Annotated in this window: 37 protein-coding genes and 1 pseudogene (1 of these 38 running past the window's edge); 20 read left to right on the top strand and 18 right to left on the bottom strand. The window is 69.8% G+C overall.

From position 1 onward, the window contains the following. Positions 1–126: 126 nt before the first annotated feature. A complete protein-coding gene (ngcE, locus tag ACIBJE_RS27070; protein WP_396753070.1) occupies positions 127–1,542 on the bottom strand; it encodes an N-acetylglucosamine/diacetylchitobiose ABC transporter substrate-binding protein in 1,416 nt (471 codons plus the stop codon). A 604-nt stretch (positions 1,543–2,146) separates the two neighbouring features. Between ngcE and ACIBJE_RS27065 the strand changes: the two genes are divergently transcribed. Then, positions 2,147–2,611 (top strand): hypothetical protein, encoded by a 465-nt coding sequence (locus ACIBJE_RS27065; protein WP_396753068.1) that lies wholly within the window; start codon positions 2,147–2,149, stop codon positions 2,609–2,611. On the opposite strand, the gene ACIBJE_RS27060 is transcribed toward ACIBJE_RS27065, so the two are convergent. Then, positions 2,593–4,710 carry an FAD/NAD(P)-binding protein gene (locus ACIBJE_RS27060; protein WP_396753066.1) on the bottom strand — a complete coding sequence of 706 codons (2,118 nt, stop codon included), beginning with the start codon at positions 4,708–4,710 and terminating at the stop codon, positions 2,593–2,595. The genes ACIBJE_RS27065 and ACIBJE_RS27060 overlap by 19 nt on opposite strands. A 266-nt stretch (positions 4,711–4,976) precedes the next feature. On the opposite strand from ACIBJE_RS27060, the gene ACIBJE_RS27055 reads away from it, so the two are divergent. The 6 genes from ACIBJE_RS27055 (at position 4,977) to ACIBJE_RS27030 (ending at position 10,250) form a co-directional block, all read left to right on the top strand. Next, positions 4,977–5,939 carry a methionine ABC transporter ATP-binding protein gene (locus tag ACIBJE_RS27055; protein WP_396753064.1) on the top strand — a complete coding sequence of 321 codons (963 nt, stop codon included), beginning with the start codon at positions 4,977–4,979 and terminating at the stop codon, positions 5,937–5,939. Further along, positions 5,939–6,601, top strand: coding sequence for a methionine ABC transporter permease (locus ACIBJE_RS27050; RefSeq protein WP_396753061.1), 663 nt, complete (start codon positions 5,939–5,941; stop codon positions 6,599–6,601). Before ACIBJE_RS27055 ends, ACIBJE_RS27050 begins: the two co-directional genes overlap by 1 nt. A 42-nt stretch (positions 6,602–6,643) precedes the next feature. Beyond that, positions 6,644–7,459, top strand: a complete 816-nt coding sequence (locus tag ACIBJE_RS27045; RefSeq protein ID WP_396753059.1) for a MetQ/NlpA family ABC transporter substrate-binding protein — start codon at positions 6,644–6,646, stop codon at positions 7,457–7,459. Positions 7,460–7,522: 63 nt separating this feature from the next. Continuing rightward, positions 7,523–7,864 carry a tautomerase family protein gene (locus tag ACIBJE_RS27040; RefSeq protein ID WP_396753057.1) on the top strand — a complete coding sequence of 114 codons (342 nt, stop codon included), beginning with the start codon at positions 7,523–7,525 and terminating at the stop codon, positions 7,862–7,864. Positions 7,865–7,998: 134 nt separating this feature from the next. Next, positions 7,999–8,997, top strand: coding sequence for an aldo/keto reductase (locus ACIBJE_RS27035; protein WP_396753055.1), 999 nt, complete (start codon positions 7,999–8,001; stop codon positions 8,995–8,997). After that, positions 8,994–10,250 (top strand): amidohydrolase, encoded by a 1,257-nt coding sequence (locus ACIBJE_RS27030; RefSeq protein WP_396753053.1) that lies wholly within the window; start codon positions 8,994–8,996, stop codon positions 10,248–10,250. Before ACIBJE_RS27035 ends, ACIBJE_RS27030 begins: the two co-directional genes overlap by 4 nt. Before the next feature lie 69 nt (positions 10,251–10,319). Here the strand turns inward: ACIBJE_RS27030 and ACIBJE_RS27025 are convergent, their stop codons facing one another. Then, a complete protein-coding gene (locus ACIBJE_RS27025; protein WP_396753051.1) occupies positions 10,320–11,255 on the bottom strand; it encodes a LysR family transcriptional regulator in 936 nt (311 codons plus the stop codon). Between the two features lie 154 nt (positions 11,256–11,409). Here ACIBJE_RS27025 and ACIBJE_RS27020 point away from each other — a divergent pair, with 154 nt between their 5' ends. The 7 genes from ACIBJE_RS27020 (at position 11,410) to ACIBJE_RS26990 (ending at position 19,537) form a co-directional block, all read left to right on the top strand. Next, entirely contained in the window at positions 11,410–12,540 is a 1,131-nt protein-coding gene (locus ACIBJE_RS27020; RefSeq protein WP_396753049.1) for a mandelate racemase/muconate lactonizing enzyme family protein, read from the top strand. Next, complete coding sequence (locus ACIBJE_RS27015; protein WP_396753047.1) at positions 12,537–14,030, top strand: aldehyde dehydrogenase family protein; 1,494 nt, start codon at positions 12,537–12,539, stop codon at positions 14,028–14,030. Before ACIBJE_RS27020 ends, ACIBJE_RS27015 begins: the two co-directional genes overlap by 4 nt. A gap of 16 nt (positions 14,031–14,046) precedes the next feature. Beyond that, positions 14,047–14,952 carry a 2-deoxy-5-keto-D-gluconate 6-phosphate aldolase domain-containing protein gene (locus ACIBJE_RS27010; RefSeq protein WP_396753045.1) on the top strand — a complete coding sequence of 302 codons (906 nt, stop codon included), beginning with the start codon at positions 14,047–14,049 and terminating at the stop codon, positions 14,950–14,952. Next, the gene (locus tag ACIBJE_RS27005) at positions 14,949–16,400 is read left to right on the top strand and encodes an L-fuculokinase (RefSeq protein WP_396753043.1); all 1,452 of its coding nucleotides are present in this window, start codon (positions 14,949–14,951) and stop codon (positions 16,398–16,400) included. The genes ACIBJE_RS27010 and ACIBJE_RS27005 overlap by 4 nt, the downstream gene beginning before the upstream one ends. 24 nt (positions 16,401–16,424) lie before the next feature. Next, the gene (locus ACIBJE_RS27000) at positions 16,425–17,636 is read left to right on the top strand and encodes an ABC transporter substrate-binding protein (RefSeq protein ID WP_396753041.1); all 1,212 of its coding nucleotides are present in this window, start codon (positions 16,425–16,427) and stop codon (positions 17,634–17,636) included. Positions 17,637–17,744: 108 nt separating this feature from the next. After that, complete coding sequence (locus tag ACIBJE_RS26995) at positions 17,745–18,695, top strand: carbohydrate ABC transporter permease (RefSeq protein WP_396753039.1); 951 nt, start codon at positions 17,745–17,747, stop codon at positions 18,693–18,695. A gap of 26 nt (positions 18,696–18,721) precedes the next feature. After that, the gene (locus ACIBJE_RS26990; protein WP_145835870.1) at positions 18,722–19,537 is read left to right on the top strand and encodes a carbohydrate ABC transporter permease; all 816 of its coding nucleotides are present in this window, start codon (positions 18,722–18,724) and stop codon (positions 19,535–19,537) included. 257 nt (positions 19,538–19,794) lie between these two features. Here ACIBJE_RS26990 and ACIBJE_RS26985 read toward each other — a convergent pair whose 3' ends face one another. Then, positions 19,795–20,808 carry a hypothetical protein gene (locus tag ACIBJE_RS26985; protein ID WP_396753036.1) on the bottom strand — a complete coding sequence of 338 codons (1,014 nt, stop codon included), beginning with the start codon at positions 20,806–20,808 and terminating at the stop codon, positions 19,795–19,797. A gap of 389 nt (positions 20,809–21,197) precedes the next feature. Here ACIBJE_RS26985 and ACIBJE_RS26980 point away from each other — a divergent pair, with 389 nt between their 5' ends. Together ACIBJE_RS26980 and ACIBJE_RS26975 are read left to right on the top strand one after the other, a co-directional pair. Then, positions 21,198–23,549, top strand: a complete 2,352-nt coding sequence (locus tag ACIBJE_RS26980; RefSeq protein WP_396753034.1) for a chitinase C-terminal domain-containing protein — start codon at positions 21,198–21,200, stop codon at positions 23,547–23,549. Positions 23,550–23,827: 278 nt separating this feature from the next. After that, the gene (locus ACIBJE_RS26975; RefSeq protein WP_396753032.1) at positions 23,828–24,502 is read left to right on the top strand and encodes a DUF6891 domain-containing protein; all 675 of its coding nucleotides are present in this window, start codon (positions 23,828–23,830) and stop codon (positions 24,500–24,502) included. A gap of 110 nt (positions 24,503–24,612) precedes the next feature. Here ACIBJE_RS26975 and ACIBJE_RS26970 read toward each other — a convergent pair whose 3' ends face one another. The 7 genes from ACIBJE_RS26970 to ACIBJE_RS26940 form a co-directional block, all read right to left on the bottom strand. Next, a complete protein-coding gene (locus ACIBJE_RS26970; RefSeq protein WP_396753030.1) occupies positions 24,613–25,593 on the bottom strand; it encodes a helix-turn-helix domain-containing protein in 981 nt (326 codons plus the stop codon). Positions 25,594–25,675: 82 nt separating this feature from the next. Further along, on the bottom strand, positions 25,676–27,430 hold the full coding sequence (locus tag ACIBJE_RS26965; protein WP_396753028.1) for a substrate-binding domain-containing protein: 1,755 nt from the start codon (positions 27,428–27,430) through the stop codon (positions 25,676–25,678). A 251-nt stretch (positions 27,431–27,681) separates the two neighbouring features. Then, positions 27,682–29,979 carry an FtsX-like permease family protein gene (locus ACIBJE_RS26960; RefSeq protein ID WP_396753026.1) on the bottom strand — a complete coding sequence of 766 codons (2,298 nt, stop codon included), beginning with the start codon at positions 29,977–29,979 and terminating at the stop codon, positions 27,682–27,684. Next, entirely contained in the window at positions 29,976–30,671 is a 696-nt protein-coding gene (locus ACIBJE_RS26955; RefSeq protein WP_396753024.1) for an ABC transporter ATP-binding protein, read from the bottom strand. The genes ACIBJE_RS26960 and ACIBJE_RS26955 overlap by 4 nt, the downstream gene beginning before the upstream one ends. After that, complete coding sequence (locus ACIBJE_RS26950; protein WP_396753022.1) at positions 30,668–31,198, bottom strand: PadR family transcriptional regulator; 531 nt, start codon at positions 31,196–31,198, stop codon at positions 30,668–30,670. The genes ACIBJE_RS26955 and ACIBJE_RS26950 overlap by 4 nt, the downstream gene beginning before the upstream one ends. Positions 31,199–31,339: 141 nt before the next feature. Next, a complete protein-coding gene (locus tag ACIBJE_RS26945) occupies positions 31,340–31,681 on the bottom strand; it encodes an ArsR/SmtB family transcription factor (RefSeq protein WP_396753020.1) in 342 nt (113 codons plus the stop codon). A gap of 200 nt (positions 31,682–31,881) precedes the next feature. After that, entirely contained in the window at positions 31,882–33,240 is a 1,359-nt protein-coding gene (locus ACIBJE_RS26940) for a hypothetical protein (protein ID WP_396753018.1), read from the bottom strand. A gap of 763 nt (positions 33,241–34,003) precedes the next feature. On the opposite strand from ACIBJE_RS26940, the gene ACIBJE_RS26935 reads away from it, so the two are divergent. After that, positions 34,004–34,462, top strand: a complete 459-nt coding sequence (locus ACIBJE_RS26935) for a hypothetical protein (RefSeq protein WP_396753017.1) — start codon at positions 34,004–34,006, stop codon at positions 34,460–34,462. A gap of 711 nt (positions 34,463–35,173) precedes the next feature. Here the strand turns inward: ACIBJE_RS26935 and ACIBJE_RS26930 are convergent. From ACIBJE_RS26930 to ACIBJE_RS26910, 5 genes and pseudogenes are all read right to left on the bottom strand, one after another. Then, positions 35,174–35,695 carry an ankyrin repeat domain-containing protein gene (locus tag ACIBJE_RS26930; protein ID WP_396753015.1) on the bottom strand — a complete coding sequence of 174 codons (522 nt, stop codon included), beginning with the start codon at positions 35,693–35,695 and terminating at the stop codon, positions 35,174–35,176. Between the two features lie 42 nt (positions 35,696–35,737). Then, positions 35,738–36,127 (bottom strand): annotated as a pseudogene (locus tag ACIBJE_RS26925) (potassium transporter Kup); the annotation flags it as partial. 34 nt (positions 36,128–36,161) lie between these two features. After that, positions 36,162–36,845, bottom strand: a complete 684-nt coding sequence (locus tag ACIBJE_RS26920; protein ID WP_396753013.1) for a TetR/AcrR family transcriptional regulator — start codon at positions 36,843–36,845, stop codon at positions 36,162–36,164. Between the two features lie 59 nt (positions 36,846–36,904). After that, positions 36,905–38,503: a long-chain-fatty-acid--CoA ligase gene (locus tag ACIBJE_RS26915; RefSeq protein WP_396753011.1), complete on the bottom strand. Its 1,599-nt coding sequence runs from the start codon at positions 38,501–38,503 to the stop codon at positions 36,905–36,907. 15 nt (positions 38,504–38,518) lie between these two features. Continuing rightward, positions 38,519–39,376, bottom strand: a complete 858-nt coding sequence (locus ACIBJE_RS26910) for an alpha/beta hydrolase (RefSeq protein ID WP_396753009.1) — start codon at positions 39,374–39,376, stop codon at positions 38,519–38,521. 62 nt (positions 39,377–39,438) lie between these two features. Between ACIBJE_RS26910 and ACIBJE_RS26905 the strand changes: the two genes are divergently transcribed. After that, the gene (locus ACIBJE_RS26905; RefSeq protein ID WP_396753007.1) at positions 39,439–40,446 is read left to right on the top strand and encodes an alpha/beta hydrolase family esterase; all 1,008 of its coding nucleotides are present in this window, start codon (positions 39,439–39,441) and stop codon (positions 40,444–40,446) included. A 154-nt stretch (positions 40,447–40,600) separates the two neighbouring features. On the opposite strand, the gene ACIBJE_RS26900 is transcribed toward ACIBJE_RS26905, so the two are convergent. Further along, on the bottom strand, positions 40,601–41,344 hold the full coding sequence (locus tag ACIBJE_RS26900) for a PP2C family protein-serine/threonine phosphatase (RefSeq protein ID WP_396753074.1): 744 nt from the start codon (positions 41,342–41,344) through the stop codon (positions 40,601–40,603). Between the two features lie 80 nt (positions 41,345–41,424). On the opposite strand from ACIBJE_RS26900, the gene ACIBJE_RS26895 reads away from it, so the two are divergent. Continuing rightward, a complete protein-coding gene (locus ACIBJE_RS26895; RefSeq protein WP_396753005.1) occupies positions 41,425–41,604 on the top strand; it encodes a hypothetical protein in 180 nt (59 codons plus the stop codon). 48 nt (positions 41,605–41,652) lie between these two features. Continuing rightward, positions 41,653–42,642: a BtrH N-terminal domain-containing protein gene (locus ACIBJE_RS26890; protein ID WP_396753004.1), complete on the top strand. Its 990-nt coding sequence runs from the start codon at positions 41,653–41,655 to the stop codon at positions 42,640–42,642. A gap of 62 nt (positions 42,643–42,704) precedes the next feature. Here the strand turns inward: ACIBJE_RS26890 and ACIBJE_RS26885 are convergent, their stop codons facing one another. After that, positions 42,705–43,000, bottom strand: the 3' portion of a protein-coding gene (locus tag ACIBJE_RS26885; protein ID WP_396753002.1) for a VOC family protein. 115 nt of this gene lie beyond the right edge of the window; the window shows 296 of its 411 coding nt (coding positions 116–411); its start codon lies off the right edge, out of view — the gene reads right to left on this strand; it ends in the stop codon at positions 42,705–42,707.

The raw sequence follows: 43,000 nt of genomic DNA, 5'->3' as shown, positions 1-43,000 counted from the left end.
TACGACCAGTAACAGAACCCGGGGGGCCACCTGTAGGGTGACTATCCGGGGTAATTGGCGGTGTTCAACACGGCCATCCTCCCCGCCGGGGGGGGGGGGGGGGGGGCCCCCCCCCGGCCGCAGGTGTCACGCCGCCCGCTTGTACTTCTTGATCGAGCTGTCCTGGGCGATCGAGTCGGCGCCCTTCTGGCACTGGTCCAGGAACTCCGCCGGGCCGATGCGCCCACTGAAGAACTCGCCGCACGCGGCGTCGACCAGGTTGCGCTCCAACTTCCGGTAGTAGTTGTTGTAGACCCAGTTGAAGCCGTTGGCTCCGGAGGTCTCCAGCGCCTTGACCACGGTGGTGAGACCGAACGGCAGCTCCACGCCCTCGGTGGCCCCGGCCACCACGGTCAGGCTGGAGACCTTCTTCGTGAAGTCCTGGGCGCCCTTCTTCGACAGCATGGTCCGGAAGTAGTCGAGGCCGCCCGCGACGTTCTTGGCCTTCGCCGGCACCATGAACGGCTCGCCGGCGGTGCCGCGGATCGCCTCGAAGGGCAGCTTGTCGCCGCTGCCGAGGCTCGGGGTCGGCGCCACGGTCATGTCGAACCCGGGCGGGGTGACCGACTTCTGCTCGCTCTCCAGCCAGGAGCCGCAGGAGATGAACGCGGCCTTGCCCTGGCACCACGCGGTCTGCGACTGGACGTGGTCCAGCCCCGGCGAGCCGTCGAGGATGTACTTGTCCTTGACGATCTGGTGCCAGGCGTCGGCGGCGGCCTTCATCGCGTCGGACTTCCAGGCGCCCGGCTCCAGGTTGTCGATCGCGGTGGCCACGGAGGGGCCGCCGAACTTGATCGCCGTGGAGATCACCGGCCAGCTCATGTAGCGGGGGTGCTTGCCCGCGTACGTCCAGGGGGCGATGCCCGCGGCCTTGATCTTCTTGCACAGGGCGATGTGGTCGTCCCAGGTCTTCGCATACTCCCAGCCACGGTCGGCGAAGAGTTTGGTGGAGTGCCAGATGCCGTAGACGGTGTAGGTGTAGTTCATCACCAGGAACCGGCCGTCGTACGAGCCGACCTCCACCGCGCCCGGCAGCAGCGTCTCCTGGACGGTCTTGCCGGGGATGTCGAGGCTCGGGGCCGAGAGCAGCTCGCCGAGATCGGCGAGGGCGTTCTGGGAGACCAGGCCGTTGAAGTCGATCTGGCCTGCGCCGGAGTTGTTGACCACGTCGGGCGGGGTGCCGTCGACGAAGCGCGGCTGGAGCGTCTTGCTGATCTCCTGGGTGGCCGTGTGCTTGATCGTCGCCTTGGGGTACCGCTCGGTGTACATGGCTTCGTGGGCCTTGGCGTAGTCCTCGCCGAACCCACCGTTGAAGATCACGACCTCCAGCGGGGCGTCCTCCTTGACGCCCAGCGGGTTCTGCTCGCTCTTGGTGCCCTTGTACACCTCGGTGCCGCCCTTGTCGCCACCGCCGGAGGTGGCGCAGCCGGCGAGCAGGCCGGCGGCGGGGGTGGCCAGCAGGCCGGCGGCGGCGCTGCGCCGCAGGATGTCACGCCTGTTCATGCTCTCTCCTCGAATCGGTGCGGGCGGCCGCCGGGTGTGGGGGATGACGGCCACCGCGCGAGGGGCGGGGGAGCCTGTCGCTAGTCTTCAGTTAATCGAAAGTCACCGAAGAATTTTTACGGCAGGACGGCGCCGACTTCAAGACCCACGGCCCCGGCGTTGTCCCTTTGTGTCTTTGGTCTGATCATGCCGGGTCGGATGCCGTGGACGGCGGAGGTGTCGGCGCGGTCGTGCGTCGAACCGGGCAGTGCGGACGAGGCCCGGATCTGCCGGCCTGCGGGATCTGCCGGGACCCCGCACGGTCACCCGTGCCGCGGGTGTCGGCCGAAGTGCCAGAGCGGCTGGTCGCGCCTACGGCCTCTCCCTGCACCAGCTCCGCCGCCCCCAGACCGACAGTGCACGCAGACTGAACAACTGTGCACGCAGCCGTAAGGACAACGCCGGCTACGGCGCGCATCCTCTTGGGAGCGGACGGTGGGCGCGCCGTATGTGCCGACCTGCCGGCACCACGCCAAGTCCTGAGAGGAGCGGAGCTCACATGCCACAACCATGGAGAAGTCTTGCCGGGGGACACACAGGCAGAACGCGGCGGGGGCGTCCCCGGATGCTGGCCACTGTCGCTGCACTGGTCGTGCTGGTCTCGGTGTTCTCGATGGCCACTCCGGCGGCACAGGCCTCGGGGGCAACGCGCGAGGGGGCACCGAGTACGGCCGACGTTGTCGCGACGGCCTGGACGCCGGTGATCAGTCCGTTCTTCACCGACCTCGAGAAGCGGTTCCCGCATGTGGACACGGACGAACGGAATCTCCTCGTCAACCTCTGCCCGAGCGGGCGTCTGTGCGTTGCGGCCGGCGAGGGTAACGGTCTGCACACCGTTTATTACCTCTACTACTGCACCGAACGTTCTCTCACCAACTTCATCGGCGACGGTTCTGCCAAGAACGCCCAGACCGGCAACGCCAGAGCCCAACTGCTCAATCAGAATCGGGTCATCGAGGTAACTGTCAACCCGAATTCTGCTCCGGTGCGCATCGACTGGGACCCCATCTATTACATCGATCCCTGCTGAGTCGCGGAGCATTCCGCCGAGGTAGTCGCGTTCCTGGATGTCCAGGTGGGCGAGATGCGGCTCCCCCTCGACGTGGGGACGGCGGTGGCGACATCGGCCGCCACCCGCAGGGCGCTACGGGCCACGCGGTCGGTCTCCCGCAGCATCGTGGGATCGGTGCGCGGCATCGGGCTGATGATCGTGTCGCCCATGACCTCGTCGAGGGGGATGCCGGCGACGTGGAACGCGGTGTCCCGCGTGCCGTCGGGACGGACCAGTAGCCCCGTCCCGGGGTCGACATCGAATCCGCCGGTGCGGTGCGGGCGTCCGTCCCGTCCCCGGACGCTGAACGGACGCATGCGGCCTGCCGCCGCGAGCGAGTGGGTCAGGGGGTCGGCGCTGGCCCTGACGTCGTGCGCGTGCATCCACGCGTCGATGAGCACGGGACTGGTGACGGCGGAACCGGCGACGGCAGGCGATTCGGCGCGGAAGAGGCCGACCTCGTCGTCGGCGACGACGTGCGCCGCAGGGCCGATGAACCTGACGAGACCGGCGTCCACGAGGGCCAGCAGCTGCCGGCTGCGAAAGGCCGGTGGGCCGCTGCCGACCATGCCGCCGAACGCCTGCAGGGTCCGGAAGCCGCTCGCGCGCGACTCGGCGTCGAAGCCGCCGAACGTGCCGATGACGTTCGCCGGCTGTCGCGCCGCGCTGATCGACCACAGTCCGGCCTTGACGGCGCTGTCCCGCCCCTTCGCCGACTCGGCGAGGTCGTCGGTCATGTAGTCGGCGACCCAGGCGGTGAACGTCCCGGGGTCGGGAAACGTTCCGCGGACCGGCGACATCGCCGCCGGCAGGTCGAAGCGGTCTGTGGCGTCCGGGACGTGTGGCGCTATCGCGGCGTCGAGTGCCGACGGCCGGCCTTCGGTGGTGTCGATCGCGGCGAGGACCGTGGCCAGTGGGGCAGCGAACGCTTCGGGGCGTACGCGGTGAAGCGTCTCGTAGTAGTCGACGAACGCGTCCTTGACGATGAGCGGCCACAGCTGGCGGTCGAAGTCGATGGGGCGCGGGACCGTGGACCAGTCGACCGACCGCAGGTGACGCTGCGGCGCCGAGGGCGGCAGTGAGCCGTAGGGCGACTTCGCCCGGTACGGGACGCCCCGGCGGGAGGTGACGTACATCGTCGGTTCGCGTCCCGACGGTTCGTAGCGCACGCCCGCCCGCGTCCGCGAGTCGTCGACGAACCGCCCACCACGGCCGATGGTCAGCAGCGTCATCGCGTCGAAGAAGCCCATCCCGAGCCCGCGTACGATCGCGGTCGCCCCGTCCGGAACATTCCCGAGAGCCTGGTCGATCGGGTTGTCGGGGCGTACCCACGTCATCTCGGGATGCCTGGCCAGCGCCGCCAGGAAACCGCGCTCCTGGTCGGTGTGGGCGCGCGGCATCCACCCGGTCGCGGCCACGACGGCGTCGCACGCGAGCACTGCACCGGTGCTGAGTTCGACGAGCTGGCGCCCGCTGTCCTCGCGTACGCCGACGGCTCGCGCCAGGTGGGTGGCAACCGTCACGCGTTCCGGCATGGTGTGGAGTGCCCGCTCGAAGCACCAGCGGATGTACTCGCCATAGAGTGGTCGACTCGGATGGGAGGCGACCGTGATCGCCTCCAGCTCGTCGCGGTAGTCGTCGACGAAGCCCGGCCGCACGGCGGTGGAGGCGAACGCGGCGCGGTGGGCCGGATCGATGTCCGCCACCTGGATCGCCGACGACGGTGACGCGTGCGCGGCCTCGAGTGCGAGCCGGCACCACTCGAACAACGTGGGCCCGGCTACGACCGGGCCGACCATCGTCACGCTGTCGTCGGTGAAGAGCGTCACGGCCCCTGCGAGGGTGTTCATGCACATCTGACGCGTCTGGTCGGTACGCCAGATGCGGCCCGCCCCGAGTTCGGTGTCGTCGATGACATGTATGTCGAGGTGGTCGACATCGGGGAAGTCCGCGAGATTCGCACCGATCCGTTCGAGCAGCGACACCCCCCGGGGGCCTGCGCCGATGAGCGCGATGACGGGGCGGGCGGGGCAAGGCGTCCATAGTGGACGAAAGTCTATGAACCGGGTCACAGGCATACCCTACTTGGTCGCTGGGTTTAGTATGGTTCCGGCATGGTGAACTTGCTGGTCATCCGGCACCCGCGAGCAGGCGCTTTCCGCGATTGCGTGAGCCGCCGTCGTCCCGGTTGACGTTCGGTCGCCGTTCTCGACGAACAAGAACAGCGACGGGCCGCCGCACGGGGTTCCACCAGGGGCCGGTCGCCACACCGGCGCGCTGTCGTCTGCCCTTTTTCCGAATTGTGTCGAAGTTGAAACGAGCGTGGGAAGGAAAGGCGGCGAGGGTGATCGAGTTCCGTGACCTGAGAAAGTCCTACGGCGATCACGTCGTGCTCGACGAGATAAACCTGCACATCGACCAGCGGGAGATCTTTGGTCTGGTCGGCGTGAGTGGCGCCGGGAAGTCCACGCTACTGCGGTGCATCAACCGGCTCGAGGAGATCGACAGCGGCAGCCTCGTCGTCGACGGCACGGACGTGCGCGCCATCGCCGACCGGGACCTGCCCGGGTTCCGCCGCCGGATCGGCATGGTGTTCCAGCAGTTCTCCCTGATGGAACGCAGGAACGTCTACGACAACGTGTACTTCCCCCTCAAGTGCCAGGGCGTACGCAGATCAGCGGCCGACCGGAAGGTGCGTGATCTCCTCGACCTCGTCGGACTCGGTGAGAAGCTCAAGGCGCTGCCCCGGGAGTTGAGCGGCGGGCAGAAGCAGCGGGTCGCCATCGCGCGGGCCCTGGTGAACGATCCGACGATCCTGCTGTGCGACGAGGCCACCTCCGCGCTCGATCCGAACATCACCGAGGCGGTCCTCGACCTGCTCAAGCGCATCAACGGCGAGCTCGGCCTCACGATCGTCGTGGTGACCCACGAGGTGGCGGTGATGAAGTCCGTGTGCACCCGGATGGGCCTGCTCAGCGACGGGCGCCTGCGCGCGGAGGGGGACGTCGAGCACTTCTTCCTGGAGAAGCCGGAACTGCTGGGGGACTTCATTCGCGACGCGGGGCGTCGCCCGGACGTCGCTCCCGGCACCTCGCTCGTCCGGGTCGTCCAGCGGGAAGCGGCGGGAACCAGTCTGCTGTCGCAGCTCGCCATCCGCACCGGCGTGCCGTTCGAGATCTCGTGGGGCGGGCTCGACCGCTACCGGGACCGCGTCTCGGGATCGTTCCTGCTGCACGTGGCCGACGCCGATCTCCGCGCGGTCTGCGACGGTCTGACCGCCCTCGGGGCCGACTGGACGGAGATCTGATGTACCAGTACGAGTTCTCCGAGCTCTTCGAGCGGATCATCCTGCCCGGGCTGCTGGACACCATCACCATGCTGCTCGGCTCGTTCGTCACGTGCACCCTCGTGGGGTTCACGCTCGCACTGGTCCTCGTCACGACCGACACGCACGGGCTCCGACCCGACCGGACGGTCCACGAGATCGTGAGCACCGTCATCAGCATGCTGCGGTCGGTGCCGTTCATCATCCTCGCCATCTCGATCATCCCGCTCACCCGCCTGGTGGTCGGCACGTCGATCGGCGTGTGGGCGGCGGTCTTCGCCATCACCTTCGCGGGCAGTCCGCTGATCGCGCGGCTCCTCGAAAGCGCCTTCAAGGAGGTCAACCCGAGCCTCGTCGAGGCGGCACGGTCCTTCGGCGCGAGCGACTGGCAGATCACCTTCCGGGTCATCGTCACCGAGTCGGTGCCGGCGATCGTCTCGCAGATGACGCTCGGCGTGATCTCACTGCTCGGCTTCACCGCGGTGGCCGGCACGATCGGCGCGGGCGGCCTGGGCGCCGTCGCCCTGACCTACGGCTACCAGAACTTCAACGACCAGATCATGTACGGCACCGTCGCGATCCTGGTCGTCATGGTGATCGGCATCCAGCTCGGCGGAAACGCCCTCTACCGCAGACTCCGGTAACCCCAACCCCATGATCCGCCCAGCACGAAAGGCAACACCCCCATGCGAAATCCCCTCAGGAGAGCCATCCCGCTTCTCGTCGTCGCCCTGGCCGTGTCCGTCGGGGCCTGCTCGTCCGGCTCCGCCGCCGGAGGCGACGGCAGGACGGTGACGGTAGGCGTACTCGCCCGCGAGGAGCCCGACCTGAACTTCGTGGCCGAGCATCTGGCCGAGCAGGGCTACCCGATGAAGATCCAGGTGTTCGACGACAACATCGCCATGAACCGGGCCACCGAGGACGGCAGCATCGACGCCAACTTCTTCCAGAACGCCAACTACCTGAAGAGCTACCAGGCCAGCAACGGGTCGTCGCTCGTCACGTACGGCCCCTGGCTGCAGACCACGGCCGTGCAGTTCGTCTCGAGCAAGCACGACTCGGCCGACGCTCTCCCGAACGGCGCGCGCATCGGCATCGCCAACGACTCCGCGAATCGCGCCCGTGAACTCCAGCTTCTCGCCGCCAACGGCCTCATCGAGCTCGCGAAGGGCGTCGAGGCGCCCACGATCCTCGACGTCACCGCCAACCCGAAGAACCTCCGCTGGGTGGAGGTCAACCCGCGCAGCAAGGCCGCGGCCTTCCCCGACCTGGACGCGATGACCGCTCCGTCGATCACCGTCCACCTGATGAAGGACCCCTCGATCAAGGCCCTCTACGAGGAGACGCCGGAGGTCTACGGCACGTACGGAGGCACGCTCTGGGTCGTCAAGGAGGGTTACGAGAACACCGCCTGGCTCGACGAGGCGACCAAGTTCATGCAGTCCGCGGACTACAAGACCTGGATCGCGAACACCTACAAGGGCCTCAAGAAGACGCCCTGAGTCCTCACCAACAAACGCACCACGACCCCCAGGAAAGGGGAACCCATGGTCAGCGTCGTCGGCATGACCGACCTCCCGCTCGACAAGGTCGACCTCCCCACGTTCGTCGACGACATCGGGCGTGCGGCGCACACCGCCTTCGAGTTGCCCCCGCACATGCGCAGCGTCTACCTCGCGCCACTGCCACCCGAGAACTGCACGGTGAAGGACGGCTACGAGATCACGTTCTTCCTGTACACGGCGCCCGGCAAGAGCGTGGAGCTCAAGCGCCGGATGGTGAAGGCGCTCCACGACGTCGTCCAGGCCACCGACTGGGGCGACACCGTCAAGGTGGTGGTCATCATCAAGGAGCATGCCGCCGAGAACGTCGGAGTCGGCGGGATCCTCCGCCTCGACATGACCTGACCTCGACCGACGGTGCCGTCGCCGGGTAGCGGCGGCCGTCGACCGGGCGACGCGGGTGAGGTTTCGCAGCGCCACCAGCCCGACTGACGGCCGCCCCCGGGCCGTGAACCGAGTCAGTCCGAAAGGAACATCGCATGAAGTACCGCCCGATCGGCCGGACCTCGCTGAAGGCGTCCGTGGTCACCTTCGGTGCCATGGGCATCGGCGGCGGATTCCGCTACCCGGACGCCGACGACGCGGAGTCGGTCCGCGCCGTACGCGCCGCTCTCGACCGTGGTGTCAACGTCGTCGACACCGCGCCGGTCTACGGATTCGGCCACAGCGAACGAGTGATCGGCGAAGCCGTTCGCGGTCGTCGCGACGACGTCGTCATCGCGACCAAGTGTGGGCTGTGGTGGGGCGACGACGAGGGCAGCTACCGCTTCACGTGGGACGGGCACGCGGTCAAGCGCAACCTGAGCCCCCGGACCATCCGGATCGAGGTGGAGGAGAGCCTGCGCCGCCTCGGCACCGACCGCATCGACATCTACTACACCCACAATCCGGCGATGCCGCCCTTCATGACGCCGATCGAGGACACGATCGCGACCCTCCTCGCACTGCGCGACGAGGGCAAGATCCTCACGATCGGCGCGTCGAACTGCCCTCCCGAGGACGTCGAGACCTACCTGGCGCACGACGCGATCGAGATCGTGCAGCGTAGGTACAGCCTGCTGGCCCGCGAGGTGCGCGACGACATCCTGCCGCTGTGCGCGTCGGCGGGGCTGTCCCTGCACGCCTACTCACCGCTGGCGAACGGGCTGCTCACCGGTGCGTTCACCAGGTCCGCGCCGCCGGCGCGCGAAGGCTCCCGGCGGGACGACCCGCTGTTCGGCGACCGCTTCGGACCGGCCATGGACCTGGCCGAGGGACTGACCGCCGTCGCCTCGTCCCTGGGCACCACCCCCGGCGCGCTGGCGATCGCCTACCTCCTCGCGTCGTCGGACGCGGTCAACGTCATCTGCGGCATCCGGCGCGAGTCGCATCTGGACGACGTCGTCGCGGGCGCCGAACTCGAGATCGACGCGAGCGTCACGGCCACCCTCGACCGGCTGGCGCAGGACTTCGAGGCCACGGCCCCGGTGACGGCGTGAACCGGTCGGCGCGGGCGGCGGGTCCCACCGGTGCCCGCCTGAGCCGGCTCTGGGACGGGAGCCGGCTGGCGGCGTCGCTGTCGGTCTACCACCGCCTGCATGCCCATCCCGAACTGTCCGGACAGGAGCACCGGACCGCCGAGTTCGTCGAGGCGCGACTCGCCGACCTGGGCATCGAGACGTTCCGGTGCGGCGGTACGGGCGTCGTCGGGCTCCTGCGCAACGGGGAGGGGCCGGTCGTGGCCTACCGCGCGGACCTCGACGGGCTGCCGATCCGGGAGGAATCGGGCGTGCCCTACGCGAGCACCGACCAGGGGCGACTGCCGGACGGATCGGTGTCCGGGGTGATGCACGCCTGCGGCCACGACCTCCACATGACGGTCGCGCTCGCCGCCGCCGGCGTGCTGGCCGAGAACCGGGCCGCCTGGGCCGGCACCGTCGTCTGGATCTTCCAGCCGGCCGAGGAGACGGCCGCAGGGGCGGCGGCGATGGTCGAGGACGGGCTGTGGGAGAAGGCCCCGCGTCCCGAGGCGGTGCTGGCGCAGCACGTGACATCCCTGCCGAGCGACCAGGTGCGGATCGGCGTCGGGAACGTCATGAACCTCGGCGACTCGTGGCGCGTGCGACTGCGCGGACGCGGCGCGCACGGGGCCCGCCCGCACGAGTCCATCGACCCGATCGTGCTCGGTGCCCACCTCGTCACCCGCCTGCAGACCGTCGTCTCCCGGCAGGTGGAACCCGGCTCCCCGGCCGTGCTCACCGTCGGCACCTTCCATGCCGGCACCAAGGAGAACATCATTCCCGACGAGGCGACCCTCTCGCTCAACATCCGCACGCCGGACGCCCGGACCCGGGAGACCGTACTCTCCGCTGTGCAGCGCATGATCGCCGCCGAGGCGACCGCGAGCGGCGCGCCCACGCCGAGGATCGAGGAGATCAGCCGATTCCCCCGGTGCTTCAACGCGCCGGCGCAGACCGGCGAGGTGGCGGCGGCCCTCGATGCCGTCTTCGGGTCGGACAACGTCGCGCGCGACCTGCGGGCGACCGGCAGCGAGGACGTGGGTTGGCTCGCCGACGCGATCGGCGTCCCGCTCGTCTTCTGGATGTTCGGCGCCTACCGGCCCGGCCGGGAACCCGGCGACATGCCGTCGAACCACACGCCGCACTTCGCCCCGGACCCCGGGTACGCGATCCCCGCCGGGGTGCGCGCCGCGCTCGCGGCTCTCGGCACCCGCCTCGACGTCCCGTCCTAGTGTCCTGAGTCCTCGATTGGTCTGCAGTACGTGGCGGGGGCGAGCGCATGATCTGCGACACCGGCCGAATCATGCGGGTCGTGGTTCCTTGCGCGCGTCGATGGTGTTGTACGGGACGCCGGCGGTCTCGGTCATGAACTGCAGCAGTGTCTGAGCCGGGAGCGACAGACGGCGTTGCCGTGGCCACCACACCCGGACGTCCCGAACGGCGTCGGGATGATCGACGTCGCGGACATGCAGGTTGTCGGTGCGGGACACGTCCATGGCCAGCTGGGTGGTGACCCCGACACCAAGGCCGGCGCCGACCAACGCGACGAGTGACTGCGGGTTGCTCACCTGGTACACCAGCGGGGGCGGCTGCCGGAGCGAGAACCAGAGAGGGTGGGTCTGGAGGCCGTCCGTGTCGTACCGGCCGGTCATGATGAGCGGATGCTTGAGGAGCTGGGCGGGGGCCAGCGGCTCAGCAGATCTGGCCAGTGGGTGGTGCGCGGGCGTGACCACCTTGAACTTCTCCCGCCACATCGGGTGGCTGCGAAAGACCGTGTCCGACAGTGGCGGCGTCGTTTGGCGGAGGAACAGCTGGACGTCGCCCTGGATCGCCGCGTCGTGGAGGTGGGCGCCGCCCAGCTCGACCAGCCGGACCCGGATCATCGGATACACCGCCCGGAAGGCTTTCAGCAGCTCGGGGACGTAGCCGGCCGTCGCGCTCGGGTAGGTGCCCAGGCGCACCTCCCCCCGCCTGCGCCCGACCGACTCGCTGACGTTGCCTCGGGCCGACTCGATCTCCCCGAGGATCGCATGGGCGTGGACCAGCAGCGCGCGACCCCGGTCGGTGAGGCCGATGGGACGACGGCCGCGGTCGAAGAGCGCCACGCCGAACTCCTTCTCGAGCGCGGCGATCTGGGCGCTCACGGTGGGCTGGGACACGCCCAGCTCCGCGGCGGCCGCGGCGAACCCGCGCCGGTCCGCCACCGCTACGAAGGTCTCCAGCCAGCGAGTTTCCACCCGTGTCCTCCTGTGCGGTTGTTTCATCAGGATTTCCTATAGAGGAAATCAATGTTACTGGCGATTGCTATTCGGCCTGGCCAGGCCCGTCTTACGTTGGCCGCGATCGACGAGCGCGGCAAGGCGCTCGCAGAGCCGACGAGGACCAATCTGCATGCCAGTCATCACCCGGATCGAGGTCGCCACCGCCGTCGTGCCCCTACCACGGGTCACGGGCATCGCGCGACGGACGATCACCAATCGTGAGTACACGCTCGTCCGGATCACCGCCGACGACGGCGTGACCGGAATCGGGTTCTGTTACCCCGGACACAGCGGGGCCAACATCGCCACGCTGGCGGTGCGCGACCTGCTGGCCCCCGTCCTGTTGGGCCGGGACGCCGACCTCATCGAGGGTGCCTGGCAGGCGATGTACCAGGAGGCCCTGCTCCACGGTCGGGTGGGTTCGGTCGTCCGTGGCCTGTCCGCCCTCGACATCGCGCTGTGGGACCGCAGCGCCCGCGCTGCCGCCATGCCTCTGCACAAGTACCTGGGTGGCCACTCCGACGAAGTCCCGGCATACGCCTCCGGCGGCTACTACCTCGACGGAAAGGGTGTCGACGGGCTCGCGGCGGAGCTTCAGGGCTACCAGGACCTCGGTTTCTCCGCCTTCAAGATCAAGGTCGGGCGGGTCGGCGTCGAGGAGGACCGGGCTCGGATCGCCGCGGCACGAGAGGTCGTCGGCCCCGAGGGAGTGCTGATGCTCGACGCCAACAACGCGTGGAGTGACCTGCCGAGTGCCGTCCGCGCGCTGCGTCGCTGGGAGGAGTTCGACCCCTACTTCATCGAGGAGCCGTTCGGGCCCGACGACATCGAGAACCACGCGCGGCTGGCGAAGGCGACGCCGATCACCGTCGCCACCGGCGAGATCGAGGCCGGACGCTGGCGGGCGAAGAGCCTTCTGGACGCCGGGGCCGCGGTGATCCTCCAGTGCGACGCGGCCGTCTGCGGTGGCCTGAGCGAATTGCGGAAGATCGCCGACCTGGCCAGCGCCTACGGGGCGTCGCTCGCCCCGCACTGGTTCCACGACCTGCACGCGCCGATGGTGGGCGCGTTTCCGGCCGCGACCTTCGTCGAGTACTTCGTCGGTAACGACATCCACAACATCGGCGCGCTGCTCGATCGTCAGCTCGACGTCGCCGGCGGTGTCATCCGACTGCACCAGACGCCAGGGCTGGGGTTCGGCTTTTCCGAGGAGGCCCTCGACCGCTACCTGGTCGGCCCGTGGGAGGTCGTGGAGAAATGAGCGACACCAGCACCGGGAAGGCCACCGTGACCACCAGCACCCTGACCCTGCGCAATCTCGTGAACGGGACGTACGTCGACGGCGCGGCCGGCACGGACGTGTCGACGAACCCGGCGGACTCCTCCGACGTCGTCGCGGTCGTGCCCCGGATGTCCGCGGACGAGGCCCGGTCGGCCGTCGACGCCGCCGCCGCAGCGTTGCCGGCCTGGCGGGACACGCCGAGCGTGCTACGGGGCAAGCACCTGTTCGCCGTCGCCGCGCTCATCCGGGAGAGAGCCGACCAGTTCCGGGACACGATCTGCCGCGAGATGGGCAAGACCACCGCCGAAGCGACGATCGAGGTCGAGCGCAGTGCCGAACTGGTGGAGTTCTTCGCCGGCGTCGGTCGTCTCCCGCACGGTGACGTCGTGCCGGACCGCCGCCCCGGTGTCGTGACCACGACCCGACACGAGCCCATTGGTGTCGTCCTCGCCATCACTCCGTGGAACGACCCGCTGATGGTGCCGGTCCGCAAGGCCGCGCCCGCGCTGATCCGGGGCAACACCGTGGTGCTCAAGCCCAGCCCGGACACGCCCGCCGTGGCGTTGCTCCTCGCCCAGGTGATGCAGGACGCCGGACTGCCCGCCGGAACCTTCAACACGGTCACCGGCGACGTGGCGGAGATCGGCGACACCCTGGTCCGCGACCCCCGGATCGCGGGGATCACCTTCACCGGCTCCACCGCGACCGGCCGCCACCTCGGCCAGGCGATCGCGGGCACCGGCACCCGGCTGCAGACGGAGATGGGCGGCAAGAACGCGGCGGTGATCATGGATGACGCCGACGTCACCCGGGCGCTCGAGGTGCTGCTGCCGTCGATCTTCGGCCAGACCGGTCAGCGGTGCACCGCGGTGAGCCGTCTCCTCGTCCACCGGGACCGCTACGACGAGGTCGTGGAGCAGATCGTCGCGCGAGCCGGGACGGTCGCCGTCGGACCGGCCGCCGACGCGGCGACGACCATGGGCCCGGTGGTGAACCAGCGCCAGCTCGACAAGGTGCTCACCATGATCGACATCGCCCGCGAGCAGGGCGCGTTCGTCGCCGCCGGCGGAGAGCGACTCATCGACGGCGCGGCGGCCCGTGGCTGCTTCGTCAGGCCGACGGTCATCACGGGTGTCAGCGCCGACATGCGGATCTGGACCGACGAGGTGTTCGGCCCGGTCGTCGCGGTCATGCCGTTCGACGACCTGGACGAAGCGATCGGCATCGCCAACGACACGACATACGGCCTGGCGTCGGGCATCTTCACGAACAACCTGGCCGCGGCGGAGGCGTTCGTCCGCGGTATGGAGACCGGCCAGGTCGTCGTCAACCTCGCCCCCAGCGGCTGGGACGTGCACCAGGCGTTCGGCGGTTTCAAGGAGTCCGGTTCCGCGTTCAAGGAGCACGGCCTGGACGGACTCGCCTTCTACACCCGCGTCAAGACCGTCGCCGTGGCGGCCACCCCCTGAGAATCGGAGCTACCCGATGAGCACGTTGTACATGCTTGCCTTCGACCACCGCGCCTCGCTGACGAAGATGTTCGGCGAGCACGGGGGCACCTACCAGGGGCGGCCGGTCGACTACTCCGCGCTCAAGCGCGTCATCTGGGAGTCGTTGCCGCTGGCGATCGAGGCACGCGGGCTGCAACGGTCGACCCTCGGCGTCCTCGTCGACGAGGAGTACGGCGCCGACGTCGCCCGGGAGGTCGCCGGAGCGGGCCTCCTGCTGGCCATGCCGGCCGAGCGCAGCCTGCAACGGGTCTTCGAACTCGAGTACGGCGACCAGTTCGACGTACACATCGAGGCGTTCGACCCGGACCACGTGAAGGTGCTCGCCATCGCCGACGAGACGCTGCCGGCCGACCTCCTGGCCGTCTCGATGTCCCGGCTCCGGCAGCTCTCGGAGTGGGTGTCCCCGCGACGCCAACGGCTGATGCTGGAGCTGCTCGTGCTCCCCTCCGCCGCGCAGTTGGCGCAGGTCGGCGACGACCGGGAGCGGTTCGACACCGAGCTGCGCCCGCAGATCATGGTGGACACCATCCGTGCCTACCAGCAGGCCGGCATCGAAGCGGACATCTGGAAGGTCGAGGGCCTCACCACCGTCGACCACTACCAGGCGGTCGCCGCGCAGGCACGGGCGGACGGCCGCGACGACGTCGAGTGCATCGTTCTCGGCCGGGGCGCCGACGACGCGCAGATCCTGCGCTGGCTGCACGCGGCCGGCCAGGCCGACGGCTTCACCGGCTTCGCGATCGGCCGCAGCACGTGGGCGCCGAGCCTGGAGGGTCTGATGGCCGGCCGGCTCGACCCGGAGCAGGCCCGCGCGGAGATCGCCGGCCGGTTCGTGTCGTACGTGGACGCCTTCGAGGGCAGGACCGGGGACCTCCCGTGACCAGAGCGGCCGACGAGGTCTATCTCGGCGTCGACGTCGGCACGACGTACACGAAGATCCAGATCGTGGACGTCGACGGGAACACCGTCGCGCTGAGTTCCCGGGCCACCCCCTGGGAGCGCACGGCGGGCGTCACGATCCTCACCCCGGACCGGCTGCTCGACGAGGTGTTCCAGCACCTCGAGACGATGCTCGACGACCACCCGGCCCGCCGGGTGGTCGGCATCGGCCTCACCGGGTTCGGCGAGACCGGCGTGCCGCTGGGCGCGCGGGGCGAGGTCCTGGCGCCCGGCCTGCCCTGGTACGACCTGCACGGCGCCGACCAGCTCGACCGGCTCGCCGTCTCACTCGGCCTGGAGGCGTTCACCGGCAGCAGCGGCCTACCCGTGAACCTCAAGCCGTCGCTGTTCAAGTTCGCCTGGCTGGCCGAGCGGTACACCCCGCTGTCGCGCTGGGTCCGGTGGGTCAGCATCCAGGAGTGGCTCGCGTTCCGGCTGACCGGGACGATCGCCGGTGAGGAGTCGCTGGCCAGCCGTACCGGACTGCTCGACGTCGTCTCCGGCCGCCAGTCGGAGGAGACCAGCATCTGGGCGGGCGTGCCACCGACCCTGCTGCCCGACCGGGTGGGGGCGGGAACCTCGATCGGCCGGGTGACGAACGGGCCGGCCCGGATCCACGGCGCGCACGTCACCATCGCCGGCCTCGACCACCTCGTGGCCGCGGTCGGGCTCGGCGCCCTCGACGACGCCGACCTCGTCGACTCGTGTGGCACCGGCGAGGCGATCATCCGGCACCTGCCCGAGCGCCCGTGGAACGCGCTCAACCTGGTGGATGCGGTGAACCGCGAACTCTCCGTCGGCCGGGACGTGTTCCCCGGACGGCTGCAGGCCATGGCCAGCGTACGCAGCGGGATCGGCATGGGACGGTTCCTGAAGCTCATGGGGATCCAGCGCGACGAGCTGCCGGCGCTGGACGAGGCGGCGCTCGCCGTGGTCCCCCGGGTCGACGGACCCCGCGTCTCGAACGTCTGGCTCGACCAGGCCCAGCTCACCAACATCGACTACGAACCGGACCGGGCCGAGGTGTGGCGAGCCGTCATCGAGGCGGTGCAGGAACGCGCCGCCTACCTGGTCCACCAGCTCGACGTCGTGGCGGGCATCCCGGCCCGCCGACGCATCATGACCGGCGGCGGGTTGACCAGCCACGCGGTCCGCGAGATCAAGCGCCGTTATCTCGGCGACTACGAACTGCCGGACATTGCCGAAGCCACCAGCCTCGGTGCCGCGCACTTCGCCCGGATGGCCGCCGGTGCCATCCCCCCGATCCGGATCACCGGATCGTCGTCCGACTCGGCAGTCGACACCGCCCCCGACCACCCCCACCGTGCGCCCGTCGACCCTGCCGATCACCTCGCCAGCGTGCCTGGCGGTAGAGAAGATCAGAGGTAAGGCATGCGACACCACCGACTCGGCGTGAGCATATGCGCCGTCACCGCACTCGCTCTCCTCGCTGGCTGCGGCGGCTCCGCCGGCAGCGACAGCGACGGCCCGAAGACCATCACCTTCGCCGCGTCGATGCTCGGTGAGCCGACGCGCGGCCCGCAGTTGACGGCCCTGCTGGAGAAGTTCAACGCCAGTCAGGACGACTACGTCATCGAACCGGTCTCCATCCCGTTCGCGTCCTTCGGCACGACCATCTTCACGCAGCTCGGCCAGGGCAAGGGCCCCGACGTGATCGCGTTCGACCAGATGAACATCTACGAGGCCGCCGACGCGAAACTGCTCCGTCCGCTGGACGACGTCGTGAAGGGCATCGACCTCACCGCGGCCGCCGAGTCGCTCGTGATGGACGACCACCAGTGGGGTGTCCCGCTCGACGTCTCCAACTACGCGCTGATCTACAACCCCGACCTCGTCAAGCAGCCGCCGACGACGTTCGAGGAGTTCAAGAAGGTCGCCCGGGAGCAGACCACGGCGGGCCGGTTCGGGTTCGCGTTCCGGACCACCCAGGCCGAGGAGGCCGGTGTCTGGTACGACCTGAGCAACTTCGTCTACGGCGCGGGCGGCGCGTGGAGCGACGACGCCGGCAACCCCACGATCAACAGCCCGCAGACGGTCGCCGGGGTCAAGGCGTTCGCCGAGGTCTACCAGGCCGGCGTCATCCCGAAGGGCTCGACCGCCGCCGACTACCGCCGGATGTTCGCCACCGGCAAGGTCGCGATGATGATCGACAACGGCGGGATCCCCACCGTTCTCCGGGGCACCAACCCCGACGTCCCGATCGCCGCCGCGCCCGCACCGTTCCCGACGCAGACCATCGGCCAGGTGATGGCCGCCATCGGCATCAACGCCAACACCAAGCACCCCGAGGCGGCCGAAGCGTTCGTCCGCTGGTTCCTCGGGAAGGAGGCGCAGACGACCGTCCAGGGCTTCCTCGGCGGAAGCCTGGTCGCCACCGGTGTGGAACGGACCACGGAGGAGCTCGCCAAGTCGCCGTTCGTCAAGGTGTTCGACGCGCAGAGCGACCACGCGCGCTCGTTCATCCCGACCGGGCTCGAGGTCGAGACGCCGCGGATCCGCTCCGCGGTGGTGCAGGCGGTGCTCAACGCGTTGCAGTCAGGCGGCGACATCCAGCAGACACTCGACGGAGTGCAGGACAAGGCCAAACAGATCGCCGGCGAATAGCAGCCCAGGGGAGTGGGGGACCGCGCCCCCGCGCCGCCCCCACTCCCCGCCCCGTCCCGCCGGTCCACTCCGGGCCTACGCCCGTTCCCCCGACGAAACGAGTCACACATGTCCGTACTCGACGCGACATCGACGCGCAGCCGCCAGCGTGTCGGCAGGCCGAAATCGACACCGCGACGACGACCGGGCGAGCGTCTGCTGCCCTACCTCCTCGCGGCGCCGGCCGTCCTCTACCTCGTGGCGTTCCAGGGCATCCCGTTCCTTCAGCAGGTCGTGCTGAGCTTCTCCGACACGAGCCTGCTCAACCCCACGAGCATCGACCTGGTCGGCCTGGAGAACTACCGCGAGGTCTTCGCCGACCCCGGGTTCCTCGACGCCGTTCGCGTGACGATCGTGTACGTCATCGCCTGTGTCGCCGGAACGATGCTCCTCGGCCTCGGCGCGGCGCTCCTGATGAACCGCAAGTTCCGGGGCCGCGGCGTCGCGCGGTCGCTGCTGATCATCCCGTGGGCGGCGCCGGCCGTCGCCGTCGCGCTCGTCATGGCGTGGATCTTCAATCCGCAGTACGGCGTGGCGAACGACGCCCTCGGCGCCGTCGGCCTCGCACCCGCCGACGGGCAGTGGCTGGACAGCACGTCCCGAGCCCTGGGCACGATCCTCTTCATCACGATCTGGCAGTTGTTCCCGTTCACCGCCGTGATCATCCTCGCCTCGCTGCAGGCCGTCCCCGAGGAACTCCACGAGGCCGCGCTGCTCGACGGCGCCAGCTGGACACAACGCTTCCGGGCCGTCACCTGGCCGGTCATCCAGCCCACGATCTCGATCCTGGCCCTGCTCATGACCATCTGGTCGATCCGCCGCTTCGAGTTGATCTGGCTGATGACCCAGGGCGGGCCGGCGGGCAGCACCAACACCCTGGTCATCGACCTCTATCGACGGGGCTTCGTCGAGCGTGAGCTCGGGCACGCGGCTGCCGTCGGGTTCGTCGGCGTCGTCATCTCGTTGGCGATCACCGTCATCTTCTTCGTTGTCAGCAACCGAGCAGAGAAGTCGGCCTAGCCATGCGCCATGGAATCAAGCACCGAATGGGCCTGACCGGAGCTGTGACGGTCGTGCTCGCCCTCGTCGGTCTCGCCGTGTTCCCGTTCTACTGGATGCTCGTCACCGCCACCCGTACCGACGACGAGTTGTTCGGCGACCGACCGCCCCTGTTGCCCGACCTGTCCGGGTTGAGCACGTTCGCCGACGTGTTCAGCGACACGACGATCGTCGGCTGGCTCACCAACAGCGCCATGATCGCCGCTGGGACGACGCTCCTGACGATGATCCTGGCCGTGCCGATCGCCTACGCGATGTCCCGGTTCAGCTTCCGCGGCAAGGTGCTCGTCGGCATCGGACTCCTGGTGACCCAGATGCTCCCCGAGGCGGTGCTCGTCGTGCCGCTGTTGTCCGTGTTCAAAACGCTCGATCTGCTGGACAGCCGCAGCGGGCTTGTGCTCGGCAACACCGCCTTCGTGCTGCCGGTCGTGACCTGGATCCTCAAGAACGCCATCGACACCGTGCCACGCGACCTCGACAATGCGGCCAAAATCGACGGCTGCTCACCGGTCAGCACCCTGTGGCGAGTGATCGTTCCCATCGTGGCGCCCACCATGGCAGCCGGAGCCGTCATCGCGTTCTTCCACGGGTGGAACGAGTACATCTTCGCGGTGAGCTTCCTCACCGACCCCGGACTCCAGCCGATGTCCGTGGGACTCGCCGGATTCATCGGGGAGATCAGCACACCGGTCCAGACCGTCATGTCCGTCGGAATGATCTACACGCTGCCCGCCGTGGCTCTCTACCTGCTCCTGCAGCGTTACATCGTGTCGGGTATGGCCGCGGGAAGCGTCAAGGGTTGATGGTGCGCCGACCCGCACCGCCGCTGACGGACGAGCCAACCCCAGCCCGCGGTGGCAGAGGGCACCGCGATGCCGTCGACGAGGGAACGCGGACATGGCTCGTCGACGGCTCACGGCTGCCGCGATGCGGGACGGGTCGCCTGGGTTCGGGCCCGGACGAGGGCGGTGGCGGTGCCGAGGTTCGCGGCGGCCCGCACGGACCGGGAAGATCGGCACCGCCCTGACCACCCGCGACACACCCGTCGCGCAGGGGGTTGTCAGACCGCGCGGGCCACGCAGATCCTGGCGTCGAGGCGGTGCCCGGCCTCGTAGAGCATGTAGGAGACGCCGCCGTCGGTGCCGAACGTCGGCGACGCCACCCGACCGTTGTCGGACGCGATCGGCCGGTGGAACACTCCGAGGTGGACCTCACGGTCGAAGTTGTTGCCGACCTCGGTCAGGTACATGTTGCCGCTGTTGCCGTGGTACGCGACGTACGTGGTGCCGTTGCGCTTGAGCAGGTGCGGCGCGGAGATGTCGGTGAGCCCGTCGCCCGACGGTGACACCAGCGGGTTCGGGTCGAACTGCCAGCCGCTCCACCCGTTCGGCGACCAGCCCCAGAAGATCTTCCGGCTGCCCCAGCTGCTGCTCCCCGGGGTGTTGCCCATGAACACCATCACGTAGCGGTTGCCCTTGCCCGCCACCGAGTGCTCGAAGACGCGCGCGTACGAGGTCTCGGTGGTGTTGGGCACCAGTCTGGTCGACAGGATCGGCGTCTCGTCGGTGAAGCGGATGCCGTCGGTCGACCGGGCGACCCGGGTCGTGTAGTTCTCGCCGTGGAAGTACAGGTAGAACTGCCGGGTCGGCGCGTCCCAGACGACGTGCGGCGACGACACGTGGCTCACCGTCGTGGTCGGCAGCTGCCGGTCGACGATGGGGTTGTTGGGGTACTCGGTGTAGGGGCCCTCGAGCCGGTCGGCGTAGGCGAGGCAGATCCCGCCGGGCGCGTCGTGCGGGGCGTAGTAGAGGTAGTAGCGGCCGCGATAGTTACTGATCTTGTCGTAGACGCCGCGTACACACGGAAAGATGAACTCGCCGGTCGGGTTGTAGCGCAACGGTGTGGCGAACGCGTCGCGCACGTACCGGTAGTTGGGGAAACCGGCTGGTCCGGCGAGCGCCGGCGTGGGCGTCGCGGCGAGGCCGGCGCCGGTGGCCGCAGTCGCGACACCAGCGGCCGCCGCGCCACGCAGTAGGGCGCGTCGGGAGAAGGAGCCTTCAGGGGTACGCGTCATCGCGTTCCCTCCATTCGTGAGGCGAGCCGACGGGGGCAGGGGAGCGGGCCGGCCGCGACGGGCGCGTGTCACTCGACCTCGTCGGGTGACCGGACGGGGACGGGTGCTCGTCGCGGACGGTTCGTTGGTCGATGAGTCTGGTCGCGCCGGCTCCGCGGCGTCAAGATGCTAATACGAATTAGCAATGGTCCTCGATGGATCGGCGGCCCGGCGGTGGAGCGGCGGTCAGCCCTTCGGTGGCGGTGACGAGTCCGTGGCCGTCGAGGAGTCGGTAGGACCCGGCGGGCGGCCGGTGCGGTACGCGGCGTCGCCCTTGCCGCTGCATCTACCTCGATATATATTCGTTAACCTTACTGTAAAGTTTGCTTACTGAAGGTGGGAGGTGTCTCATGCGTCGGAGGCGAATACCGCATCTCATCGTCACGAGCGTCGCTGGCCTGCTGATCGTGCCGACGATCGTGGCGGTGGCAGGTCAGGCGAGTTCTGCCGAGGTGGACCACGCGCAGTGCCGACCGGACGGGCTCTACCGGACGCCCGGCGTCACCACGCCCTACTGCGACGTCTACGACACCGACGGCCGCGAGGTCATGGGCGCCGACCACAAGCGGCGGATCATCGGATACTTCACCAGCTGGCGCACCGGCAAGAACGGTGCCCCGGCGTACCTGGCGAACCAGATCCCGTGGAGCAAGATCACTCACATCAACTACGCCTTCGCTCATGTGGACGCGGCGAACAGGATTTCCGTCGGCGCCCCCGCCGCGCCCGACAACCCCGCCACCAACATGACCTGGCCAGGGGTGGCGGGCGCGGAGATGGACCCGGGGTACTCGTACACCGGCCACTTCAACCTGCTCAACAAGTTCAAGAAGCAGCATCCGGACGTGAAGACGCTGGTCAGCGTGGGCGGCTGGGCCGAGACCGGTGGCTATATCGACGCCGGCGGCACCCGGGTCGACGCCGGTGGCTTCTACCGGATGACCACGACGGGCAGCAACACCGTCAACACCGCCGGCATCAACACCTTCGCCGACTCGGTGGTCAGCTTCCTGCGCACGTACGGCTTCGACGGCGTGGACATCGACTACGAGTACCCGACGTCGAACAACAAGGCCGGCCACCCGCAGGACTTCGCCCAGGCCGACGCCAAGCGGGCCGGCCTGAACGCGTCCTACCAGGTGCTCATGCGGACCCTGCGGGAGAAGCTGGACACCGCTGCGGCCGCCGACGGCAAGTACTACATGCTCACCATCGCCGCGCCCGCCTCCGGCTGGCTGCTGCGCGGCATGGAGTCGTACCAGACCCTGCAGTACCTGGACTACGCCAACATCATGAGCTACGACCTGCACGGGGCGTGGAACCACTTCGTCGGCCCGAACGCCGCCCTCTACGACGACGGTCAGGACGCCGAACTCGCCGCCGGTGGTGTGTACGGGGCGTACCAGAACATCGGATACCTCAACACCGACTGGGCGTACCACTACTACCGGGGCGCGATGCAGTCCGGCCGGATCAACATCGGCGTGCCCTACTACACGCGCGGCTGGCGCGGCGTGACCGGCGGCACCAACGGACTGTGGGGCCGCGCGGCGCTGCCGGACCAGACCAAGTGCCCCGCCGGAACGGGGGGGACCATCGGATCGACCGTCCCCTGCGGCAACGGCGCGATCGGCATCGACAACATCTGGCACGACCTGGAGAACGGCAACGAGGTGTCGGCCGGCGCCAACCCGATGTGGCACGCGAAGAACCTCCAGGACGGGCGCGGCGGAAGCTACCTGGAGGCCTACGGGCTGACCCCACGGACCGACCCGACCGACGTGCTCACCGGCACCTACACCCGCCACTACTCGTCCAGCCTGGTCGCCCCCTGGCTGTGGAACGGCCAGAAGCAGGTGTACCTGTCCACCGAGGACGAGCAGTCCATCGCCGCGAAGGCGGACTACGTCGTGGCCAAGGGCATCGGTGGCATCATGATCTGGGAGCTGGCCGGCGACTACGCGTGGAACCCGCAGCGTGGCGAGTACTTCATGGGCAACACGATGACCAACCTGATCTACGACAAGTTCCGCGCCGCCAGCCCCTACGGGCAGCGGAAGGCGGGCATCACCACGCCGACGCAGACGCTCGACGTCGCGGTGACGATGGGCGGCTTCGCGCTCGGCGACAACAACTACCCGATCAACCCCGAACTGCGCCTCGCCAACAACTCCGGTGCCACGATCCCGGCTGGGGCCCAGCTCGAGTTCGACTACCCCACCTCGACGCCGGGCACGCTCGGGCAGCAGTCCGGGTGGGCGCTGTCGGTGGTCTCCACCGGGCATACCGGCAGCAACGTCGGCGGTTTGAAGGGAGACTTCCACCGGGTGCGGCTCACCGTACCGACGGCCATCGCGCCGGGCTCGTTCGCCGAGGTCACCCTCAACTACAGTCTGCCGATCGCCGGCCCGTCGAACTTCACGCTCAGCTTCGGCGGCCAGAGTTACGCACTGGCAGCCGACCACGCCCGTGGCGCAGTCGGACCGTCTCCCACAGCGACCGCGACGGTGTCGCCCTCGGTCACGCCGACCGGCGGCAACAACTGTGCCGACCTCGCCACCTGGAACGCGACCACGAGCTATCCCGGTGGCAGCCTCGTCCAGCACGACGGCCGTCGCTACCGGGCCAAGTGGTGGACGCAGGGCGAGAACCCGGCCAGTAGCGGGCAGTGGGGTCCCTGGGAGTCCCAGGGCGCTTGCTGACCGAAGGGCACCCGACTCTTCAGGGGTGAGCGTTGGCGCAGGAAGGCGGGTGTGCCTGGTTCGGCCGGGCGCACCCGTCTTCCTGCGGTCCATCCGCACGTCCGTACCTGCTTCGAGCCCGCGTCCGGATCCTGGCGGTGCGCCGGATCGCTTGCGTACCACCGTGCCCGTGGCGTCCACGAGGTGCTTCCGCGCACGTCGGTGCGGTGCGGCTGGTGGTGGCCGTGCGCGGGCCATGGTCACTCAGGATGTCGTAGGTTGCTGCAAAGATCGTCGCCGTGACTGGATGGATCTACAACGATCGCCCTGAGGGCGTCAGGTTCCTGGCCGAGCGGATCGCGGAGCCGGGCCGTGGGGAGATCGAGGACGAGATCTGGGGCTGGGTCGTGCGTGGCGAGGACGACGCCGACGAGTTCGTGGATTTCCTTGACGAGGACGACCAGCGCCATGGCGCCACCGACGAGGAGCTCAGGGCGGCGTACGAGAGGGCACTGGCTGCCCGGCGGGAGCAGCAGCGTGGGTGGGGTGAGGTGCGGAGCAACCTCACCCGCGCCTTCCTCGACCTCCACGAGCTCGGCGTGTTGGCCAGGGAGAACTTCACCTGCTGTGGCACCTGCGCGAACGCCGAGATCCACGACGAGCGGGACGACTCCCGGCACTGGCACGGGTACCTCTGGTACCACCAGCAGGACACGGAGTCGCTGGTCGGGAGCGAGGACGGCGAGGTCTACCTCGGCTACGGCGTCTATCCGCCGGCGGACTTCGACGAGGTCGCCTACGCCGCGCTGCCGGAGGCCGAACAGCAGGCCCGCTACCAGGCCGACCTGGAACGGCTCCTGGACGAGGTCGCTTTTCCGGTGCTCCGGAGGTACGGCATGCGGGTGGAGTGGAACCGCAAGCAGTCCAAGCGGATCCGGGTCACCGGCGCGCAGTGGTATGCGCCGTTGACCTGAGCGGGCGGTCCGAAGAACTGACCGTCCGAACCGCCCGCTCAGAGCCGACTTCCTGAGACGAGGCTGCCCGACGTATCCGTACCTGTCGTCGCCGCCGGGTGCACGGGTGTTCAGTCTCCGTGCACGGTCGGGCGCTGCTGGCGAAACTCGGTGGGCGATTGGCCGTAACGGGCGCGGAACGCCTGGCTGAAATACGCGGCGCTGGTGAATCCCCACCGGGCGGCGATCGAGTTGATCGTGCGGGCGGCGAGCCGGGGTTCGGCGAGGTCGCGTCGGCACCGCTCGAGGCGCTGTTCGCGGATCCAGCCGGCGACGGTGTGCTCCTCCTGCTGGAACAGCTTGTGGAGGTAGCGCACGGAGATGTGGTGCGCTGCGGCGATCACGTTCGGGGTCAGGTCCGGGTTGCCGAGATGGTCGCGGATGAACGCGTGGATGCGGCCGGTCAGCGCCCGCTGGCGCGTGTCCGCGGGGACGACCTTCTGGGTGTCCAGCGCGTCGGCCAGTGCCGTGATCAGCACGTCGAGCGTCAGGGTGGCCAGACGCGCGGTCTCGGCCGGGGTCAGTTCGTCCATCTGGTCGGCGAGCTGCAGCAGGAAACGCGACGACAACGCGCCGATGCCGCGGGTGCCGGAGATGCGGACGGCGCTCAGTTCACGCAGTTCCCGGGTAGGAAACGGCAGCAGAGCCCGGGGAAAACGCAGGAGCAGCATCCGGCTCGTCGAATCGTCCGGCCGGAGCTCGGCCACGTACGGACGCGAGGTGTCGTAGAGCACGAGATCCCCGGCGCCGAACTCCGCGCGCCTGCCGTCCTGCGTCAGCGTGCCGCTGCCACTGACCATGCAGCTCACTTTGAACACTTCCGGGTCGGCCTGCCGGATCAGCCGGGGCGTGCGGCGCACCGAGTGCGCCATCGTCGTCATCAGGGTCGCCTGCATCGGGCCGAACTCGCTGATGCCGACCCGCGCCTCGAATCCGGCTTCCGTCTGCCGTTCCCGGGCCAGGTCGTACGGCACCCAGAGCTTCGCGCTGACCTCGCGCCAGAAGGCGAACCGGTCGCCCGGCGAGACGTCGGCAGTGCTGACAACGTCCATCGATCAACCATAGTGACCGACGCGGGTGAACCCATCCGATTAGACCCGTCCAGCGGATGACGCGTCACCGCAGTCAGCGGCGCTAGAAGCTACTGACCAGCTTGACGAAGGCGTCGTCGATCTTCGCCGGGTCGCGGGCGTCGAACGCCTTGCCTGCGGACGCCTTGGCGATCTGGTCCAGCGTGTCGAAGTCGGACTTCTCGTCGAAGGCGATGCAGAAGATCTTGATCGGTCGGTCCGGGTCCAACGCGACATCCTGGAGCAGCCGGGCGAGATTGCTGTCCTTGTTGTACTCGTTCTTGCCGTCGGTCAGGACGACCACCGCGTTGATCCGGGACTGGTCATAGTTCTCGAGCATGTGCCGGTGCGCCGCCCGCACGGTGGCGTACAGCGCGGTGCCACCCTCGACGTGGAGGCTGTCGATCTCCTTGGTGAGCGCCTTCTGGTCGAACGCCGACAGCCGGACCTCCTCGCTGTACGGCGACCTCGGCCGCTGTCTCGTCTCCGACGAGAACGACCAGAGGGCGACCTGGTCCTCGGAGTTCAGGAGACCGAAGCCCTTGGCGGCGGCCCCGGTCGCCACCTGGAACCTGGTCCGGTCACCGATCTTCGCGTTCATGGAACCGGACGTGTCGACGGCCAGCAGGATGTTCGCCTTCTTGCGCAGCGTGCCCCAGCCGGCGAGGATCGACTTGACCACGGTGGGCTCCGGCGGTTCGAAGTAGGTGAGGTCCTGGGCCCCGCGCCCGCCGACGGAGGCGGTCAGCGGCTCGGACGCCTTCTGCTCGTGGTCGCGGAACCCGTGCCGGCTGAGGCTCTGCTGCTGCGGCGGCTCCCGGAGGAACGTCAGGAAGTCGGCAGCGGCGTCACGTTGCTCCGGGCTGGCCGAGGGAAGCACCACGTACGGGTGGTCGAGGTTGAACGTGCCCTCCTTCGGATATATCGCGACCAGCGGGACCCTCGGCTTCTTGCCCCGGGTCGGGCTCAGTTCCCCTTCGTTGTACTGGTAGACCAACTCCTCCTGCGTCACCACCGCGCTCATGTCCGTCGGGGCCGCCGTGCCGGACAGGTCCGCCTCGGCGCGGTCCTTCAGCAGATCCACGATGTCGTCGCTGTAGTGGGACACATTGGCCTCGATGCGGCGGACGAACTGGGCCACCGCCGGATTCGCGAGGTCATGTTCGGTGAGATCGCTGGCCCGGTTGATGGCCGCGTAGTACGACGCGATCGTGGCCGCCAGGCCCGAGGTGGACTGGTGCGGGTTGACCTTGCCGAAGGTGAACCGCCCCCACTCGGGGCGACCGAAGGCGGCCCAGCCCGTGCGCCCCGACGAGCCCAGGATCTCGCCCCAGCCGAGGGGACCCTGCTGTTGGATCAGCTCACCCTTCGGCTGCGGCATGGCGATGACCAGCGGGCTGTTCGCGATCGACGGGTACTGGCCGGGGGTCTGCGCGGGACGTCCGGCGGCCTCGTCGAGCAACGTCAACTGCCCGGTCCACAGGCTGGACGTCGGCAACCACACCTGTGGTCGTGGCAGGCCGGGCTGCTTGACCTCCCACTCGCCGGCCAGCGCGTCCGTCGCCGCACCGGAGGCGAGCCCGTGCACCGTCACGACGACGCACCCGCCACCGACCCGGCGATCGCTCTTGTTGTAGCGTTCCGCCAGCTCGCCGAGGAGCACGTCCTTCTCGATCGACGAGCTGACCTCCAACGGCGTGCACTCGACGTCCGCCGCCGGCCGGGCGATCACGTAGGCCGCCGTGATGACCGCGAACCCGGCCACGATGGCCGCGGTGTACGGCAACCACGGCCGGGCAGTCGATCGACCTGAAACCATCTCGTTCCTCCAGGGTGTCGGCTGACGGCGTCGATACCAGCCATCAGCCATCAGCCCGGCCGCAGGTGCGGATCGACCGGATCGTATCCCGCGGATCTGGGTCCGAACCGGATCAATGGTGTCACGGCCCCGCCAGCGAGAAAGCTACTCGCCTTTCGGCGTGTCGTGGCGTCTCGCCGTCCGACGGGAGGGCGGCGGGCCCGGCGTCCGGGCGGCACCGCCCCGTGCGTCGGCGCCGTCCGGTCCGCGACCTACTCGGCGCGCAGCCCCTCGGCCCTGGTCAGCCGCCAGAGCAGCGGCAGGGTGGCGGCCGTGACGGCCAGCACCATCACCGCGGCCGTGCCGGCGACCCCGGCGATCGCCACCCAGTCGAACGCGATGGGCTCGTCGACCACGGCGAGCAGGATCGCGGCCAGGGCGCTACCGGTGGCGACGGCCAGGGAGAGCCCCAGCAGCACCGGGATCGCCACCTGGTAGAGCACCGATCCGGAGAGGGTCCGACGGCGGGTGCCGAACGCGGCGAGCACCGCCAGCAGCCGCCGCCGCTCCCGGAGCTGTTCCAGGACGTTGACCAGCATGCTCGCGCCGATGAGCAGCAGCAGGGCGACCGCGCCGGCCCGCAGCGCCCGTTCGATCATGGCGAACACGCTGTCGTGGTACGGGTCGTCGAAGTCCAGCAGGTGAGCGAACGGGTCGATCCGGTGCACGGTGTTGCGGAGGTGCTCGATCGCCTCCGGCTCGGCGGGATCCAGTCCCACCAGGAACGTGTACGGCTCGTGCGCGGCGTCGAAGGCTTCCGGGGTGACCAGGATGTCGGTGCTGAGGAGCTGGTCGTACTGCTCGACACCGCGCATGCCGGCCGGCACGGTCCACCGGGACTCCACGCCCTCGTCCTGGAACGTCAACGTCGTTCCGGGGGCGATCGCCGGCCGCTCCCGCCCGGTGGTGACGAAGACGTCGCCGTCGGCGCACGCCGGCAGGTCGGCATAGTGTCGCAACGCGTCGCAGTCGGCGATCCGCACGCTGACCGGATCTGGCGAGTCCGGGTCGGTGCGCAGATGGGTGACGGCGCTGACGGCGTCCACCCCGGGGGTGTCGGCGAGGACCGAGGCGACGCGTCCCGCCGGCCACCCCGCCGGCTGACCGTAGAAGGCGACGGAGGCCTGGAACCGGTCGGTGTCACCGTGCCTGCCGGCGAAGGCCGTCTGCGTCGAGCCGAGCAGGCCCTGGACGGCGATGATGCCGGCCACCGAGACCGCGATGCCGGCGACCGCCCGTACCGCGGTGTCGCTGTCGAGCTGCAGCCGGCGTACCGCGAGTTCCCATGCGACGCCCCCGCCACCGAGCCGACGGACGACCACCTGGACCAGCCAGGGCAGCAGCAGCACGACGCCGACCAGCAGGAGGGCCACCCCGAGGGTGATCCGCGCCTCGAGCAGGGCGCCGCCGTTCTCCGGCAGCCCGCCGAGCAGCGGGAGGAGCAGGAGCAGGCCGGCCGCCGGGGGGAGGAGCCGCCACCAGAGCCGGCGGCGCCGCTCACCGCCGCGCCGGACCACGCCGAGCGGCTCGATCATCACCCGCTTCAGCGCGGAGAGGGTGACCAGGACGGCGGCGGTGGGCACGGCCAGCGCGACCAGCGCGACCAGCGCGGGCACCGGACGCAGGTCGGCGGGGAAGAAGTCGTACCCGGACGGGAGGAGGTCGCCGACCAGGTGGCGGGACGCGAGGAAGATGAGCGCGCCGACGACCATCCCCAGCACGGTGCCGGCCAGGGTCTCCCCGGCGGCGATCCGGCGGGTCGTGGCGCCGTCCGCGCCGACCAGGCGGATCGCGGCCAGTTGGCGGTCGCGGGTCTCGCTGCCGAACCGGACCGCGGTCGTCACGAAGATCATGACCGGCAGCAGCAGGACCACCAGCCCGAGGATGGCCAGCACCAGCAGCACCGGCGGCAGGCCCCCGGGCTCTCCGAAGTCCTGCCCGCCGAACCTGTCGATCCGGGAAACGCCGAAGGAGTCGGCATCGAGATGGTCGGCGCCCTGGTAGAAGAGGTGGTCGCCCGGGCCGGCGAGTCCCTCCGGCGCGATGGTGCCGACCACCCGGGCGTCCCACCGCTCGCGCAGCAGGCCGGCGTCCGGGGAGTCCAGCAGCTCGGCGAGGGCCGGTGAGACCACCATCTCCCCGGGGGCGGGGTGCCGATCCAGGCCGGGTGGCACCGGCGCCCGGTCCCCCTCCGGTTGGAGGAGGCGACCGTCGATCCGGATCGCCCCCCACTGGGAGGGGACGTCGCCGTGGAGCAGGGTGTCCGGGCCGGGTGCCGCCACCCGGGGGCCCGGCTCCCGCGCGTCGCTCCGGTCGGAGCGGGCGGCGCCGACGGTGGGCATGGCGGTGGCGGCCAGCAGCATCGCCACCCCCAACCCCACCCCGGCGGCGATCATGGCGAGCCGGGCCCAGCCGGACCGGCCGCCGGCCACGCTCAGCCGCACCCCGAGCGCCAGGTCGTCGATCCACGCCGTCGGGCCGCGACGCCCGGGCGTGCCGGCGGCGCTCACCGCGCGTACTCCGGGTCGCGGACCCGGCCGTCGCGGACCACGGCCTCCCGATCGGAGTACGCCGCCACCCGCGCCTCGTGGGTGACCAGCACGACCGCCGTGCCGGTCTCACGGGCGGCCGTGACGAGGAGCTGCATCACCCGCTCACCGTTGAGCGAGTCGAGGGCGCCGGTCGGCTCGTCGGCGAAGACCACCTTGGGGTTGGTGACCAGCGCACGGGCCACCGCGACCCGCTGGCCCTGGCCGCCGGAGGCCTGGCCGGGCCGCTTCGACGCCACGTCGGCGACTTCGAGGCGGGCGAGCAGGTCGGTCGCCCGTCGGTGCGCCTCCCGCCGGCCGACGCCGGTCAGCCGCAGCGGCAGCGCCACGTTCTCCAGGCAGGTCAGTTCGGGCACGAGCTGCCCGAACTGGAAGACGAACCCGAACTCGGTACGGCGCAGCGCGCTGCGCCGTACGTCCGACATCGCGGAGACGTCCTGGCCGGCGTAGGTCACCCGACCGGAGTCCGGGGCGACGATCCCGGCCAGGCAGTGCAGCAGGGTGGACTTGCCGGAGCCGGAGGGGCCCATCAGGGCCAGCACCTCGCCGGCGTGCACCTGCAGCGAGGCACCGTCCAGAGCTGTGGTGGCGCCGAAGGTCTTGGCCAGGTTGTCGGCCACCAGCAACGGCGTGTTGGTGCTCGGGGTGGTCATCGGGTCTCCTTCCGCACCTGGGCGCGGAGCTGGTCCAGCCGGGCGGCGGTCAGCTCCAGCCAACGCAGGTCGGCCTCCAGGTGGAACAGGGCGTGGTCGCAGACGAGTTGGTCGGCGAAGTCGCCGGTGAGCTTGCGGTTGGTCAGTTCCCGCATGTGCTTGAGGTGCGCGGCGCGCTGGACGTCGAGCAGGTCGGTCGCGTCCCGGTCGGTGAGCAACGCCAGGACGACCTTGGTGTAGAGCTTGCTCTGCAGGTAGACCTCGGGCTGTTCCGGTTGCGCGAGCCAGCGTTCCACGTCGGTGATGCCGGCGGCGGTGATCGCGTACCGCTTGCGGTCCGGGCCGTCGCCGGGCTCCGACTCGACCTCGACGAGGCCGTTCCTGAGCAGCCGGGCCAGTGTCGAGTAGACCTGGCCGTAGTGCAGCGACCGGCCGTGGCCGAACTGGTCGTCGTAGGAGCGCTTCAGGTCGTAACCGTGTCGGGGGCCGTGTTCCAGCAGGCCCAGCAAAGCAAAGCCAACAGACATGGGAGCGACTATACACACCGGCTATACACGGAGTGTCTACCCAGGTGGGAGCCTTCTGGTTTGGTCCGTGTCCGTGTGCGGCCGATCAGTGGCAGGCTGCGGGGCCGAGGCCGGTGTGAGGGGCGGTGGCGTCGCCGCGCGTCAGCGGGTCTTCCGCGTCGATCGCTTGCGCGGCGGGGTCAGGAGGTCCGCGACCGTGGCGATCGCGCTGGGCACCAGCCGGTAGTACGCCCAGACACCGCGCTTCTCCCGTTCCAGCAAGCCGGCCTCGGTGAGGATGCGCAGGTGGTGACTGACCGTGGGCTGCGAGAGCCCGAGCGGCGCGGTCAGGTCGGTCACGGACGCCTCGCCCTCGGGGTTCGACTGGATCAGGCTGAGCAGCCGCAGCCGGGCGGGGTCCGCGAAGGCCTTCAGGACCCCCGCGAGTCGCTCGGCGTCGGCACGTTCGATCGGCTCGCCCGCGAGCGGCGAGATTTGCGGCATAGTAGCTCCAGTCGACACATCTCCCACATATGCCATTCTGCCACCGGCAGCATCCATCCATCGGCATATCGGCGATGCGCGATGTCCGGTGTTGACTGCGGATCTTGTCTGCGTGCAGCGCCTAGAGCAGCGGGCGGGCCCGGTCCTTCACCGCCGTGGACGGGGGTGCCAGGACCGGGCCCTGTGGTGCGATCGCCGGGTCAGCCGTTGCCGCGGTCGTGGGGAACGGTGACGGTGACGGTGCAGCCGAGCGGACGGCCGATCTCGTCATGGCCGGCGTAGGTCAGGTGGTAGACCCGGTCGCCGCCGTTGCCGGGGCGACTTGCGCGGAGCCGCCCGGCGAAGTCCGGCGTTCCGTCGACGAAGCCCTCGACATCCTGGGCCGCACCGCCGGTGACCCCGGTCAGGGTGAGCGCGTTCGGGCCGAGCACGCCGTCGGGCAGATCCGCCGTCACGGTGACGTCGACCATGCGGTGGTTCGGGGGCCAGAGCACCGGTCGGTCCACCACGCAGTCCACCGTACGGGTGGGCGGCGGTTCGGCCAGGTTGGCCACCGCATGGCCGATGGTCGCGGTGAGTCGCCCACCCGCCTCGTAGTACATGTGCACGGTGCGGCCGTCGAAGTAGAAGGTGGGTGCGGCCGAGCGGCCCAGGTCCGGCGCACCAGTCATCGAGTCGTGCACCATGCCGAGGTGGTTCTCCTGGTCGAAGTCCTCACCGACGTCGACGGCGTGCATGTTGCCGTCGGCCGCGTGGAAGATCACCAGGTTGCGGTTCTCCCAGCGCAGGAAGAACGGGCCCGAGGCGTTGGGGCCCTGGATGCCCTGGGGTGTCACGATCGGCTCCGGCTGGATCGTCCACGTCCGCGCGTCGTGCGACACCGCCCAACGGATCCGGCGCGACACGGGTCCGGTCGGTCCGGGCAGCGCCGCCGTGGGGTTGTCCATGAACACCATCAGGTAACGCGTACCCAGCCGGGGTACGGACTGTTCGAAGACCCGGGCGTAGGAGGTCTCGCCACCGGTGGTGGCGTCCCGGCTGACCGCGGTGCCGCCGTAGTTGAAGTGGATGCCGTCGTCGGAGGTGGCGTACCGGGTGATGGAGTTCTCGCCGTGGTAGTAGAGGAAGAGTTTCTGCTCGCCCTCGACCCAGATCGCGTGCGGCGAGGAGACGTGGCTGACTGTCGAGTAGTGCGGTAGCCAGATGTTGCTGATCAGCGGGTTGGCGGCGTACTCGGTCCAGGGGCCGTTGATCGAATCGGCGTAGGCCAGGGCGATGCCACCCGGGCGCTCGTGGGGGGCGTAGTACAGGTAGTAGGTGCCGAGGGGGTTCGGGAAGTAGTCGGCGGCTCGGATGATGCTCGGGAAGATGAACTCGTTGGTCGGGTTGTAGTCGAGGGTGCTCTTGTCGAAGGCGGTCCCGACGTAGCTGAACTGCGGGAAGGCGAAGGCTGGGTCGGCGGCGGCCGGCGGGGCACCGGTGAGGGCGGTGACCAGCAGCCCGGCGCCGGCCGCTGCTGCGGCGGCGCGGCGGCGCGGTACGAGGGATGTTCGCGTCATGCGTCTTCCTTTCAGGGGCGGGATCGGACGCTGGGCGGTACCGGGACGGGCGGTACCGGGGGGCGGGCGTCGATGGGGGAACGCGGACATGGTTCGGTCGTCGGCCCACGGATGCCGCGATGCGATGACGGGCAGAGCTCAATGTGACAGTCCGTGATGCATCGGCAGGGCGTGAGTTGGCTGCGAATGACTCGGAACGGCTTGCTAATACGTATTACTAACGACGTTTCTCGAATCTTGCTGGGCGGGGAGTGCTCTGTCAAGGGGTTGCGACTGAAGCGTCCCCCATGCCGGGACTGCGGCACGCCGCCTGGGCGGCCACGGTCGAGGGCGGTCGCTAATCCGCATTAGTTCAGGGAGTTCATCGACCTGAAATCTTGCGTCATCCTCTTGACATCGACCGGGTCGGCCCGCGAAGCTCGCATCCGGCCCTGGGTGTGATGCGCATCAGGGGCAGCGGGAGGATTTCACCGTGCTCTGCATTCCGGCGCGTCACTCAACGTGACGAGGCGTGGTTGGCGGACGTCAGCCAGGCGATCGTGTCGTTGGTGCTCGACAGCCACGCGACGCCGACGCGTGAGTCGCCCCCCGAGACCCGGGACGGTTGCTGCCGGCGATCGCCGAGCCCGGACACGCCACCGAGCCGGCACGAACAGGTCGACAGCACAGACCGGACGGGCCTGTCGCACCCAGAGTGCGGTTACGGGTGCGTGCAGTCGGATCGGAGACAGTGTCGACCGGGTGGTCTCCATACCGTGCCGACATGACTGACAACAAGCCGACAGCCGGAGGGCAGGGCTGGTCGTTCCGGCTCGGCGCGGACGAGGCAGGTCGGGTCGCTCGCGCCTTGCAGGAGTACGAAGCCGCCCACCCCGGGGAGCCGGTTCCCGTGGAGGACGTGATCCGGAAGATCACCCGTCGGGAACCCACCCGGTCGGACGTGCCGCCTCCGAAAGTGGACCCGGCGGCGGTCGGGCCTTCCTGGGAGGTGGGGCCGTTCAAGGTGGGACTCATGCCGTCCGCGCAGCTCGCCGGTCTGGAGTTCACCGCCGACGACGGCCGGGTCCAGGTGGCGGTGTTGACGTTGAAGGAGCTGACGGCGTTGGGTCCTCTGTTCGAGCACGCCACGGAGCACCTGGCGAGGGGCGGGAGCCGGAGCGTCGACGTGGCGGCGGCATGCCGGGACCTGATCGGGCGTGACCCGTTCGAGAACGCCGGGTAGCCGCTGCGGCTCGGCGTCGTCGACGCGTGCGGCCAGGGACGCACCAGTCTCCCGGGGGTGATCACCGCAAACCGGCCGAATTGGCCGAAGCGGTCCCGCAACAGCAGGTCAGCGCACTACCGTGAATCCGCATCGGCAGCTGCCGGGAGGCGGGACATTGACGCACGAGGTGGTGGAACTCCGGGTGCACGGCGTCTCCGGGGCCACCGCCGAGACACTGCTGGACCACCCGGTCGTGATCCGGGTGGCCGGCGACGACAATGCCGGCTTCTACCGGCCCCGCCCCGGGTTCGGACCGGACGGGCCGTCGGCCGGGCTGCGGACCGAGGCGTACCGCTGGGGTCCGCTGACCGCGGGGGCCGCCGTACGAACCCCCTGTCACTGCTGTTCCTGTTGCCGTTCATGCTGGTCAACCTCGCCGTGTGGACGCGACCGGCGACCGGCGGGGCGGGTGGGATCATCGGGCCGCTGTGCCGGCTGCTCGCTGCCACCCTGACCGCCGCGTTCGTCCTCTCCGTGGTGGGGGCGACCGTCGACATCGTCGGGTGGCAGTGCGTTCCCTACCGCCCCTGCACTCATGGCCGTGGCTACCTGTCCTGGCTGGGTGAGCTGCCCCTCGGTCCGCGCCTGGCCCTGCTCGCGCCCCCCGTTGGACGCGGGAACCACCAGCCGATCGCCGTGACGGTCCTGCCCAACGCCTCCGCCGACCCTCTAACGGTGCTTCCGGCCCGGCGCACCGGGCGTTGTGCCTGGTGCGGAGGACGTCGTGCGGACCGCGCCACCAGACGACGTGACCCCGAGGGACATGGCCGCGGCGGGGGAGTGGGCGCCAGCAGCGAGGAGCAGGTCGACTGTCGGCGAGTGGTCCCCTCGCCGCGCCCAGTCCAGTGGCGAGTAGCCGCTCCCTCCGTCTTCGCGAAGGTTCGGGTCCGCGTCGTGGGCGAGAAGTTCCCGTACGACGTCGGTGTGTCCCCAGGCCGCGGCGGCGCACAGGGGCGTTCCCTCCCGGCCGTGGCCGCTCTCGGTGTCCGGCGCGGCGCCGGCCTCCAGAAGAAGCCGCACGAGGTGGACCGCGCCGTGCACTGATGCCTGGTACAGCGGGGTCGTGCCCTCGCGGTCGGCCGCGTCGGGGTCCGCTCCGAGGCGCAAGAGGGCGCCGGTCATCGCCGCGTCCTCGCGTAGCACCGCCTCCATCAGGCGCTTGGTGAGTTTCTTTCGCTGCCGGGTGTTCACGGCCCCCAGGGTAGGCACGTGCTGCGTTCGGCGGACGCCCTGTCACACCTCGATGCGGGATCTGATGATCACCGTGCGGTTGCGTGGCAGGCCGAAGTGCTCGGCGGCGTCGGCGGTGAGGTAGGACGTGGCGATGAACAGCCGCTTGCGCCAGAACGCCATCGTCGGCAGGTGACCCGGCCGGAGTTCGACCTTCGACAGGAAGTACGACGCCTCGTCCAGCCGCATCCGGCCCTCGGTGGCGGCCGGGTCGACCTTCCGGAGCACCTCGGGCACGTTCGGGGCCTCCATGTAGCCGAAACGGGCGGTGACGTGGATGATCCCGTCGTCGGCGTAGCCGAGATCGTCGACGACGATGTGCTGGTCGGCGGGGATGCGGGGCACCGGTTCGGTCAGGATCGACAGAATCAGCAGGTGTTCGTGGCGTACGTGGTTGTGCTCGACGTCGGCTACCGGGGTTGCCGGATCAGCGCAGCATGTTGCGGGCGAGAGTGGCGTACTGGTCGGCGAGGTCGTCGACGGTGATGCCCAGGGCCGGGGTCCACCATTCGGCGACCCGGATGCCCATGGCTCCGATGGCGGCGACGGCGATCAGGGGGTCGACGTCGGCGCCGAATGCGCCGAGCTGCCGGCCGCGGTTGATGACGTCCAGGATCAGCCGTTCGGATTCCAGGCGGACGGCGGCGATCTCGTCGCGGGCCGCGCCGTCGAGTGTGCCGAGTTCACGGTTGGCGACCCGGGCCAGCAGCGGGTACTCGGCGTGTATGCGGACGTGGGCCCGGGTGATCGCGGCCAGCTGGTCGCCGGGGTCGGATCCGCAGCCGAGGAGGGCCTGGCGCAGCCGGTCGCGGTGTTCGATGTGCCCGAGGCGCAGCAGGTCCGCCAGCAGGTCGGCCTTTGACGGCACGTGGGCGTAGATCGAGCTCGCGTGGATGCCGACGCCCGCGGCCAGATCGCGCACCGAGACGGCGTGGTAGCCCCGGGCGGCGAACTGCCGTAGCGCCTCCTCCTGGATGCGGCGACGGGTGCCGCCTGCGGTCGCGCGGGGCGGCAGCGGATCGGTCGCGTTCTGGGCCGGTGGGCTGGAGGCGACGATCTCGGTCAGCAGCCGGGCGGTGTCGGCGGCTGCGGCCGGACGCTTGCGTGTCACGCCTCCTGCTCCTTCACACCGTGCTCGATGAGCCTGCCACCACCCTGGCACACGGGTCGTCAGGCGGGAAATCTGGCCCGCAGCTCCTTCTTGTCGAACTTGCCGACGCTGGTCCGGGGGATCCGGTCGAGGAACTCGACACGGTCGGGCAGCTGCCACCGGGCGAAGCCGTGGGCTGTCAGGTGCTCGTGGAGCTGGTCCAGGGTCGGCGTCGCGGTGTCGCCGGGGACGACACAGGCGAGCGGACGCTCCAGCCACTTGGGGTCGGGGATCGCGATCACGGCCGCCTCGACGACGTCGGGGTGTGCCATCAGCGCCGCCTCCATGTCGACCGAGGAGATCCACTCGCCGCCGGACTTGATCAGATCCTTCGTGCGGTCGGCGATGCGGAAGTAGCCGCCGGGCGAGCCGACCGCGACGTCGCCGGTGTGGAACCAGCCGCCGGTGAACTGCTCGGCGCCGTCGCCGTGCAGGTAGCCGTCGGCCACAAATGGACCACGGACGTGGAGGTCGCCGAGTTGCTCGCCGTCCCAGGCGACCTCGGCACCCGCACCGTCGCGGATGGACAACTCGATCGTGGGCACCGGGATGCCCGCCTGGGACGCGGCCTGTTCGACGAACTCCTCGTCCGGCAGGCTCCGCAGGTGGTGCTTCGGCCAGGCGACGCTGGCCAGCGGCGAGGTCTCGGTCATGCCCCACGCCTGGAGGATGGGAATGCCGAAGTCCCTGCGGTAGCGGGCGATCAGCGAACGGGGCGGCTGCGCCCCGCCGGAGACGATGTGCCGCAGATCGGGCAGGGGCCGGGGCCCGTGCAGATGCGCGGCGACGTCGATCCAGATCGTCGGTACGCCGGCCGCCACGGTCACCCGCTCGTCGCGCAACAGGCCGACGACGCGCTGGGCGGTGAACGGTCCGGCCGCGAAGACCTGCTTGGCGCCGACCATGGTGGCGGCGTACGGGACACCCCAGGCGTTGCCGTGGAACATCGGCACGACCGGCAGCACGCAGTCGCTGGGGCCGAAGGCGAACCCGGCTCCGGACGTGACCCCGAGCGCGTGCAGAACCGTGGACCGGTGCGTGTACACGACGCCCTTGGGGTGCCCGGTCGTCCCCGACGTGTGGCAGATCCCCAGCGGCCGGCTCTCGGCCCACGGCGTACGCGGATAGGAGGAGGGCTGAGCCGAGACGAGCGGTTCGTACGCCACCAGGCCGGGGAGGTCGGCCTCGGGGGTGTGGTCGTCGAGCACGATGACGTGGGTGACGTCGCGCAGCCCGCCGAGGGCGCGGGCCTGTTCGAGCAGCGGGACGAGGTCGGGGTCGACGAGGATGGCGACGTCGCCGCCGTGGTCGATGACCGCGGCCAACTCGGTCGGGGAGAGCCGCAGGTTGAGGGTGTGCAGCACCCGCCCGCTGCCCGGCACGCCGAAGTACGCCTCCAGGTGTCGGAACCCGTTCCAGGCCAGCGAACCGACGACCGCGTCCTCGGCGAGGCCGAGACTGTCGAGCGCGTGCATCAGCTGCTGGGCCCGGGAGGCGAACCGGCCGTAGGTGTGACGGTGACGGGAGCCGTCGGGGCGGCTGGTGACGATCTCGACGTCGAAGTAGTGCCGCCGGGCGGAGGCGAACAGCGTCCAGATGTTGAGCGGAAGGTCCATCATGGCCGACCGGTCACCTCATCTGCCGCACTGCTCGGCGAACGCGACCAGAGCGTCGGCGCAGATGGTCGCACCGTGGTCCGCCAGCGCGATGGTGTAGTGCGTGGTACGTGCGACCCGCTGGTGCGCGAACCGGGTCACGGCGCCGCCTTCCGCCTGCACGACCGCGTCGGGGTAGAGCGGCGGCTGACCCGGGTAGAAACCCTCCTCGGTGGTCAGCATCGTCACGGGTGCCGTGATCGCCGCCAGGCGCCCGCGCAGAAGGTCGGCGTCGAGGGTGTCCAGGTAGTCCGCGCGGATCGCCGCCTCGGAAGCCCTCGGCCTGAGGTGCGGTGCGGTGCCGCCGAGGTCGTAGTCCAGGTACGCGTGGACCCAGGGCCCCCACACGTCGGCCGGGAACGCCGACAACGGCCGCCAGTAGTCGTAGTACGCCTCCCGGCTCGGGAACTCCTGCCGCAGCCGGGCCAGTTGTGGACCCAGCACGACGTCCAGCAGCGCGGCCAGGTCGACGCCGGGTGGGGCCGGGAGCGGCAGCCCGCCGTCGACCATCATGACGCCCGCGACCCGGTCCGGGTGCTCGGCCGCAAGGGCGGCCGCGACGAACGCGCCCATCGAGTGCCCGATGACGACGCAGTCGTCAAGCCCGAACGCCGCCATCGCCACGGCGACGTCGCGGGCGTGCTGACTCATGCCGTAGGGGCCCTCCGGCTTGTCGCTGCCGCCGCGGCCCCGCAGGTCCAGTGCCAGCAGCGGACGCCGCCCGGCCAGCCGTGCCCCGGCCAGAACCCGAACGCCAGCTCCACGGCCTCCCCGGCGACCCGCCCCTGCGCTTCCCGGTTCGTCACCACGCCCATCGCACCCTCCCCAGTTCCCCACGAACGACCGTTTGGAAGCCGTCAGTCTCGGGTTCGCCGTGCCCCTTCGTCAATACCTTGACATTGCCGACGCTGCACCTCATCGTTCCAAACAAACGACCGTTTGGAAGGGGTTCAATGATGATGTTCAACCCTGGTCGATGGCTTCGGGCGCTGGCCGCCGGTCTCATCCTGGTCGCGGGGGCCCTCGTCGCCGCGCCGCCCGCCCAGGCGGCGACGGGAAGGTTCTTCTACGGCACCTATGTCTCGATCTACGGCACCAGGGACTACCACGGCTACGTGCCCTCGACCTACCGGCCCGGCACGCCGATCCCGCTCGTCGTGGCGCTGCACGGCTGCACCGAGAACGACGTCGGTTTCGACGTTCTCACCGGCTGGAGTGCACGCGCGGAGCAGAAGGGCTTCGCCGTCGTGATGCCGGATCAGAACAACCTGGTCAACCCGGCCGGCTGCTGGAACTGGATGCTGCCGACGAACCAGCATCGCGGCCTCGGCGAGCCGGCGATCATCGCCGGCATCACCAACCGCGTCGCGAGCCAGTACGGCGCCGACCGCCGCCGCGTCTACGTCACCGGCGTCTCGGCGGGCGGGGTGATGGCCAACATCATGGCCGTCTCCTACCCCGACGTCTATGCTGCCGCGAGCATCGTCGCGGGCTGCGAGTACCTGTGCGACATCCTGCAGAACACGACGCCGCAGCAGTCCGGCCGGGCGGCGCTGCAGGAGATGGGCAGCCGTGCCCGCAAGGTGCCGGTCGTCGTCTTCCAGGGCACCAGCGACATCGTCGTACCGCCGTCGACGGCGTACCGGGTCGCGGGACAGTGGACCACCGTCGCCGGAGCCGACGCCACGCCCGACGGAACCGTCAACGGCCAGGTGCCCAGCGGGCGCAGCTACACCCTGCTGCGCTACCACGACAACGCCGGCCGGGCGATCGTCGACCAATACATGATCAACGGGGCCGGGCACAAATACCCGGGCGGCTGCCCGTGCAGCCTCTACGGCGACCCGGCCGGGCCCGACGCCACCGGCCTCACCTGGGACTACTTCGCCGCCCACCCCATGCCGTAGCTCGGCGGGGGTGCACGGTGGGAGGACGGCCGGGGAGGGCGAGGAGTTCGCCCACGTCCTCGGCCGGACCACGGGCCTGGCGGTGTCCGTGGCCGACGAGGGCCACGTGACGGTTGAGGGCGGTAACGGGGCAGTCCCCAGCAGCACCCCGGGTTCAGTGCACGCTGACCACGGCGGCCGTGGCGTTGTCGTGACCGCCGGCGCGCAGCGAGTCGGCGAGCAGCGTCTCGACGCCGTCCGCGCGCCGCGGCAGGACCTCGGCGAGCCGCTCGTACGGCACCTGTTCGGCGAGGCCGTCGGTACAGAGCAGGTACACGTCGCCGGGGCGCAGGGTCACGTTGAGTACGTCGGCCTCCGGCAGTTCGGGGTGCCCGACGAATCGCATCAGCCGGTACCGGGCGGCGTGCGCCTCGCGGGAGTCGAACGGATACCAGCCGTTGATCGCGCCGAGCCAGGCCATCGTGTGGTCGACGGTGAGCAGTTCGAGCTGACCGCCCCGCAGCCGGTACGCCCGGGAGTCGCCGATCTGGACGAGCCAGGCGGTGTCGGTGTCGGCGACGAACGCCGTGAGCGTGCAGCCGGTCAGCTCGCCGAGCCGGCGGCCGGCATCGCGGACCCGACGCTGCGCCTCGGCGACGGCGGCGTGCAGCGCCTGCGGAGCCGGCCTGGCCAGGTCGACGAAAGAGTCGACGGCGGTCCGGCCGGCGACCCGGCTGCCCTCGCCGCCACCCATGCCGTCGGCGACGACGACCAGCGGCCGGGCGTCGTCGACGTGCAGCACGTCGAAGTTGGCCGGGTAACGGTTACCGACGACGCTGCCTCCGGCCAGCACCAGACGGCGACCGCCGAGCATCAGCTCATGGCGACGGATCTTGATCCTTTCGATGCCGGCGAGCATAACAATCACCGGGCGACCACTCGCGGGTCGCTGCGGGCCCACTTGTCCGGGCGGCGCAGGTCGGGTTCTACCCTGGCGCGGTGTCGTACGTCGACCTGACCTCCGAACAGCGCAACGGCATGCGGACCGCTCTCGTACCCGGCGGGCGGCCGACGCCCGGTTACGACGCAGCCCGATTCCGGCCTGCTCCGGACCAGTGCGCCAGCTACGCCGGAAGCGCCGACGAGGTCCTGACCCGGCCCGTCATCGATCCGAGCTGAGGCGCGTCGACGTACGGCCCGTCCCGAACCAGCAGACCAGGAGATCAGATGATCATCGAGAACGTGGCGTTCCCCGCCGGTCGGCACTGCGAGACCACCACGCTCGGTGCCCTGCTGCGCCACGAGGGCGTCGACCTGTCCGAGCCCATGTTGTTCGGCCTCGGTGAAGGTCTGGGCTTCGTCTACTGGGATGCCAAGAGCATGGACTTCCCGTTCCTCGGCGGCCGTACCAAGCCGACCACGATCACCCGGACCGTGGCCGACCGGCTGGGCCTGACGCTGCACGTCCAGGAGACCGCCTCGCCCCGTAGGGCCTGGCAGCACGTCGCCGCCGCGCTCACCGCCGGACGCCCGGTCGGCCTGCAACTGGACTCCTACCACCTGGACTACTTCACCACGAAAGTCCATTTCGGGGGCCACTTCGTCGCGATGTACGGCTACGACGACACCCACGCCCACCTGATCGACACCGCCCAGCAGGGCGGTGCCGTGACGACCACACTGACGAGCCTGGAACAGGCCCGCAACGAACGCGGACCGATGACCGCCCGCAACCTCTCGTACACCATCGCCAGCCCCACCGGGCGGCCCGACCTGGGCGACGCCGTCCGGACGGCCATCCGCAACAACGCACACGCCTTCCTCAACCCACCCATCGCCAACCTCGGCCACCGCGGCATCGACAAGGCGGCCCGACAGGTGGCGCGGTGGCTCGACCGCTCAGACGACCCGTCCCGTGACCTCCCGCTGGCCGCCGCGCTGATGGAACGCGGCGGAACCGGCGGCGCCCTGTTCCGCAACATGTACCGCGACTTCCTCGCCGAATGCGCCACGATCGTCGTCGACGACGACGTACGCCTCGGTCACCAGCGGTACGCCGAAATCGCCCCGCTGTGGACCGAGGTCTCCCACCACATCACGGCCGCCGGTGAAACGGGCGAGCAGCACCACCTGACCCGCGCCTCGGCGATCCTCACCGAACTCGCCGCCAGGGAACGCCACGCCATGCAGGTCCTGGCCGGCATCCACACCGACTGACCACCTCGTCGGTCTCCTGGTGGTGGCGGCGACGGAGTGACCACGGCCTGGTGGCGAACGGGTCACTGGGGTTGGGTCACGTTGACCATCCACGGGATGCCGAACCTGTCGATGCACGAGCCGTACAGGTCGCCCCACATCTGCTTCTCGAACGGCATGGTGACGGTGCCGCCGTCGGACAGCTTCCCCCATGCCTCCTCAAGGCCCTCACCGGGGTCGCCGCTGAGGCTGCACGTGATGGTGTCGCCCGGGTTGTACGGCATGCCGGGAGCGGTGTCGGACGCCATCAGGACGTAGCCCCGATCGGTGGTGAGCATCGCGTGCATCACCTTGTCGGCGATGGCAGGGTCGGGCGGGC

Origin of the sequence: Micromonospora sp. NPDC050187, from assembly GCF_044459745.1 — a bacterium.
In the GTDB taxonomy this organism is placed as follows: Bacteria; Actinomycetota; Actinomycetes; order Mycobacteriales; family Micromonosporaceae; genus Micromonospora.
This window is presented reverse-complemented; position numbering and strand designations above follow the sequence as displayed.

Excerpts from the sequence above, each read along its gene's own strand:
- ngcE (WP_396753070.1), bottom strand. The coding sequence starts at position 1,542 with ATGAACAGGCGTGACATCCTGCGGCGCAGCGCCGCCGCCGGCCTGCTG.
- ACIBJE_RS27065 (WP_396753068.1), top strand. The coding sequence starts at position 2,147 with ATGCTGGCCACTGTCGCTGCACTGGTCGTGCTGGTCTCGGTGTTCTCG.
- ACIBJE_RS27060 (WP_396753066.1), bottom strand. The coding sequence starts at position 4,710 with ATGCCTGTGACCCGGTTCATAGACTTTCGTCCACTATGGACGCCTTGC.
- ACIBJE_RS27050 (WP_396753061.1), top strand. The coding sequence starts at position 5,939 with ATGTACCAGTACGAGTTCTCCGAGCTCTTCGAGCGGATCATCCTGCCC.
- ACIBJE_RS27045 (WP_396753059.1), top strand. The coding sequence starts at position 6,644 with ATGCGAAATCCCCTCAGGAGAGCCATCCCGCTTCTCGTCGTCGCCCTG.
- ACIBJE_RS27040 (WP_396753057.1), top strand. The coding sequence starts at position 7,523 with ATGACCGACCTCCCGCTCGACAAGGTCGACCTCCCCACGTTCGTCGAC.
- ACIBJE_RS27035 (WP_396753055.1), top strand. The coding sequence starts at position 7,999 with ATGAAGTACCGCCCGATCGGCCGGACCTCGCTGAAGGCGTCCGTGGTC.
- ACIBJE_RS27020 (WP_396753049.1), top strand. The coding sequence starts at position 11,410 with ATGCCAGTCATCACCCGGATCGAGGTCGCCACCGCCGTCGTGCCCCTA.
- ACIBJE_RS27015 (WP_396753047.1), top strand. The coding sequence starts at position 12,537 with ATGAGCGACACCAGCACCGGGAAGGCCACCGTGACCACCAGCACCCTG.
- ACIBJE_RS27010 (WP_396753045.1), top strand. The coding sequence starts at position 14,047 with ATGAGCACGTTGTACATGCTTGCCTTCGACCACCGCGCCTCGCTGACG.
- ACIBJE_RS26995 (WP_396753039.1), top strand. The coding sequence starts at position 17,745 with ATGTCCGTACTCGACGCGACATCGACGCGCAGCCGCCAGCGTGTCGGC.
- ACIBJE_RS26990 (WP_145835870.1), top strand. The coding sequence starts at position 18,722 with ATGGGCCTGACCGGAGCTGTGACGGTCGTGCTCGCCCTCGTCGGTCTC.
- ACIBJE_RS26985 (WP_396753036.1), bottom strand. The coding sequence starts at position 20,808 with ATGACGCGTACCCCTGAAGGCTCCTTCTCCCGACGCGCCCTACTGCGT.
- ACIBJE_RS26980 (WP_396753034.1), top strand. The coding sequence starts at position 21,198 with ATGCGTCGGAGGCGAATACCGCATCTCATCGTCACGAGCGTCGCTGGC.
- ACIBJE_RS26970 (WP_396753030.1), bottom strand. The coding sequence starts at position 25,593 with ATGGACGTTGTCAGCACTGCCGACGTCTCGCCGGGCGACCGGTTCGCC.
- ACIBJE_RS26965 (WP_396753028.1), bottom strand. The coding sequence starts at position 27,430 with ATGGTTTCAGGTCGATCGACTGCCCGGCCGTGGTTGCCGTACACCGCG.
- ACIBJE_RS26955 (WP_396753024.1), bottom strand. The coding sequence starts at position 30,671 with ATGACCACCCCGAGCACCAACACGCCGTTGCTGGTGGCCGACAACCTG.
- ACIBJE_RS26950 (WP_396753022.1), bottom strand. The coding sequence starts at position 31,198 with ATGTCTGTTGGCTTTGCTTTGCTGGGCCTGCTGGAACACGGCCCCCGA.
- ACIBJE_RS26945 (WP_396753020.1), bottom strand. The coding sequence starts at position 31,681 with ATGCCGCAAATCTCGCCGCTCGCGGGCGAGCCGATCGAACGTGCCGAC.
- ACIBJE_RS26940 (WP_396753018.1), bottom strand. The coding sequence starts at position 33,240 with ATGACGCGAACATCCCTCGTACCGCGCCGCCGCGCCGCCGCAGCAGCG.
- ACIBJE_RS26935 (WP_396753017.1), top strand. The coding sequence starts at position 34,004 with ATGACTGACAACAAGCCGACAGCCGGAGGGCAGGGCTGGTCGTTCCGG.
- ACIBJE_RS26915 (WP_396753011.1), bottom strand. The coding sequence starts at position 38,503 with ATGATGGACCTTCCGCTCAACATCTGGACGCTGTTCGCCTCCGCCCGG.
- ACIBJE_RS26900 (WP_396753074.1), bottom strand. The coding sequence starts at position 41,344 with ATGCTCGCCGGCATCGAAAGGATCAAGATCCGTCGCCATGAGCTGATG.
- ACIBJE_RS26890 (WP_396753004.1), top strand. The coding sequence starts at position 41,653 with ATGATCATCGAGAACGTGGCGTTCCCCGCCGGTCGGCACTGCGAGACC.